The organism is Vibrio sp. 10N.239.312.D08, from assembly GCF_041466145.1.
Lineage (GTDB): Bacteria > Pseudomonadota > Gammaproteobacteria > Enterobacterales > Vibrionaceae > Vibrio > Vibrio crassostreae_C.
This window is the reverse complement of sequence record NZ_JBFSSD010000002.1, coordinates 117,945-175,615: the sequence shown is the minus strand read 5'-3', so window position 1 is coordinate 175,615 and position 57,671 is coordinate 117,945. Positions and strand designations below refer to the sequence as shown.

Here is a 57,671-nt window from a genome sequence, read left to right as displayed (position 1 = left end):
GGTGACGGTACAGTTAAGAAGACATCACTGGATCAATTCGCAAACGTACGCGCTAACGGCCTAATCGCAGTTAACCTACGTGACGACGATTCACTGATTGGCGTTGACATCACTAACGGTGATAGCGACATCATGCTGTTCTCTAAATCGGGCAAAGTTGTTCGCTTTAACGAGGACAAAGTACGTGCAATGGGCCGTACTGCCTCTGGTGTTCGTGGTATGAAGCTTCCAGAAGACGATCAAGTGGTTTCACTGATTGTTCCTTCTAACGAAGGCGATATCTTAACTGTGACTCAAAACGGTTACGGTAAGCGTACTGAGCTAGCTGAATACCCAACAAAAGGCCGTGCAACGCAAGGTGTAGTATCTATCAAAGTCTCTGAACGTAATGGCCCAGTCGTTGGCGCTGTTCAAGTTGAAGAAGGCGATGAAATGATGATGATCACCGACGCAGGTACACTAGTACGTACTCGCGTAGCGGAAGTAAGCCAAGTTGGTCGTAACACTCAAGGTGTAACACTGATTCGTACTGCTGAAGACGAGAACGTTGTAGGTCTACAACGTATCGACGAAGTAGAAGAAGCTGAGATTGTAGAAGGCGAAGCTGAAGAGGCTGGTGCTGAAACTATTAACGCTGACGTTGCTGAATCAAGCGAAGAGCAAGCATCAGATGCTTCTGACTCTGAAAGTGATAGCGAGCAAGACACTGAGTAATCTCGATTACGCTAAGTAATTAAGCTTATCATTGAAAAAACCGAGCCTAAGTGCTCGGTTTTTTATTGCCTGTGGTTTGTGGAAAATCGTTAAATGCCAATAGCTATAACTTGATCAAGTTTGCTTTGTGGTGAAAGAGGTAGAGTGAATGGGCGGATAAAAAGGGAGAGTAAAATGGATATCTGGTTACTGGTTGCTTTGTTATTGATGAGCCTATTTTTGGTGGTGATTGTCGTTGCATCAAACAAAAACAGCCGTAGCCTTAAGGGGAACCTTCTTATATCACTCACCGCAGTGCTACTCAGTGGCATTATCTGGTTTCAAATGAAGCAAGAGCTGCCTCAGCCTCCTTCCAATGACAACGAAAATTACACCACAACAGATTTCCAAGATGAGCTGCAACAAAGCCTTAAGCAAGACCCGAATCAATCTGATTTATGGTTTAAGCTTGGTGGTGTTTATATGCAGAAAGGGGAGTTTGATGCGGCGTTTACCTGTTACGACTACGCGATTCGCTTAGACCCTCAAGCGCCTTCAGGCTTGTATGCCGCTAAAGCTACCGCACTTTATTATCTCAGTTCACAAGCGATGAGTGATGACGTCAACAAACTGCTAGAGCAATCTATGGATCTTGATCCGAACGATCGAACGGCATTGATGCTGATTGCGACCGATCACTTCATCAGCATGCGCTATCAACAAGCGATTGATGCATGGACTCAAATCCTCGATTCCAATCAAAAGGGGATTGATCGTGTTTCGATTATTCATTCGATCAACCAAGCCAAACAGATGATCCGTTAGGCTTGGCATAATCGCTAGTTGTTAATCGTTTGTTTTTAGTTATTTACTTTCCTGCATTTCAATCAGGCCACCTGCGTTATGGATTTGGGTAAACCCTTGAGCTTGCAAGAATTGATAAGCTTGTCCTGAGCGGTTACCACTGCGGCAATACAAAACGATAGGTTGAGCTTTGTCTATGCTGGCAAAGTGCGTAGCGACTTCAGAAAGAGGGTAGTTAATCGCATTGTCCAGATGACCTTGCTTGAACTCTGCTAGTGTTCTGACATCAACCACTAATGCGCCTTTCTCTATTAATTCCCACCCTGTCTCAGCGCGCTCAGAAGCTTGAACGCCTGAACTGAGTAGTGCGATACATAATGCTGAAAGTGAAAGTAAGGTTTTCATTGTATATTCCTTGAATTGGCGAGTGGATTGGGGAGGAGATATTGATGTGTATTGCCCCAAACCTAAAAAACCAGCCACACAATAATAGTGTGACTGGTTTTTACCTAATGGTCTAATTGAAGAAACTAGTATTCGTAGTTGGCTTCACGCTTTTCAGCTTGCTCTTCCCATTTAGGAACAACCGTGTCTAAGAAGTGTTGTTTCTCAGCGTTCATCTTATCCATGTCCATTCCAAGCGCTTTTTGAGCCGCTTCTTTGGTCGAGATGTCTGGAATCTCGATTGGATCAGTGATGCCTTTCTTCGCCAGTAGACGAACAATCTTAGTTCGAGCATCGGCTGCGCGGTCAACGGCAGTACCTAGCACTTCTAGAGCGATTTCTGGAGCGTGCATATGAACACCATGAGACGCAATAGCGTAGTCCCAGCGCCATTGAGCATGACGGATATCCAGTAGGATAGGTTCCATCTCTTGCTCGGTCGCACCCGCTTCCCATGCCGCGCCTGCTTCAAAGTGAGCGGCTACGATTTGTTTCTCAGCAGTCAGCTTCATGTTCAGCACTTGTGCTTTACGGCTTGAAACGATGTTACGCATGGTCTCTTTGGATTGAGTGTGACAGTTGGCACACGTATCTTCGAAGCGGTCGAATGGGTTACCCACTTTATGGTCGGTATAAACGGTGCCATCTTCTTTGGTTACTTTCGGCATATGACAGTCAACACAAGCAACTTTGTTTTTGCCGTGAATGCCTTCACGCCACGTTTCATAGCCAGGGTGCTGTGCTTTTAGCATTGGCGCTTTAGATACTTTGTGCGTCCAATCTTTAAAGCCGATTCCATCGTAATACTCTTCCATTTGCTCAACACGAGTCCCTTTGTCCCAAGGGAATTTCACGCCTTTTGTTGGCCCTGTGAAGTAGTATTCCACATGACATTGAGCACAAACGGAAGCTTGTTGATCTAAGCGACCTTGGTCTTCAAACTTCTTACCAATCGCATCGAACGCACGTTCAACATAAGGACGCGTCAACTTCAGTGCTGGCTCACCATTTTTAAAGCCTTCGCTTTGGGTATCGTGACAGTCTGCACAGCCAATAGGATTCACAATCTCGTTGCCAAGACGTGCCCATTTACCTTCAAAGTAACCGTCTTCGCCACGCTCTTCGATAACACGTGCTACGTCTGGGCTTTTACAGCTCCAACACGCCATTGGCATAGGGCCTGAACTTTCGTCCGTTGGGCCGCCAGTACGAAGTGTTTGTCGTACATCGTCAATCGCATAAAAGTGACCACGTGCCTTGTTGTAATCTTTTGCGAAGCCGTAGCCAGCCCACATGATAACCATGTTGGGATCTTCTTTTAGTGCGTCTTCAATGGTTTCGCTTTCTGAAGTTTGTCTCCATGAATGATATTGATCTGGGTGGTTTTGCTCGAACTGATCGTTACGAGGATCGCCAATTTCTTTTTGTTCAGACGCAGCAAAACTGGTCGCGCTTGCTAATGACGCGCTAACCATTAATAGTGCTGTGACCGAATTACGTATCCAATGCTTTTTCACAGTGATATCTCCAATATACTGATTTTTATACCAAGCGTTGTGAGTTTGCTATTCAAATTAAGAACTGGAGAATTTCTGTTTATATTAATTCATAAACAAACACATTTTGTTACGTGTTGGATATAGATTGTCCCAGATCAATTAATGGCAGTGACCTTAGTCACGTTGAAGTTCATATAACCCTAAAGTGGTATTGGTGGTTAGTTTAATTAGAATTTAACTGAGAATTATTATCATATATAACAATCAATTACCTAAATTAACCATGATATAAATAGGGTGATTTCGTTCACAGATTAACCTATCGAAATTTCGTGTTACCCAATTAGAGGTATATTCTAACTATAGAAAGCGTTGTGGCTTATCCAAAATAAGAATTGATATCATTTAAACGGTAATAATATCGTTTAAGGGTACTTTTGTTTAACCGGAATATTATTTAGTTGAGAGTTAAATAATGCCGGTATAAGGAAAGGATAAAATGGGCAATATTAAATTGGCCATAGTCATAATGCTTAAATCCCTTCTAGCATTCTGCCTCTATGGTTATTCCATTCATGCTGTTGCTGAGCCTGCTGTTACGCCAGTAGGGGAATCAACAAGACATGAAGTCGAATTAATCCGTGACAAAGACTACAAGTGTGTTCAGTGCCATAAAGATTCAAAAGAAACGGTATTGGGTTCACATGGTGAAAGTGCACACGCTTTGCTTGGCCGTGAAGTAAATTGTACCGACTGTCATAGTTCTATTAGCCCCGACCACCGCGAAGGCGCGCCTAAAGTGGTGAAGTATCGTGAGGCTCAATCACAACCAGGTACCGACAAGGTTTACCTAGATCCTAGCTTAATTTTAGATGCCAATAGCCAGTGTATCGATTGTCACAAGCCTGATGATCTGCGCGAAGCGAGCTGGACCCACGACGTTCATGCGCAAAACTTAACGTGTTCAAACTGCCATGATGTTCATGCGACAGAAGCAAAGGTGTTGGGCTTAGATAAGAAGCAAACCATCAAGCTGTGTGTGGATTGCCATTCAGACTTCAACCAGAAGAAAGAAGGGGAGTAATCTATGAGCTGCTCAAGAAGAAACTTTTTAGCTGGCGCAGGTGCCGTTATTTTTACCACAGGTGTTGCGGCAACGGCGGCGGTGACAAGTCGTAAAACGTTGGCCAATGTTCAAGAGGATGGGGCTAAACGTTATGGAATGATTCATGACGAGACCGCGTGTATTGGTTGTACCGCTTGTACAGAAGCTTGTCGTGAAGTGAACAAAGTGCCTGAAGGCGTATCGCGCTTAGAGATTATTAAGAGCGAACCCCAAGGCGAATATCCAAATGTTGATTACCGTTTTACTCGTAACTCTTGCCAACATTGTGATAACGCGCCCTGCGTGATGGTTTGCCCAACAGGGGCGGCCTACAAAGATGAAAAAACCGGCATTGTCGATGTTCATCAAGAGAAGTGTGTCGGTTGTGGTTATTGCTTATTAGCTTGTCCGTATCAAGTGCGCTTTTTCCATCCAGAGAACAAATCCGCAGATAAATGTAACTTCTGCCGTGATACCAATCTTGCACAAGGGAAGTTACCGGCTTGTGTCGAATCTTGCCCGACCAATGCGTTAGTATTTGGCGATCTAAATGACCCTAAGAGTGAGATAAATCAGGTGCTTAAATCTGAGGTGGTTTACAGAGATAAAGCTTATCTCGGTACTCAGCCAAAACTCTATAAAGTGCCACACCAAAAAGGGGAGATCTGATTATGAGTGCATGGGACACAGCTTTTCAGTCTGGTACCGTGGTATGGGACTGGATTATAGCTATCTATCTATTTCTCGCGGGGATGTCGGCGGGTGCCGTAATGATCTCCATTTACCTAAAACGTAAGGTCATTGAAGGCGATCCTGCTCATAATGGTGTGTTAAAGGCGACCGCTTTTCTTGCGCCATTTGGGATCATTTCAGGCCTACTGATCTTGGTTTTCCACCTGACAAAACCGTTATCCTTTTGGAAGATCATGATCTTCTATAATCCGACGTCTGTGATGTCGATGGGTGTGATCTTATTCCAAGTGTATATGGTGATCTTATTTCTTTGGATCGGCATTATATTTAGAGATCAAATCGTCGTATTTTTAAATGACCAAACATGGTTAAAAGGACGACTCGATTTCGTCGGTAACTGGATTGGCAAATTAGAAGTGTTTGAGAGTGCTTTGGAAATATTCTTAGCTGTTCTTGCTCTAATGCTTGCCGCTTATACCGGATTCTTGCTTTCAGCTTTAAATACCTTCCCACTGTTGAATAACCCAGTGTTGCCGATTTTGTTCTTATTCTCGAGCTTATCTTCGGGAGCGGCGGCGTGTATTTTATTTGGTGTGTTGGTCTTTAAAGAATCACCTCATAGCCCGAGTATTTCATGGATCCATGGGTTCGAACGTCCGGTCGTGATGTTTGAGTTGTTTGTTCTGATTACTTTCTTTACTGGGCTTATCTTCGCTGGTGGTCAAAGTGAGCAAGCCGTATGGAACGCCATCGGCAGTGGTTTCTGGGCGAGTTGGTTCTGGTATGGAGTTATCGGTGTTGGCATGGTTTTACCGTTGTTGCTGAATGCCGTTACACCAACCTCGATCCGCCATAGCTCGGTGTATATTTTCTCGGTGACTTCACTAAGCCTAATGGGCGTATTAATGCTGCGAACTTTTGTCCTTTATGCAGGGCAGTTAACGATAGCTTAATTTCGCTCAAGTTTATTAGTGAGCAGATGTTGGATACTAAATATCTGCTTATTAATGAACATGTTCTTAATAAACATGAGATGGGTGTTCAGATCGGCTCTGCTCAAGCGGAGCCTTATTGAGGTGATATGGTCGGTTCTTTGGGGCTGTTTAGTTTGGTGTTGGTTGCTGTACTCAGCAGCATTATTGGTGTGCATTCGTTTTACCAAATGCTAAATAAACGGACGCAAAATCTAGGTTTAATCCGCAGTTTCTCTCTTTCAAGCGCGCTGTTTTCTCTCACTTCTGTCGCGTTGCTTGGCTATGCCTTTATCAGTGATGACTTCTCTATCTTATATGTAGCTGAGCATTCAAATACTCAATTACCCTCATTTTTTAAGTTAGCAGCCGTATGGGCAGGCCATGAAGGCTCCTTGTTATTTTGGGTACTGACACTCAGCGTCTGGTCTGCCGTTATCGCCTTACAAAAACAGTATTCGAATGAATACCAAAGCCGAGTGCTATGGGTGATGAATCTACTGCTCGCGATATTTGCTTGGTTCACCTTATTCGCATCAAATCCGTTTGAAATGAACACGACATTGCCGCTAGAAGGGCGTGACCTTAACCCAATGCTGCAAGATGTCGGTCTGATTTTTCACCCTCCATTGCTTTACCTTGGCTATGTCGGCTTTTCTGTGGTGCTGGCATTTGCTGTCGCCGCTTTGCTTGTTGATCCTATTGAGTTTGATTGGGTTGCCCATTGTCGCAGTTGGTGTTTAGTTGCTTGGATCTTTTTAACTGCAGGGATCATTCTTGGTTCTTGGTGGGCGTATTACGAATTAGGTTGGGGCGGCTGGTGGTTCTGGGATCCGGTTGAAAATGCCAGCTTGTTGCCGTGGCTTACTTCGACCGCTTTACTGCACAGCCTAGGCGTTGCTAAGGGCAAACAACAGTTACTGAAATGGTCTCTCAGTCTCGCTTTCATTACGTTTTGTTTGAGTATCTTAGGCACCTTCATTGTTCGTTCTGGCGTACTTACATCGGTACACGCTTTTGCTGTTGACCCAACCAAAGGTATCGCACTGCTGCTTATATTGGTTTTGGTACTGGTGAGCTCATTTTCTCTGCTTATCGTTAGAGGGGAGTCTTTTGAATCAAGCCCTATTACCAGCTTCGCCAGTAAGAGCTTTTTGAGTTTAGTCGCGGTACTCATTTTTGTATTGGCCACAATCGTGGTTGTGTTCGGCACGTTTTATCCCATGATATTTGAACTGCTTGGACTGGGTAACATATCGGTAGGTGCGCCTTACTTTAATCTATTGATTGCACCTTTGGCGTTGCTTGCGTTGGCCGTCGTAGGTTTAGCCCCTTTGTTGAGTATTAAGCCTCAAGCGTCGAAAGGCGTTATTATGTTGATAGCTCTAGCATCTATTTGTCTCGGGTCCGCCTGTTACGTTTTGCAAGTAGACAAGATTCAAGTGATGGCTCTGATGACATGGTCACTCGCATTTTGGGTTTTACTCACTCACGTTTATGGCTTGGCAGTAACGCACAGTTCCAAGTTCCAACGCAAAGTCTGGGTGATGACCTTTGCCCATGTCGGGGTTGCGGTATTAGCGGTAGGTGCTGCCATGAATAGCTACCACTCGTCTGAGCGCAGTTATAAGTTAAGCCCAGGAGCGGAAGTCGAGTTCATGGATTGGACGCTTGCTCATCGTGATACTGAGCTGTATGTCGCTTCAAATTTTACCGCAGAGAAGGCGATACTCAATCTAGAGTCTGGCGAGCAGAGCTTTCCTATTTCGCCGGAAAGAAGACACTACCAAGTTCGAGTCATGAACATGAGTGAGCCCGCAATGAAGTGGTTCTGGCATGGCGATGTTTATATCACCATGGGAGAGAAAGTAGACTCAACAGGCTATGCATTCCGTGTTCAGTACAAGGCGTATGCACGCTGGATTTGGTTTGGTGGGTTGTTCTCCATTCTCGGCGCTTTACTCTCATTAACTCATCGTAAAAAGAAAACCGTTAAGGCGTCACAGTATGCATACCAGCGTTCGTAACAAGCTCATCACGTTAATTGTCTTGGCATTAGTGATGGTGTTGGGGTTTGCCTTTGCACTCAATAATAAGCAGCAATCCGCGACTGTGTCGGAGCAGAAGAGGGCATTTCCAGAATTCGTGTCTACTGCGTTAGCCAATAGCGAAGGCATCAGTAGCAAACAGAAAATTACGTTGACTGATGTTACTCAGCATCCTTATCAACTAGTAAATGTATGGGCGTCATGGTGCGGTATCTGCAAAACCGAACATGCTTTTTTGCTCAAACTTCATGACAAAGGCATTCCAATTGTTGGGCTCAATTATCGAGATAACTCTGCGGCAGCAATTAATGTGCTATCGAACGACGGCAATCCGTATTCAACGGTGATCAGTGATCCTCAAGGTAAGCTAGCGTTAGAGTTGGGCGTAATTGGCACCCCTGAAACGTATCTGGTCGACGCTGATGGCCAAATCATTAAGAAGTTACTGGGCGTGGTCAATGAATCTGTATGGCAAGAAGAACTTGCGATGTATTTTGATGGTGTGAATCTATGGTGAAGTCTTTAATACAAACACTTGTTATGCTGTCTACGCTTATGTCTGTTAGTTTTCCGACTTTGGCGGAAGACTTGTTTACAGCCAGTAATAAGGATACGAGTATTCAAGTTGAACTCTTTGAGTTTGAAAACCCAGAACAGCAGCAGCGCGCTATTACATTGGCAAAAACGCTACGTTGTCCGCAATGCCAGAACCAAAATCTGGTTGAGTCGAACTCTCCGATAGCAAAAGACTTGCGCCTCGTTGTATTCAATATGGTGAAAGCAGGTCAGAGTAATAATGAAATTACTCAATATATGACAGAAAGGTTCGGTGAATTTGTGCTCTATAAACCGGCAATGAGTGTTTCAAACTTATTACTTTGGCTACTTCCGAGCCTATTATTTCTCTTATTTATATATTTATCAGTAAAAAGTGTTAGAAAGCGCTCATAAAAATTATGTATTACTGTTTACCAATTGACCTGTATTTTGTAACATTAAAGGATTATAAAGGCTAAGCACTGTTATATAAGGATGTATCTGTGGATAACGTAATCTCAAATTTAAAGAAAGAGTTCCATACTCATGTCCGTTCTGACAAATGGGCAGAAAAATACAGTGCGAAATCGAGCATTTCTACGCTCACTCAAGAAGAGTTAGCTGAATTAGAAAACGCTTGGGTTCAACTTGTCATCTGGAAGCAAACTCAAGTAAGTTGAACGTTCTGTAAAAAGTGTAGTCTTAGCCGCAACTGATTAATTTATAACCCCATGTTGGTCATCCCAATGTGGGGTTTTTTGTTACCTGAAAAATTATTGTTATAATATAACAATTTGTGCGTAGTCGACCTTGAAAAAAATTGTTAACAGCCTCATAGTGTCTATCATTAGATAGTTAGCTACAAAATATTGCCTAGACATATAATGTAGTGTCGTTAAACACATCGAATTTTCAAGTGAGTATAGCTATGGCGGAAGTGCGTGCCAGAATAGATTTCAAAGTAGGGGTAACAAGCAGTATTGATGCTGAACTTCTGTCTTTTCATGGATTGAAAACAGACAAAGAGCATGTTGCTGTGATATTTAAATCAGCAGATAAGACACAAGACATACCTCTAGTTCGTATGCACTCTGAGTGCCTTACTGGAGATGTTTTCCATTCTTCTCGCTGTGACTGTGGCGAGCAACTAGACGAAACCATTAGAATTATGGGTGAGACGGGCGGCGTGATTCTTTACTTACGCCAAGAAGGCCGTGGTATTGGTTTATACAACAAAATCGATGCATACCGTCTGCAAAGCGAAGGTATGAACACTTACGAAGCCAACAACCACTTAGGCTTTGGTGATGACTTACGTGATTTTACTGAAGCAGCGGAAATGTTACGCGCTTTAGGCACCACAAAAATCCGTTTGGTGACCAACAATCCTAAGAAAATCAATGAACTTAAATCTTTTGGTATTGAGATTGAAGAAGTGGTGAACACCTCTGCTCATATCAAATCGGGTAATGAAAGCTATCTGAAGGCGAAAGTTTCACACGGTAAGCATAACCTAGATATCTGATTCGCTTGCTTGTTGCGCTTAACATAAAAATGTTTAAAGACCTCACATATGTGAGGTTTTTTTGTATTTATCTTGCAATAAAATTGTAAGTTTGTATTATTCAAATCCGTAGTGCAAATGATAATGGTTTGCACTATTACTACGAATAATAATTTAAAGCTCAACAAGGATGCTTCATGACCATTAAATCTTTAGTGACAAAAGCAGTAACTTCGTCACTCATTTTTGCCTCTGCTTCTTCTTTTGCAGCAGTAACTCAAGATCAAGTTGTAGAACACTATGCAGATATTGCTCATGCCGTGTTTGCAGATTCAGTAATTACAGCAAAAGCGTTGAACTCTTCTATTGATACCTTCTTAGCTTCTCCTTCTGCTGGCAACTTCGAACAAGTAAAACAAGCTTGGCTTGAGTCTCGCGTACCTTACCAACAGTCAGAAGTATTCCGCTTCGGCAACGCTGTTGTTGATGATTGGGAAGGCCAACTGAACGCATGGCCACTAGATGAAGGCCTGATTGACTACGTATCTTCTGATTACCAATATGAGCTTGGTAACGAAGGCGCTAGCGCAAACATCGTGGCTAACAAGACTTTCCAAATTGGTCAGACTACTGTTGATGCAACTAACATTACTCCAGAGCTAATCGCTGACTTGAACGAGATCGGCGGTTCTGAAGCGAACGTAGCGTCTGGCTACCACGCAATTGAATTCCTACTTTGGGGCCAAGATTTAAACGGCACAAACAGCGGTGCAGGTGAGCGTGCTTACACTGATTTCGTTGTTGGTGCTGAGTGTACTAACGGCAACTGTGACCGTCGTGGCGCATATCTAAAAGCATCTGCTGAGCTACTTATCCAAGACCTAGAGTGGATGGAAAAGCAGTGGGCTGAAGGCGAGAAAGGTAACTACCGTCAAGAACTGCTTTCTGAATCTAGCGAAAACGGCCTACGTAAAATGTTATTCGGCATGGGTTCACTGTCTCTTGGTGAGCTTGCTGGTGAGCGTATGAAGGTGGCTTTAGAAGCTAACTCTACTGAAGATGAGCACGATTGCTTCTCTGATAACACGCACAACTCTCACTACTACAACGAGCAAGGTATCTACAACGTTTATACGGGTCTATACAAGCGTGAAGACGGTACTCTGCTTTCAGGTCCAAGCCTGTTTGACCTAGTTGAGCAAAAAGACGAGCAAGCTGCGAAAGAGATTCAAAAGCAGTTTGACCTAGCACGTGCACAAGTAGGCCAACTGGTAATGTCTGCTGAGAAAAACAACCAGCACTTCGATCAGCTAATTGCTGCTGACAACGCTGCGGGTAACGCACTAGTAAACAAAACGATTGTTGCGCTAGTGTCTCAAACAGCTGCAATTGAGCGTGCTGCGGGTGTGATTGGCATTGATAGCCTGAACCCAGACACAGCGGATCACGAGTTCTAAAAACCTGAGCCAAAAATAAATATAAGGGCTCTCATTGAGCCCTTAATTGTTTGATCCTCAAGAAAGCCACACCCACATAAAAACTAAAACCAAAAAACACAGCAAGGCAATGTATGAAGTCGTATCTATCAGCCTCACTATTAACCGCACTGTTTGTCTTATCGCCATTACATGCCCATGAAACTTACTCTGGCGGCAAAACGACCGTTAAGAAAGAGGGGGCGAACGCTTTTTCCCTTCCCGCAGCCAATCTACCAATGAGTAAGCGCTTGGATTTCAGCGTAGGTAATAGCTTCTTTAGAAACCCTTGGGTTCCTGCACCGTCATCAACCGATGCTCGTGATGGGTTAGGACCACTATTTAATACTAACGGCTGTCAAAACTGCCACATCAAAGATGGTCGTGGTCACGCGCCAGAAGAAGGAGATGAGAACGCAGTATCCATGTTGGTTCGTTTAAGCATTCCGGCTGAAACGCCTGAGCAGCGACAAGCCTTCATTCGAGATGGTGGAATTCCAGAGCCGACGTACGGCGGTCAGCTACAAGATTTTGCGCTTCAAGGTGTAAAACCAGAGGGCAAAGTGAACATTAGCTACACGGATGTTCCTGTTGAATTCAAAGACGGCACCGTCGTTACTCTGCGTAAACCCACTTTAAATATTACTGAACTTGCTTTCGGCGAGATGCATCCTAAGACCGAGTTTTCAGCTCGAGTGGCGCCGCCAATGATTGGTCTTGGTTTGCTTGAAAGTATCCCACAAGAAACGATTCTTGGATTTGCAGAGCAGCAATTGGCAGACAAACAGGGCGTGTCGGGTAAAGCCAACTATGTTCTTGATGTTCAAACCAATGAAATGGCGCTAGGTCGTTTCGGTTGGAAAGCCGGGCAGCCAAACTTAATGCAGCAAAACGCGGCGGCATTTAACGGTGACTTAGGCCTGACAAGCAGCTTATTTCCGAATGAAAACTGCACATCAGCGCAATCAACCTGTGATGATTTTCCAAATGGTGGCGAGCCAGAAGTCAGTGACAACATCTTAGATTTTGTTGAGTTCTATTCGCAGCATCTCGCGGTACCTGTTCGTCGTAATGTCGATAACCCAGCGGTTGTTCAAGGTAAAAATCTGTTCAAAGAGATTGGTTGTCAAAGCTGTCACCAAGCTGAAATTCGCACGGCAGAGCGAGAAGGTCTGTCTGCATTATCTAATCAGTTAATTAGCCCATATACCGACATGTTGCTACACGACATGGGTGAAGGCTTAGCGGACAATCGCCCTGAGTATCTTGCCAATGGTCAAGAGTGGCGTACCACACCACTTTGGGGATTAGGTTATACCAAAGAAGTGAACGGTCATACGTTCTTACTTCATGACGGTCGCGCAAGAAACGTTATGGAAGCGGTACTTTGGCATGGTGGTGAAGCAGAAATGGCAAAACAAAAAGTATTAGCTTTGAGTAGCAGTGAACGCGAAGCACTACTAGCGTTTTTGGACTCATTATAGGCTGTCTTGAATTCAGTTAAGCCAACGGCTTAGTTACTTAAGAAAACCGCTAACAAAAGACTGACTAACGCTGAACTTGTAGGGATACGAGGCCAGCGGTCGTTTCATATTTATTGAACTCATATAATTAAAAGAAAAACTAGGAAGTAAGGTAACAGCATGGCACATAAATTTTTGTTAATGCCCTTGTCGGTATTAATCATGGCAGGCTGCCAGTCATCGGGTGAGCAAACGGCTTCATCTGGGGTTAACGGTGTCTCTTATCAAGCAGACACGACTGCTCATATCAGTCGCAGTGTCTATCAACAAGAGTTTGATTCAGCCGTGCTATTCGCTAAGCAAGCCGGTGAGCTGGAAGTCTTGATGCAGGGTTACTGTGAAACCAACAATATTGAGCTGGATGCGTTGGAAAATCAGTGGCAGCTCACCATGAACAGCTGGATGGCACTGCAAGGACAAGAAAGAGGCCCAACATCGGCATTGGAACAGAGCTGGAATGTTCAGTTTTGGCCAGACAAAAAGAACACCACAGGTCTAAAAATGCGTCAACTGACTCAGCAAGATAAAGCTTGGTCACAAGATGAAATCGCACAGCAGAGTGTGACTGTTCAAGGGCTAGGTGCGTTGGAATGGTCGCTTTATGACGAGCAATCGCCACTGCTTCAAGATAAAGCTTCAGGTTGTCTATCTTCACAAGCTATCGCACAAAACCTGGCGATGAAATCGGCCTCTATTGCTGAAGCTTGGCAGGTTAACCCGTGGTTAGCACTGGACGAGATGCGTTGGGAATCGGAGTACATCGCTTTGTTGACCAATCAACTTGATTACAGCATGAAAAAACTGAGTCGTCCGATGGCTAAAATTGGTCATCCACGTCCTTACTTCTCAGAATCATGGCGTGCACAAACCTCGATGACTCAACTAAAAGCCAATGTAGCAGCACTTCAGAATTTGTACCTTGCCGGTGGCAATGGCCTAGACGGCTTGTTGAGAGAAAAGGGCTTAAATGACCTTGCCGATCGTGTAGCTGCCCAGTTCACGCTAACCTTAGATACTTGGCCTACAGACTCTAGCTTGTTTACTCTATTACAGAGCAAAGAGGGCTACCGAGAGGTGCTGACTCAATACAACAAACTAGAACGTTTGAAGTACCTGATTCATGAAGAAGTAGCGATAGAGCTTGGCGTGGTAATAGGATTTAATGCTACCGATGGTGACTGATAATACGAGAAGATCGTTACTCAAGGCTGCACTGGGTTGTGCAGCTGTTCCATTGCTTCCGTTTGGGTGTGCGACTCGAAAGGATGGGGTGAGTGCGTCGAACGATCCCCAACTGATTGGCTGTGCGCTTAATGGTCGTGGTCAATATTCTGCAGTTGTGGCTGACGAATTTGGCATGCCACTGAGCCAACTTCCCATCCCCAATCGTGGCCATGGCGTCGCGATTTGCCCAACCTCATCGCATGCGGTGGTTTTTGCTCGTCGTCCTGGTGACTATTTTATGGTGTTTGACTATAAAAACGGTCAGCAGATCAAAATGGTCGTCAAAGGTAACAACCGCCACTTCTATGGTCATGGGGTTTACTCATTAGATGGCAAGTTACTGTATGCCACCGAAGGGAAAACGGACACCAGCCAAGGCGTGATTGGCGTTTACGATGTCGCGCAAGGCTATCGTAAGGTCGAAGAGTTCACTGGTTTCGGTATCGGCCCACATGAAGTGATCATCATGCCGGATGGTAATCTCGCGATCGGCGTTGGTGGCGTTCATACTGATGGTAGAACACCGAAAAACCTCGATTCGATGCTGCCGAGCTTGAGTTATGTTTCTCCTGAAGGTGTGTTACTTGATCAGGTTGAATTGTTGGATAAGAAGCTGAGCATTCGACATTTAGCCCATGATGGTGCTGAAACGGTACTTTGTGGCCAGCAATATCGTGGTGAACCAGATGAGTATCCTTCGCTATTGGCGATGCATACTAAAGGCGGCCAGTTTGAATCACTGAACGCAGAGCCTGAGCAATGGGCAAGGTTCAATCACTATATCGCCAGTATTGCGGCGTCAGACGATTGGATTATTGCGACTTCGCCAAGAGGCAATTGCTACGGTATTTGGTCGAAAGAGACCAAAGAATTAGTAGAACTGTCTGCATTATCTGACGCTTCTGGTGCTGTGCTGTTTGATGGTGAGTTTCGATTAAGCTCTGGGGCGGGCAGTGTGGTTAGCCAGCGCAAGCCTTATGAGAAATCAACTCAGCAATCATCGGTCCAGTGGGATAATCACTGGAGTGCAATTTGATTCATAAATCCCTTAAAAAATAACATGCTTACTCCCGTTTCTTTGCCATACTTATGGAATTGTTGGTGACGGAGTTAAGCATGTTAGCAAAATACTTCTGTGGATTATTGGTGTTAGTTTCCGTGCATGCATGGAGCTATGCGAGTTCTGACGAGAGCCGTTTCATTCCGGCGGAATCAGAACTCTCTTTCATGCTTATATATCCAGAGCTCACACAGAGTATCTATCAAGACACTTCTCTGCCTATCCTTTGGGATTCTCCTGAGCTGGTTAAAGCGTTTGAGTTCCAATTGTCGCTTCTTGAACAAGCGCAAATGGCACCACTCTTCGAGCGACAACTCAAGCAAATCCGTCACTATCAATCCCATGCTCAATGGCAAGAGTTGGACATATTACTTACCGATACTTTTATCTACTACCTGAGCTACGTTGAAAATGCGCCGCTTGCCGGTAAAGATTGGTACTTCTCGGGCAAGTTGCATTCCAAATTACCTGCGCCTTCTCCGCATATTCTGATGAGCTTAAAAAGCAGCGTTGCCAATGATTACTTATTGGAGATGGTGTTGTCTTACGCGCCGCCTGTTGGGGATTTTGACCAATTCAAAGCAACCTATTCGGTGTTAGAAACCGCCTCTGAACTCAATATTGAACGATATAGACAGAAAGGTTTGAAGCGCTTGGGTGACGAGCTTTCAGACAAGACGGTTCTTGTTGAGCGCATTGCTTTGGTTGGTGTTGATACCTCGATGATCGCGGTCGATTTTCCCAAGTTCGATCGAGATCTGCAAAAGGCGATTAAATCTTTCCAACGCATGCACGGTCTTACGGATGATGGGATCATCGGGCCAGACACGATCAAATGGATCAATATGGGCTTTGATGATCGACTTACTTCCCTAGCATTGAACGCCGAGCGTGCCCGCTTATGGCCAAGAAATAGAGACTCACTGATTGTGGTGAATGTACCTAGTTTTGATATGAAGTATTGGGAAGATGGGGAAGAGGTTTTTGAATCTAAAGTTGTGGTTGGGAGAAAATCGAGAAAAACACCACTCTTAGAGATAAAGCTTGATTCGGTTATCTTAAATCCGACTTGGAACGTGCCATGGAAAATCATGGTTAAAGATATCTTGCCTAAAGTAAAAGCCGACGAGAGTTATCTTGAAACACACAATTTTCAAGTGATCGATGGTTGGCGTTCGATGGAAACTGTCGATACTACCGAGATAGATTGGCAAACGATTAACTTTAACTCTTTTCCTTATCGAATGCGCCAGCAAGCAGGCTCTAGTAACGCATTGGGTTTGTATAAGTTCAATACGCCCAACAAGCGAGCCATCTATCTCCATGACACCCCAAGTAAAAGCTTGTTTAACGATGACTTCCGCGCCTATAGCTCTGGTTGTATTCGTGTTGAGCATGCCGAGGAACTCGCGGAGTTGTTATTTGCGACTAAGGTAAAGAAAGTGCCGAATCAGGATGATGAACTTGCGCCCAATACTAAGGTTCGTCTCAAGAAGCGAATTCCAGTGCATATCATTTATCAAACCGTGTTGTTTGAAGAAGGAGGCATACAATACCGCGGTGATATCTACCAATATGATAAAGAGGGCGGTTGATTGAAATATGGTCAAGAAAGGTGATCTTGACTGAAAAATGACAACCAAGCTTCTATTGATAAAATTATAATGAGTATCAATAACTAACCGTGCAAAGGTTACAAATACTAACGTTTTGCACGGTTTTTGTACGTTGACGCAGCCAATTCCATTATGTATCGTGCATTTTTCGTTCGATCTAATTGGTTTTTTTGCTGTATGTCTCAAAGTTTATTTTCACGCCGTCAGTTTCTGACTTACGCTGGTGGTACTGCTGTAGTCGCCTCTCTTACTCCTTCTATCGCTTTCGCTTCATACCCGGATCAACCAAGAACGATTAGCATGAACAATCTTCACACTGGTGAACGATTAGAGACTTGTTATTTCGATGGCACTAACTATGTTGGTGACGAGATGGCACGCCTTAGCAAACTGTGCCGTGACTTCCGCCGCAATGAGATTCATCCAATGGATAAGAACCTGTTTGATCAGATCACTCAGATTCAAAATGTACTGGGTATTCAAAAAGAAGTTCAAATCATCTCTGGCTACCGCTCTCCAGCAACCAACGAAGCGTTGCGCTCTAAGTCGAGTGGTGTCGCTAAAAAGAGCTATCACATGCTTGGTAAAGCGATCGATTTTCGTATCGATGGTGTTGATTTAAAGGAACTGAGAGACGTAGCTAAAAGTCTGCAAGCAGGTGGTGTTGGTTATTACGCTCGTAGTAACTTCATCCACATTGATACTGGTCCAGTTCGCAGCTGGTAGAGCTAAGCTGAGTTATTGAGTGATACGGTAGGCACTTGTCAAAGTAGACATCCAATGTCATAGTTTGCCCAAATTTCAGTTTGTTCTAATAATTCGGTTTATTGCTGCTCAGTTTGTTGCTGTTTAGTTTGTTATTGTTGGGTTTGTTGCCAATAACATAGCGATATTCGAGTTGTTCACCAGATTCGCTCTTTAAGGTTTGTATATGTCTCTTAAGTATCAAGTTGTACCTGTTACCTCTTTTTCTCAGAACTGCTCGATTGTGTGGTGTGATGAAACCATGGAAGGCATCGTTGTCGATCCGGGCGGTGATGTTCAACAACTCGCGGCTATCATTGAAGAACTCGGTGTTAAAGTGGTGAACTTGGTACTGACGCACGGTCACTTAGATCATGTTGGCGGTACGGTACCACTTGCTGAGATCTTGAAGGTTGAAATTGTGGGCCCGCATAAGGCAGACAACTTCTGGCTACAAGGTCTAGAGAATCAAAGTCAGATGTTTGGTTTCCCACTGTGTAAAGCTTTTGAACCAAACACTTGGTTAGAAGAGGGCGACAAAGTCACTTTTGGTAATCAAGTGATTGATGTGATTCACACGCCAGGCCACACGCCAGGTCACGTTGTACTGTTCAGTGAGCAAGCTCGTTTAGCGTTTGTGGGTGATGTGTTGTTTAACGGCGCAATTGGCCGTACTGACTTCCCACAAGGTGACTTCAATACGCTTATCGCTTCAATCAAGACTAAGCTTTGGCCACTAGGCAGTGACGTAACATTCGTTCCGGGCCATGGTCCTGAATCGACATTCGGTCGCGAGCGTGCATCAAACCCGTTCGTCGCAGATGAAATGCCTCTGTACTAATTAAATCTTTGATTTTCCAACCGATTATTTGTGTCGATTGATTGAAAATGAAGCTTAGCTTTTGTCCTGAAAGCTAAGCTTTTTTATTGTGTGTGAACTTACTGGTAAACCTTAATCAGAAAGACGTTCAGCGGCAGCCAAGTAGCGTCGAGCCAGCCCAACAAACTCTTCTCCACTCATATTCAAATCATGGGTTGATATGAAAATGTCATAACCGTGGAAGCCCCTTTGATATTTCATTCTGTTGGCAAGCATCGCCTGCAATCCAGAATAGTTTTTAATCACCGCGTTTGGACTGTTTGTCTCATTTGGTGAATCAAGGTTGTCCTGTGATTGGTTATCGTTGAAATTTACGTTGTCGGTATTCTGCGACTCTTTGTATTGGCTTAGTTCGACACAGCCACTTTCAGTACAACGCGCATGGTAATGCGATGAGTCGAGAACCATATCCTCAAAGTTGGACTCTTTGCCTGCTTGTTTGGCTCCTAAGTACAAAAGTGCTCGTTGGCTGAGCAATAATTCACAAGTTATTTTAGGGCAAATCGAATCGAGGTAGGGCGAGTAATCTTTTACTTTAATTCCGACCCAGGGCAGAGGTTGATGCCAACCATCTTGTTCATAAGTGCAAAGACCAATTTTTTGGATGTTACTCCATTTTAAAACCCAACCCCCTTTGTAAAAGTGCTGCTGAAAATGAGTCGGGGTAAGTGTGAACATCACTCGGCTGCGCAGCATCAAATAGTAGCCAGTTCCCAGAAGCGCAATACTGCAAAAAGCACCCACGATCAGTAACTTTGGATTGTCACTGTAGAGCGAAACGATCAAGCAAATGAAGCCTAAAATAATGGCGAGGATACGGTACGAGCGAGTGAATGAAGGCAAAGAGAAATTACTAAGGTGACGAGTGTCCATAGGTAACACCAAGTTTTCATATTTTTGTCTGGATGGATAACCAGTGTATATGACCCTGAATTGATAAGTCGATGTTTAAATAATAGACGCTAGTAGACAATATCGGTATTTTTCGTCGACTTTCGACGCTTCACTCTACAAATAGCTCCTGTTTTTTGGTATAAATCGCGCTTCAAATTTTCACCACTGCGAAAAGAGCAGTGAACTGGAGAAATATTCAATGAGACTTGCTCATAAGCGTAAGGTGCAGGCTAAACTGCAGAAACGCACTAAAGCGGCTGTAGTTAAAGCAGTGGCAACGCCGAAAAAAGCGAAGCCTGTCGCAGAGAAAGTTGTAGCAGAAAAAACTGTAGCAGCAAAACCAGCGGTAGAGAAAGCAGTAGCAGCAACTAAAGAAGTTGCAGTAGCACTGACTCCTAAGCAACAACAAGTTCTAGACATCGTTGTTAGCAATGCTGAAGGCATTAACCCTAAAGGTATCGGCCTAGAAGCTGGTCAAGAAGACGCGAAAGCAGCTTCATGGGCAACAGGCGCATTGAAAAAACTTCTTGAAGAAAACCTAGTAGCGAAAGAGCAGCTAGCAGGTAACAAGGTTATCTACAAAGCTATCTAATCCTGTGGGATTACATTCGCTTCGTTAAGTTTTTAAGCCTCGATTTTCGAGGCTTTTTTGTATCTGGCACATTATGCCAAGTCCGAGCCCAAATCCAAGCCTAAACCTAGGCTCTATAATCTCAATTCCAATTCGATATACGGCTTAACTGATTAGTGTTGTCTCGTGTCAGAGCTTCGAATCAGCAAGCACTAAATTAGGGCGTTAGCTAGGTAGATCAAGAGAGCAAAGCCTTGATTTTTTTCCCTAAAATACAGCAATGAATAGAGCTTCATCACGAAATGGCAATCAATTGTTAAGAGTATTTAATTATTAATACTTAGGTATTTATCAATACGCATTGCCTTGGTGAATATCCAAACTCCTTTGAAATCGACACTATTCAATCATCTCCTACGTAGTTCTACTTAATCCTTTGGTCTAATACGTAACTTTGTTAACGCCATGCGTGCGTGCTCTCCCTGATATCTTGTTGCCTCATCACGGTGCACTCTTATGTTGAATCATAAAAAATGCTCATAGAAAGAGTGTTAACCCAACAAAGGACGTGAACATGAGTCTCATTTCTAACTCCCTCACACGAGTTTTTAAAAACGTTGCAGTAACTGCTGCGGCTTGTTTAGCTTTGGTCGCTACTGGTGCTACAGCCGCTGATAAGGTTTACCGTTTAAAACTTGCGGAAACTTGGGGACCAAACTTCCCAGTTTTCGGTGATGCAACCAAAAACATGGCGGCGATGGCTGAGAAGATGTCGAATGGTCGACTGCAAATCAGAATCGATTCAGCAAACAAACACAAAGCACCTCTTGGCGTTTTTGACATGGTTAAGTCTGGTCAATACGACATGGGTCACTCAGGCTCTTACTACTGGAAAGGTAAAGTTCCAAACACTCTTTACTTCACTTCTATGCCTTTCGGTATGACGCCAGCAGAACAATACGCGTGGTTCTATCACGGTGGTGGTATGGAGTTAATGGAGCAGGTTTACTCTCCACATAACTTGATGTCTTTCCCTGGTGGTAACACGGATATCCAGATGGGGGGTTGGTTTCAAAAAGAGATCAACAGCGTTGAAGATCTACAAGGTCTGAAAATGCGAATCCCGGGCTTTGCAGGCGAGATTCTTGCTGAGCTAGGTGCTAAACCGACGAACATTGCCCCAGGTGAACTTTACACGTCTCTAGAGCGTCGCACGATTGATGCACTAGAGTGGGTAGGTCCATCGCTGGATTTACGAATGGGCTTCCACAAAATCGCGCCTTACTACTACACAGGTTGGCACGAGCCGGGTTCAGAGCTTCAATTCCTAGTGAACAAGCGTACATGGAACAAGCTGCCTGAAGACCTACAAGAAATCTTACGTGTTGCAATGCGTACTGCGGCTTACGACATGTACACACAAGCAACGCACGAAAGTGGTAAGAACTGGGTTTCAATGAAGACAGAATACCCAGATGTACAAGTGAAAGATTTCCCACCAGAGGTTATGTCTGCTCTGAAAGAAGCGAACGATCGCCTACTGGCTGCACATGCTGAGAAAGATGAGCTAGCAAAAGAGATTCAAGCTTCACAAGCAAGCTACCTAGAGCAAGTACGTTCATGGACGGATATTTCACATAGAGCTTATCTAAATAGCCAAGCGAAATAATCGACAGTTGTTGAACTGAATCTAAATGAACCCGAAGCTTTTCTTATTGAGTATTTAAGAGTGAATAAGCCGAGGGTTCATTTAAAACATAATAACTAAGCAGGATAAATCCTGTATTACGCTCAAGAACCTTTTCTACGTCCTACAGCTCGTTACCTCAGCTGCGCGATGTCTTTTCAAATTCCATGGAGTCGGGAATGCGAAGTCTAATTTATATTGAACGCCTGTTTAATCGTATCGGTGACGCACTGGGATGGCTTTCCAGTATGTTGTTTATTTTACTTATCGCCAACGTCGTGTATGACGTTGTCATGAGATATGCCTTCAACGATGTCTCTATCGCCTTCCAAGAGATGGAATGGCACCTTTTCTCCGCCGTTTTCCTACTCGGTGTTCCTTATGCCATCAAGGCTGGTGGCCATGTTCGAGTTGACGTGTTCTATGAGCAACTGAGCTTTAAAGCACAAGCGATTATTGACCTGCTTGGCACGCTTATCTTTCTTCTTCCGTTTTGCCTGCTGGTGGCTTGGTTTGGTATCGATGTTGCCAAAGAGAGTTATGAACTGGGTGAAACCTCAGGCGATCCCGGTGGCCTGCCGTATCGCTGGATCATCAAAGCTATGATCCCGCTGTCATTCTTTTTGATGGCACTCAGTGGCGTAGGTTTAATCCTGCATTCGCTGAACAAGATTTTTAATCCGCACCTTATCCATGCAAACAATACTCATACAAAGAATAAGTAGAGGCTGAACATGATTGGAATAGTAATGTTTTTCGTAGCCTTGTTTGCACTTTTACTTGGCTTCCCAGTGGCGTTTACCTTTGGTGGTATCGCGTTAATCTTTGGTGTTTGGGCTGAGGGCATTGAAATGTTTGCCTTCATGCCATATCGAATTCAATCCATTATGGAAAACACGGTTCTGATGGCCGTTCCATTGTTTGTTTTTATGGGGCTCGTTCTACAAAAGACCAAGCTTGCTGAGCAGTTGCTTGAGTCTATGGGGCGACTGTTTGGCGGCGTTCGTGGTGGTATCGCGATTTCAACCGTATTAGTAGGTTCACTACTTGCGGCTTCTACTGGCGTGGTTGGTGCTTCTGTTGTTGCTATGGGACTTATCTCCCTACCTGTAATGCTCAAGTACAATTACGACAAAGGCTTAGCCTGCGGCACTATTTGTGCGTCTGGTACGCTAGGGCAGATCATTCCACCCTCCATCGTATTGATTCTATTGGGTGATGTTCTAGGTGTTCCTGTAGGCGACTTGTTCCAAGCGGCGATTTGGCCGGGCGTGATGCTGGTCGGCGCGTACATCGTTTATATCTTGATATACGCAAAGCTACACCCTGAAGCGGCTCAACCTATTGAACGTGATGACTCCATCAGCCGTAAGCAGGAAGTGTTTAATGCACTGAAAGCGATTCTTCCGCCTCTAGCGTTAATCATTGTTGTACTGGGCTCTATCTTCGCAGGTGTTGCTACGCCAACAGAGTCAGCCGCATTAGGTGGCGCGGGTGCGATGATACTTGCACTGCTTTACGGTCAATTTAGTTGGTCGATGGTGTACGAGGCGTCGAAAGAGACGGTGAAAGTAACGGCGATGGTATTTGCTATCTTGTTGGGTGCAACGGCATTCTCAATGGCGTTTACCTACACTGGTGGCGACTATCTGGTTGAAGAGTGGATGCTACAACTGCCAGGTGAAAAATGGGGCTTCCTGATCATTACCATGCTGGTGATTCTGATTCTGGGTTTCTTCATCGACTTCGTAGAGATCTGTTTCATCATCGTGCCGATCATTGCGCCAGTTGCTGAACTGATGGGCATCAACATGACATGGTTCGCTATCCTTATTGCGATGAACCTACAAACTTCCTTCTTAACGCCGCCATTTGGTTTTAGTTTGTTCTATTTAAAAGGCGTAGCACCGAAAGGCGTGACGACTAAGGACATCTACCGAGGTGTGATGCCGTTCATTCTGATTCAAATCCTCGTACTTGGATCACTTCTCGCTTTCCCATCTTTCTATGGAATGTGAGTGAAGCCAAGAATGTGAATGATATGTTTCGACGGCTATCTATAAATTGCTAAAGTAAAACGGCTTATTGATGTTCAGTAAGCCGTTTTTTGTGAGGGAAAGGAATGCCTCTAAAAGCCAAGCTGATTTTGCTGACGTTGCTCCCGTTGCTGCTGGTAACGGCGAGTATTAGTTGGATCTCGCTGCACCAGACTAAGACGTTAGGCGCTAAAGAAGTCGAGATCTTTAGAGACAGCCTAATCAAGTCGCGTGAAAACGCCCTCAAAGACACGGTTGATCTCGCGTTCGACGCCATAGAACACGTCTATAACGATCCAAATATCCAAGAAGCCCAAGCCAAAAAAAAAGTTCGAACCATATTGTCTAAACTTAGATATGGCTCTGATGGGTACTTCTTCGCATACGATCGCCTCGGGACCAACTTGGTTCATCCAATTCAGCCAGAATTGATAGGCCAAAACCTACTCCAACTGCAAGATGAAGATGGCGATTTTCTGATAGAGGCTCTGTTAAGAGAAGCGCAAACCGGAGGCGGGTTTCACCAGTATTTGTGGCAAAAACCGTCGACGGGTGAGGTGGTGTCTAAGCTGAGCTACGCCGCTTGGTTAGAGCGTTGGGACTGGATGATTGGCACCGGCTTGTATATTGAAGACGTACACCAAGAAGTGGCTTCGATGCAGGCTGCGATAAATAAGAATATTGAAACCACGTTCTTTTCGATTGTGGTGATTTTGAGCGTAACGGTCGCGGTCATCATCGTGCTGACCTTGGCTATTAACATGCATGAACATCGGATTGCTGATATCAACTTAAAGGAGCTGGCGCATAAGACGGTGATGTTCCAAGAAGACGAGAAGAAGCATCTAGCGCGTGAGTTGCATGATGGTATTAACCAATTATTAGTGTCGAGTCGTTGCCATTTGGAACTGCTCGGTAATAAGCTACAAAATGAAGACCTTAAAGCACATTTGAATAAGTCGCAGCATTCACTGATGCGAGCGATCGAAGAAGTGAGGCACATCTCGCATCAACTTCGTCCAAGTTCATTGGATGACATAGGCTTAGAAGCGGCATTGTCTTCATTACTGTTAGATTTTCAGGCGCACTCGGGCATAGAAGTCGAGACCATGTTTGCTACTCAACCTGGTAAGTTAAAATCAGAGGCGGCGACAACCTTGTATCGAGTGGTGCAAGAGTCGCTGAATAATATCGAGAAACACGCGCAAGCGACCAAAGTAACGGTTATCGCTCAGCAAATTGGTAATGTGTTGCAACTACTGATTCAAGATAACGGTGTCGGTTTCAACACCTATAAAGCGATGGAAAAACGAGGGATCGGGCTGCGTAACATGAGAGAGCGAGTGGAGTTCATCGGTGGTGACTTTGAATTGATGAGTGAGATTGGCCTCGGAACGGAAATTACAGTGTTACTGACACTAGAGGGATTAATGAATGAGTGAAGTTATTCGAGTTGTGATTGCTGACGATCACCAAGTGGTACTGGATGGCTTTATGGCGAGATTGGAACTCGAGCCAGATATTAGCGTGATAGGTACCGCCAGCAATGGACTAGAAGCGGTAGAGGTGGTTAAGTCTCTGCGCCCTGATGTGGTGTTGATGGATATCAGCATGCCTATCATGAATGGCATTGATGCCACCCATCTGATTAAAGAAGAAGACCCAGAAGCCAAGGTCCTGATGCTGACCATGCATAACAACCGTGAATACATCATGAAGGTGATGCAGTCGGGTGCTGTCGGTTACATGTTGAAAGAGATTTCGGCTGAAAAAATGGTACAGGCAATCAAAACGGTCAATCAAGGATCGACCTATTTCTGTGAAAAAGTCACGCAGAATTTGTTTACTCAGCCGATTACTCCCACGCCATCTGTCAAGAATCCATTGAGCAGACGTGAAGAGGCTGTGCTGAAATTAGTCGCAAAAGGGGAGAGCAGTAAAGAGGTCGCAAAGGCGCTGAATATCAGCTATCGAACGGTAGAAACCCATAGGCAAAATATTAAGCATAAGCTCGATATTCACTCTACGGCAGAGCTTGCTAAATATGCGGTCAGCTCCGGGCTTGTGGACTGATCTTACGCTAAATAACGTTAAATGTGTAATTTACGCCTCCTTTATGGAGGTTTTTTTAGTATTTTTGCGACAGGTTGATATTCTTCTTTTCGAAATTTAAGCGCCGAATGCAATGTTGCAAACTGTGCGCTGCAAATTAGAGAGGAAGCATGGAGCCTGTAAAAGATAGGTATAGTATTGAAAATACCGATTATACAGTAGGACAAGATAACGTTCAGAAATGGGGTTTTGATGTTCATAACCCAGTATTTGGAATCAGTGCAGGGGCGATCATTATCTTCCTGTTGGCACTTCTAGTCGCAGACCCTGAAACCGCAAAAGCGGCGCTTGATGGAATCAAATGGAAAGTCATTGGTAACTTCGATGGTTTCTTCATGTGGGCAGCAAACATCTTCGTAATTTTCTGTTTTGCCCTCATTGTCTCCCCGTATGGCAAGATACGTATTGGTGGCAATGATGCCAAAGCAGAGCACTCAAACCTATCTTGGATGTCGATGTTATTCGCCGCAGGAATGGGTATTGGCTTAATGTTCTGGGGTGTTGCTGAGCCAGTAGCTTATTTCACTGGCTGGTATGAAACACCACTAGGTGTTGAAGCTTACTCTCCTGAAGCGGCGAAGTTGGCTCTTGGTGCAACCATCTACAACTGGGGTCTGCACGGTTGGGCGATTTACGCGGTTGTTGCTCTAGCGCTTGCCTTCTTCACCTTCAATAAAGGTTTACCTCTATCAATCCGCTCTATTTTCTACCCTATCTTGGGTGATAGAGCTTGGGGTTGGTTTGGTCATATTGTTGATATCGTCGCTGTGCTTGCAACGCTATTTGGCCTTGCAACTTCATTGGGCTTAGGTGCTCAACAAGCAACAAGTGGTATTAACCATGTATTTGGTACCGATGGCGGTATTGGCATGCAGCTGATTGTTATCGCTGTGGTTACTTTCTTAGCGACAATGTCCGTGGTTCGTGGCATCAACGGCGGCGTAAAAGTGCTAAGTAACGTGAATATGCTGGTGGCTTTAGGCTTGCTGATCTTTGTTACGATTGCAGGTGGCATGGCGGGTATTAAAGCAATCCCAACCGCGCTAATGGGCTACATTGAAAACTTCATTCCTTTAAGTAATCCTCATGGGCGTGATGATGAAACGTGGATGCAAGGTTGGACGGTATTCTACTGGGCATGGTGGATGTCTTGGTCACCATTCGTAGGCATGTTCATCGCTCGTATCTCTAAAGGTCGAACGATTCGTGAATTCATCGTTGCTGTATTGTTCATCCCAACGACAGTAATCATCATCTGGATGGCTATTTTCGGTGGCATCGCGATTGATCAAGTGGCGAACAAGGTGGGCGAGATTGGTGTGAATGGTCTGCAAGATATTACACTTTCTCTTTTCCATACTTACGATGCTCTGCCAATGAGCTCTGTGCTTTCAGTGGTATCGATTGGTTTGATTATGGTGTTCTTTATCACCTCTTCTGATTCAGGCTCATTGGTTATCGATAGCATTACCTCTGGCGGTAAAGTGGATTCACCTGTTCCTCAACGTGTTTTTTGGGCGTTGATGGGCGGTGCGATTGCTGCGGTTCTATTGTGGGTTGGTGGCACAGAATCTATCCAAGCATTGCAAGCCGGTACCGTTTCTATGGCACTTCCATTTGCCTTCATATTATTGCTTATGTGCCTAAGCTTATTGCTAGGTTTACGAACTGAAAATCAATTGGTTAAGCACCAAAATGCTTTGAGTTAAAAGTATTTTTGATAAAAAGGTCGACAGGGTCGACCTTTTTTTCGTCATAAACTTGAGTAATTACGTGAATATTGTTTGAAATTCCATCGAACCGATTCTAGTTTACTGAAAACAACAAGTTAACCTGCTAAACTTCAGACATCCAAGTATTTGAATTATTGTGACAACAGCTTGTACTACTTGGATCGTAGGTTCGAGTTTGTAATTAAGTCGCAGGTAAGTAAGGAATACGAGGTCAATAGACCCTAATAGAATTCCGTAGAGAGGGATGATGACTAAAGGTATAGATAAATACAGTATCGACAGTACGGATTACACTGTCGGTCAAGATAACGTCCAAAAATGGGGTTTTGATGTTCATAACCCAGTATTTGGTATTAGTGCGGGACTTATCGCTTTGTTCCTGATCGGTGTTCTTATTACAGATACCGCTTCAGCAAAGGCTGCGCTAGATGGCGTTAAAGGCCAGATTATCAATTCGTTTGATTGGCTTTTCATCTGGTCGGGTAATATTTTCGTAATTTTCTGCTTAGGTTTGATTGTTTCTCCGTACGGCAAAATCCGCCTTGGTGGTGTTGATGCGACGGCAGATTACTCATTCTTCTCTTGGCTATCGATGCTGTTTGCCGCAGGTATGGGTATCGGCTTGATGTTCTGGAGTGTGGCAGAGCCAGCGGCTTACTTCACTGGTTGGTTTGAAACTCCGTTAGGTGTTGAACCAAACACACCAGAAGCTGCAAAACTGGCATTGGGCGCAACCATGTATCACTGGGGTCTACACCCTTGGGCGATTTATGGCGTAGTAGCACTGTCACTTGCGTTTTTCTCTTACAACAAGGGATTGCCTCTTTCTATCCGTTCTATCTTTTACCCAATTTTAGGTGATAGAGCTTGGGGCTGGGCAGGTCACATTGTTGATATTCTTGCTGTACTTGCAACGCTATTTGGTCTGGCGACATCGTTAGGTCTTGGTGCACAACAAGCGGCAAGTGGTATTCAGCATGTATTCGGCATTGAAGCGGGCTTAGGTCTGCAAGTTATTGTGATTACAGCGGTGACTTTATTGGCGGTAGTATCAGTACTTCGTGGTATTGATGGTGGCGTTAAAGTTATCAGTAACATCAACATGTTGGTGGCTTTCCTACTGCTTATCTTAGTGGCTCTAATCGGCTACGCGGTGACTTTAGGTTCTATCCCAACGACATTGATGGCATACATTGAAAACATCATTCCGTTGAGTAACCCTCACGGTCGTGAAGATGAAACGTGGATGCACGGTTGGACTGTATTCTACTGGGCTTGGTGGATCTCATGGTCTCCATTCGTAGGTATGTTTATCGCACGTGTTTCTAAAGGTCGTACCGTTCGTGAGTTCATCACAGCAGTACTGATTGTACCGACTACAGTGACTATCATTTGGATGTCAGTATTCGGTGGCATGGCGATTGACCAAATCGTGAATACCGTTGGTATTCTTGGTCAAGACGGCCTAACAGATGTATCACTAGCAATGTTCCAAATGTTTGATGCACTGCCGTTCGGGACTCTGCTTTCAATCATTGCGGTTGTATTGGTTCTAGTCTTCTTCATTACATCGTCTGACTCAGGCTCTCTAGTAATCGACAGCATCACCGCGGGTGGTAAAGTTGATACGCCTGTGCCTCAACGTGTGTTCTGGGCGTTCCTTGAAGGTGCTATTGCTGTTGCTCTATTGTGGGTTGGTGGTACTGAAGCAGTACAAGCTCTACAAGCGGGTGCAATCTCGACGGCATTACCATTTACCATCATTCTATTACTGATGTGTGTGAGCTTGCTAATGGGTATGCGTACAGAAAAACGCTAGGCTTTTTAAGCTGAAATCTACTGCAATTTATACGCAGTAGAACGGTAAATAATATGAAGGCAGAAGAGGAAACTCTTCTGCCTTTTTTGTTTCCTCTTTACCGTGTTTTCTTGTCTCTTTTTAACATGTGAAGTGCGATAAAAATACTAATAACCGTAGAGATAATGCCGCCTTAAATTTGGCGATAAGCCAAGGATTTGACATTACTTAAGCTTATGGTTTGCTTAAAATTATATTACGTTATTAAATTATAAAATCGCTCGAATTTAATACTGATATTGGGTAGTATGCGCGAGATTTCCCACTACTCGTGAAACTTTGACATGAAACTAACACTTAAGCAGAAGTTAATAGGTGCTAGCCTATCTGCTGTTGTCGTTATGGCAACAGCGTTAACTTGGTTATCAGCAAACCAATTATTTGAACAGACTCGTAATGGCGTATACCTACGAGCTGAAAGCGTATCTGAAGCAGCATCTGAAGGTATTAAAAACTGGATTGATATCCGTACTGATATCGCATCAGCATTTAATGACTTTTCACGAGAGGATGATGTTGTTCCTTTCCTTAGACAAGCTCGTGTAGCGGGTGGCTTTGACGATATCTTTTTAGGTACTCCAGAAGGTGGAATGTACCGTTCACATCCTGAACGTAATCGTGCAGATTACGATCCTCGTCAACGTCCTTGGTACCAAGAAGCAAACGCTGCAGGTAAGCAAATCATTACTACGGCTTACCAAGATGCAATCACCAAAGCACTTCTAGTAACGATCGCAGAACCTGTTCGCCACAAACGCCAACTTGTTGGTGTTGTTGGTGCAGACGTACTGATCGACCAGTTGGTTAACGATGTAATCAGCCTTGATGTTGGTGACAACGCTTACGCAATGCTAATTGATGCCTCTGACGGCACATTCCTAGCACACCCAGATTCAGCACTAAGCTTGAAGCCGGTAAGCCAGCTTTCAAACGATATCTCTATGCCTATCATCGAAAACGCAGTGCGTACGGGTAGCATCGAGATCATCAAAGAGCGCGGCGCAGACAAGCTGCTTTACTTCACGAAGGTGCCTAACACTAACTGGATCTTCGCGGTTCAGATGGACAAAGCAACAGAAGAAGCGAACCACTCAACGCTACTTACTCAGCTGATCATCACTGCTGTCGTTATTACGCTCATCGTAATCGTACTCGTGTCTTGGTTAGTAAGCTTCCTATTCCGCGACCTAAACCGCGTTTCAGCAGCACTTGAAGAAATTGCTTCAGGTGAGGGCGATCTTACTCAACGCCTTGAGCCTAAGAGCGACGACGAAATTGGTCAGCTTGCAGCAAACTTCAACCGCTTTGTGGGTAACATGCACACCATGGTGATCAAGCTAAGCGAAGTATCTGCTGCGCTAGGCAACCAAGCACGTCAAACGGCTTCTCAAGCTGAAGAACGTAGTGCTCGTATCCAAATGCAACAAGACGAGATCAACATGGTAGCAACAGCCGTTAACGAAATGGCTGCAGCAACACAAGAGATCGCAGGTAACGCAGACCACACTGCACAGAACTCATCTGAAGCGGTTGGCGCGTGTGAGCACGGTACTGGTCAAGTAACACAGACTCAAAGCTCTATCCAAAACCTTGCTCAAGAAGTTCAAATCGCAACTAACGTGATTCTCGAGCTTGAAGAGCACGGCAACAGCATCAACGCTATCTTGTCTAACATTCAAGGTATTGCAGAACAAACGAACCTACTTGCACTTAACGCCGCTATTGAAGCAGCACGTGCCGGTGAGCAAGGTCGTGGTTTCGCAGTAGTAGCGGATGAAGTTCGAGTTCTGAGCCAACGTACACACGGTTCAACGCAAGAAATTCAACAAACGATTGAGTTGCTGCAAGGTACAACAGGCAAAGCGGTTAACATCATGAACGATAGCCGTACACTTGCTGAAACCAGTGTTGATGACGCGAACTCAGCGGCTGCAAGCCTAACGCAAATCCATGCTGCTGTTGAACGCATTAGCGACATGGCGACACAAATTGCTTCCGCTGCAGAAGAGCAAGCATCAGTAACGTCTGAGATCACTCGTAACACTGAAGGAATCCGTGACGTATCTAATGAGCTAGCAGACGAAGCGCACCAAGCTGCGGAACAAGCTGCTCAGTTATCTGAACTGTCTCACGAGCTAGAAAGCGAAATTAGCCGCTTCAAGCTTTAAGCACTAAGTTCTGAGCGAATAGCGATAACTTGATAGCTAAAACGACTAGCGAATAATTCGCGATAACGTTATCAAAAAGCCGAATGTGATTATCACATTCGGCTTTTTTGTGCGTTCTAGTTAGAGTTATGAACCCTAATTAGTTGTTTGGATAACCTGGGAACTTAGTTTTGAGGGCCGCGCTAGTAGGAAAGCAGTGCTCCATAAATTTCACCATCGCAGGGGCTCTAGCTTGTCGTTGTTAAGCTATTTTCTTTTTTACATCAAGGTCAGCCACCTATTGGAAGTGGAAGTGACGGGTTAAACTTGATTGAAGAAGGGTGTAGCTCAGAATAATTAAAGACACAAAAAAGCCCGAGCATAAACTCGGGCTTTGAACGGTTATCTTTATAACTGATGAAGGCGCTAGATTGCCTGACGCAGTTGGAAATAACGTCCTGCTTCGTTTAACAGTTTCTCATGAGAGCCGTTTTCAACAATCTCGCCTTGTTCAATCAGAACGATAGAATCCATCGATTCCAGACCAATCAAACGGTGCGTGATGAAGATAACCGTCTTGCCTTCGAAGTGTTTCTCGAACAGCGTCATGATGCTTTGCTCTGTTTGCTTATCTAAGCCTTCTGTTGGCTCATCGAGAAGCAGGATAGGGGCATCATGAAGAATCGCACGTGCGATGCCAATACGGCGCTTCTCACCACCAGACAGTTGACGACCACCGTCACCTAACCAGCTATCAAGTGCATTATTCTCAAGCAGTTTTTCTAGGCCAACATCTTTAAGGATATTCGCTAAGTGATCATCGGTCGCTTCTGGTCTTGCAATCAACAAGTTGTCACGCAAAGTACCATTTAGAATGTCGACACGTTGGCTTACCACACTGATTGATTCACGAAGCTGTGATTCATTCCACTGAGTCAGTTCAATGCCCGCGATTGAGATGTAACCCTTCTTAGGATCCCAGTAGCGAGTCAAAAGCTGAATCAGTGTTGATTTACCAGACCCCGTTTGACCCACAATCGCAACCTTGTTGGTAGCGGGGATGGTTAGGTCGACAGCGTTCAGAACACTGCGCTCAGAGTCAGGGTAGTTGAACGTCACGTTTGAGAACGTAATATCCAGTGGCTTGTTGATGTCGAGCTTCTCTTCAGCAAACTGAACTTCAGGCTCAGACAGAATAACTTCGTTCAAGCGACGAGCTGAAGACAAAGTTTGACCTAAATGCTGGAATGCACCTGCAATTGGCATTAATAGCTCGAAGCTTGCCATGGTTGCGAATGCCATTAGCGCGATGAACGGGTCTGGTGCATTACCACCCACGCCGTCAGCCGCAAGCCAAAGCATAAGAACCAGCGTCAAACCGTTGAACAGCATTAGCGCTGCTGAAGCCATACCGGTTAGGTTAGCGTTCACAAACTGATTCGCCATCAGCTTGCGTTGCGTTTCTAGAATTGCATTGCGGTAACGCTCTTCAGCACCGAACAGAGTTAGCTCGCTGTAGCCTTCAATCCAATCAAGCGTCGTTACACGAAGATCCGCTTTGTTTTGTGTTAGCTCACCACCATTACGTTTACCAAGCTTGTAGAACAAGATTGGCCAAACCAACAGCATGATAAGAAGGATAGAACCTAGGATTAAACCTAGTGAGCTATCAAACCACATCAAGAACAGAGTCAGGAAGAAGATCCCAAATACACCCACCGTCACTGGGCTTACTAAGCGCAAGTAAACGTGGTCCATTGCATCGACATCAGCAACCAAACGGTTCAGTAGGTCAGCATCACGAAGGTTTGAAATACGACCTGGGATCAGCGGAGCCAGCTTCTTAAAGAAGAAGATACGCAGATCAGTCAGTAGTTTGAATGTCGCATTGTGGCTCACAACACGCTCACCCCAACGACCCGCTGTTCGGCTCATTGCTAAACCACGTACACCACCACCTGGTAGCATGTAGTTGAAGGTTTCACGTGCAATCGTAAGGCCAGCAACCGCAGAAGCTGAAATAAACCAGCCTGATAGCGTTAACAAGCCAATAGAAGCCGATAGAGTAGCAAAAGCCAATAGCATGCCTAGCGATAGGCCAAACCAATGCTTTTTATAGAGTTTCAGGTAAGGCAGTAAATCACGCATCTAAATTACCCTTATTATCTTGTTGAGCTAAGTTCGCGTTAAGCATCTCTTCGAATAAACCACCCGCAGTCGAAAGCTGAGAGTAATGACCTTGTTCAACAAGACCACCATCGCGCATAACCAGAATGTTATCGACCGATTGAAGCGGGGCAAGTTGGTGCGTCACAAGTAAGGCAGTGCGGCTTTCGATGTTGCTATTGATGCCTTTCATTACCAACTGTTCGCTACGAGTATCTAGGCTGGCAGTGGGTTCATCGAGCAACCAGAACTGACCGTCTTGAATCATTGCGCGAGCCAGAGCCAAACGCTGAGATTGACCAACAGATAAGCCGCCAGAACGATCAGAAATCATGTAATCCAAGCCGTGCTCATTTACGAATTCGTTAGCAAAAGACTGCTCAAGTGCATTCTCGACAACTTGGTCAGTGATATCGTGCTTACCTAGAGTGACGTTGTCATGAATTGTGCCGTGCAGTAGTAACGGGTTTTGACCAACCCAGCTAATGGTTTTACGCCAAGAGGCCAAGTCTAGGTCACGCAGTTCAATGCCATTGATTTTCAAGCTTCCTTCATAAGGCATGAAACCAAGAATAGCGTTGATCAAACTTGTTTTACCTGCACCACTTGGGCCAACTAACGCAGTCGATTGGCGAGTGTTAAGCGCGAACGAGATAGGACCAACCAGTTGAACACCTTCAGGGCTCAATACTTTCAGATCTTGAGCTTCAATATTGATGCCTTGAGCCGGGTCTAACTGAGTGTCGCCTGATTTAACTTTAGTGATGTCTGTTTCTAGGAACTCGACAATACTTTCCGCTGCGCCAACCGCTTGTTGTTTCGCATGGTAGAAAGTACCTAAATCACGCAGAGGTTGGTAAAACTCTGGCGCCAAGATAAGGATAAACAAACCTGCGAATAGCGTAATGCCAACGCCGTAGTGGCCGAAGTTAAGCTCGCCGATGTAAGTGAAACCAAAGTAAACCGCCGTCATCGCAATCGAGATAGACGTGAAGAACTCAAGTACTGCAGACGACAAGAAAGCGATCTTCAACACATCCATGGTGCGCGTTCTGAACACCTCAGATGCACCTTTCAATACTTCTGTTTCAGCGTTTGTGCGGTCAAATAGACGGATGGTTGTCATTGACTGCAAACGGTCGTAAAAGTGACCAGAAAGACGTTGCAGTGCTTTGAAGTTTTTACGGTTTGCATCGGCTGCTTTCATACCCACAAGTGCCATGAACATCGGCACCAGTGGAGCAGTAATCAAGAAGATCAGTCCTGCTGCCCAGTTTACTGGGAACACCACAACCAAAATAATGAATGGAATCATTACCGACAAAGACATCTGAGGTAAGTAACGAGAGAAGAAGTCTTGCATGTCTTCAACTTGTTCTAGCAACAACGTTGCCCACGTACCTGCAGGCTTACCTTTGATGTAAGCAGGGCCAAGTTCGCGTAACTTATCGAGAATGAGCTGCCTAATGTAAACACGGATCTGTTCACCGCAGCGATAACCTGCGATTTCACGACCCCATGTACAGCCCGCACGGCCAACGACCGAAAGTGCCAACCCAGCAAAATGACCAACCAGTTCAGACTTATCGACATTCTCGATGATCAGCTGGTGAAGAATAGAGGCGAGAAGAGCTGCTTGAGCAATTAAAAACACGCTTGAAAGTACGCCAAGGCTAATTGCAATCATAAGCCAGCGTTTCGCTAACTTACTCTGTTGCTTAAGCCACTTGTTCAAGCTGCGTTGTTTTTTCTTATCCATTATGAAGGCTTAATGATAATTATTATTTGTTGAGGGCGGCTAGTATACAAAAGAAAGCCCAGTGGATATACCACTGGGCTCTAGGGATTTACAACAAAATGTGATGACGCCCTGCATCTACTGAGGCGAGAGCACCGATAATCAAATCTGCAATCTCAGATTTACTTATCGTTAAGGCCATCTAGGAAGCGTTCAGCATCCAGTGCAGCCATACAACCTGTACCAGCAGAAGTGATTGCTTGGCGGTAGTTGTGGTCCATTACATCACCTGCAGCGAACACGCCTGGGATGCTGGTTTGTGTTGCGTTACCTTCAAGACCAGACTGAACAATGATGTAATCATCTTTCATGTCGACTTGGCCTTTGAAGATTTCAGTGTTTGGTTGGTGACCGATAGCAATGAATGCGCCCATTACTTCGATGTCTTCCGTTTTGTCAGACTGAGTATCTTTAATGCGAACGCCAGTTACGCCCATATCGTCGCCTAGAACTTCGTATAGCGTTCGATCAGTGTGAAGAACAATGTTGCCGCTCTCTACTTTGTCCATTAAACGCTTAACAAGAATCTTTTCAGCGCGGAACGTGTCACGGCGGTGAACAAGGTGAACTTCAGACGCGATGTTAGATAGGTAAAGTGCTTCTTCAACAGCCGTGTTGCCACCACCCACAACTGCAACTTTCTGGTTGCGGTAGAAGAAACCATCACACGTTGCACAAGCAGAAACGCCGCGGCCTTTGAATGCTTCTTCAGACTCTAAACCTAGGTACTTAGCTGATGCGCCTGTTGAGATGATCAACGCATCACAAGTGTACTCGCCTGAATCGCCTTTAAGACGGAAAGGGCGGTTAGATAGGTCGACTTCGTTAATGTGGTCGAACAGGATCTCTGTTTCAAAGCGCTCTGCGTGCTCTTTCATGCGATCCATTAGAGCTGGACCCGTTAAACCTTCAGCGTCACCCGGCCAGTTTTCCACTTCAGTTGTGGTTGTAAGCTGACCACCTTGCTGCATACCCGTAACAAGTACTGGGTTTAGGTTTGCACGAGCAGCGTAAACTGCAGCTGTATAGCCAGCAGGGCCAGAACCAAGAATCAATAAATTACAGTGCTTTACGTCGCTCATGAGGACTCCGAAATTGAATTTGTTTTAATTTATAATCGCTTAGGATTGTATGGAAAATATGGAGGCAATAAAAGGTTAAACAAGGGCAGAAGTGTAATTAATCGTTATACGTTAGAACATAACCGAACTAAATGATGGTCTTGTAATCCTGTGTCTTAGATCAATAGCGATAAGTCAAGGAAAGTGCTCTTGCAAACAGCTATGCATATTGCTCACTTTTAGGGCCTTCTTGATCATGGTGTTTCTATAGCAGTATTTACTTTTTTGCGTATACATTGATGAGTAGAAAAACAAGAGAACCTGAATCCTATGTTTTATTTTAAAAAGTTTGCGTTAAAAGACGCTGCAAGAATTCATCAAAATTAGCGTGCAGATAAGCGACCACAAGACGCACTTTTAGTATGAACGGCATGATTACAAACAGGTGTAATGTTGGTTAATACTTGAACTGTTGAGTGCTTCTTAGTTGTTATTTTTTTGTATGTGTTATTATTGATATTTATATATTGCGCGGAATCATTTGAACTCTATGCAGATTCTAATCCTTTTTATCAATGTGTTTATTGTGTGCCTGAATTCGGTTTTTGCTTCTCCGCTGCAGGTCAGCGGGGAACAATCTGTGTTAGCTAATGAAGCTGTAAGATGGTATGAAATGTCTTTGTTATCTGATCCAGTCGATTTTCCCATATTAAAAAAACACATTGAATCCTCTCCAAGGATTGAAACGATATTTGGTGGTGAAGGGGCGTTTGGGTTGAGAGTTGATTTGGCCAACTCCGATATCAAGTCGTCACAACAAATAGTTACACTCCGTGCAAACTATTTGGATCAAGGTTGGGGGTACTGGCAATCAACAAATGGTCAAGTAAGGCGAATACTTGATTTTGGCCAATTAAGTAACAAGAGTATCTTGCATCTGCATAGGCAAAGCTTCCCGTTAATATTGAATGCGGAGGAATCTGGAACACTTTGGCTCTACTTGGAAGCAAAGAAATTTCCAAAGGCAGTTAACTTCACTCTTCAACCTGAATATCCATTTTATATTCACGTTTTCCGCAACAATACGCTCACATTAGCTTCTATTACTGTCATGCTAACGTTGGGAGTTTTCGCTCTTTTTTGTTACTTTCAAACTAAACATCCAGTCACACTGGCTTGTGCTGGTTATGTTGGGCTACATGGCCTGGGATGGTTCGCCGCTTCAGGCGCTTGGGGGTACTTATTATCAAGCCAAAGCTGGAACCCAGTTTATTTTGGAATGGTATTGTTTCCGTTTGCGGTTGCTTTTTCTTGCTATTACACAAGATTATTGTTTGGATTTCCGCAGCATTTTATTCGTATTAATCTTACCTTTCAGGCCTTTAGTTGGCTGTGTGTCATTATCGGGTTTATTAATGTCTTTGCCCCGTTTTCGTTGACTTTTGTTATGTCCCATTTAATTGCGGCAATCTGGGTGCCGACAATGATAGTGACTGGCGTATTGATGGTTTATCAACGAAACTTTGTCGCTAAATATTATTTGATCGGTGGTCTTTGTTATGGCACGGCTTTGGTATATTACATTTTTGCGCATTTTGCACCATTGCCGACTCAGAGATCGACAGAAGTCATCGTTGTTGTTGCATTAGCAATAGATTGTACCTGCATTTTATTGTCACTGACTGAATGGTTGCGGATTCAACAACATCAACATCAGAAAACCTATATCCAGTCGAGGGTGGATAGTTTAACGGGGCTTGGAAACCGGCTGGATTTTAATGATGCGAGTAAACAATTAGTACATCATTCCTATTGTATCGTCTTCATCGATTGTGATGGCCTTAAATCGATTAATGATACTTATGGTCATGATGAAGGGGATCGCTTTTTAGAATACACCAGCCGCATGATGCGAGAAAAATTTACAGACCTTGGAATGGTTTATCGAGCTGGTGGCGACGAATTTATCTGGTTGTTGAAAGTGGATAAAGAGAAACAAGTTGAGGCTCTCTATTCTCAGATTGAGCTTAGAGTGACTCAGGTGGAAGAGCAAATTCGCAGTGCTGATTGGCCTCAGTCTGGCCTCAGTTTTGGAAGCGCATCTAGTTTTGAATGTGTCAATTTTTCTGAGTGTTTGAGCTTAGCTGACCAGCGAATGTACCAGCAGAAGCGCTCGAAGAACGGTTTTAAAAATCAGTCCAGTGAAATTGAGTGTTAGCTAAATTCCCTATTTTCTAAGTGAATCGTTTTAAGTCTAGTTAACTTATTTTCGTTTTGACTTTTGGTGTAAATGTCACCAAAGGTGGCTCTTTTAGCAACCAACCTTTCAAGCTTGCTTACCCTCTCATCTGTTTTGTGTAGAACATTCCCAATCTTTATAGTCGCCTATTTTTAACGAATTCTAAGTTAGGACATAAAGGCAGACCATCATATTCCAAATAAACGCATCATTTATAATTGTAGGTTTTATTAGAAAGCACTCTATTTGAGGGCGGCCGAGTTCCCCCCGAACTCGACCTGTTCCAGACGCGCAAGCAAAGGCGTGTGGATTCTGGCGTACTCATAAATTAACCAATTTCAGTTTGTTGTGTAAATAATCAATAGCTTGGCAATTGATAGGTAGGTCGTATTTCGTTGTGTAAAATCATAGAAATGAATGATGGCGAGTGTGATGCCTGAACTCAGGCAAGAAGGCTGGCGTATTAAAGGGTAGGGGCTTATACAATATGAAACCTGGCCTGCTAGTTAATAATATCGTTAAATTTAAATTTTCAGGGATTTATAACTAGCTAGTGGAGTGTGCTAGTTTTAAGAGTTGGTCATCTTTTATTCTGGTGTTATACACTGCTTTTTATTTCTCGATTGGGTTTAGCGTCTGAATTATTAAATTTGACGGGATAAATGATTGTTTAGTGTTGATTTGGCAATATCTTCAAGTATCCTTTATGTAAATAAAACGTTAAATATCGAAAGTTAATTAACAATCATTAAGGAGTCGATGATGTTACATGCTCACGAAAATACCCTACATATTACCCACCTCAGTAACCACGCAGTTGAGGAGTTGTCACCGTCATTCTCTAAGCTTCCAAGCACAGAGCATGCGGATGGTCAGTTTCGATTGAGAAGGTACTCAGTGGTTGAATTCAGTAATGGACAAGTCGTTGAGCTAGACAAACATAACTTTGTTCAGTCTGAAGACATTAATCACTTTCAAGGTGACGTTGTTCGCCAGTTCGAGCCGATTGAAGCACAAATCCTAAGCAGCGAAGGCATGCAAGAGATGTGTGAACTGTTTATTGAAACCAACGGGCTTGAAGACGGACAAGAAATCGAAATCCATCAGATCCGTATCGCTGCAATTTTTGAAGAAACTCAGGTTGCACCGGAAGGTGTTCACCAAGATGGTTTTGACCACATCGCGATCATTGGTGTTACTCGCCACAACATCGTTGGTGGTGAAGTGATGCTGTATCAAGATAGCCACGAAGCACCATTCTTTAGAAAAGTGTTAGGCGATGGTGAAGTGGCAATGCTTGCTGATAGTAAGCTCTGGCACAATGCACAACCGATTCGTACCATAGACCACGGCGAGATGGGCTACATGGATGTGTTTGTTCTAACGGCTAAGGATGCGCGCAATGTCCTTCACTCTTAATGATGTACGCCAGCAGTTTAGCGCGCTAGGCCAATACCATAACGGTAAGCCGGTGACCTTTTTTGATGGGCCGGGTGGCTCTCAGGTGCCTGAGAATGTTTTAGCATCAATGACCGAATACCTAGGGCATTTCAATTCAAACCTAGGCGGGCACTATTTTTCTAGCCAAAAGACCACAAGCTTAATGCAGCAAGCGCGAGAAGCGGCGCAAGCACTGCTTAATGCGGAGTCTTCTGGCAACGTTGTGTTCGGCGCTAACATGACATCGCTGACCTTCCAACTGAGCCGAGCGATCAGCCGAGATTGGAAAGAGGGCGATGAAGTTATCGTCACGGCGTTAGATCATTATTCGAATGTATCGAGCTGGCAGCAAGCGGCAGATGACAAAGGCGCGATCGTTCGCCAAGTTCGTGTCGATGAATCAGATTGCAGCCTAGACATGGCGCACTTTGAGTCTTTGCTGAACGAGAAAACCAAACTTGTTGCGGTGACATTTGCTTCGAACACCACAGGCTCGATTGTCGACATGGCAAAAGTTATTGAGCTTGCACATCAGCATGGTGCGCAGGTTTATGTTGATGCGGTTCATTACGCACCGCACCACTTGATCGATGTTCAGCAGCTGAATTGCGATTTCTTAGCGTGCTCGGCTTATAAGTTCTTCGGCCCGCATGTGGGTATTGCTTACATTGCACCTCAATGGCTGCATACGTTAAAGCCATACAAGGTAGAGCCTGCCACTAATATTGGTCCAGGTCGTTTTGAAACCGGAACACAAAGTTTCGAAGGACTTGCAGGTGTGATTGCAGCAGTAGATTACTTGGCGCAGTTTGGTGAGCCAACCGACTCATTGCGTTCTCGTTTAGAGCAAAGCTACGCGCTTTATAACAAGCATGAAAGCCAGCTGAGTGAGTACTTCCTAAAACGCTTGGGCGAGCTGGAAGGAGCGAAACTTTATGGTAAAACGGAGTTTGATTCGAACCTAAGAACGCCAACCTTTGCGGTTACCTTTGAAAACCATTCTCCAGAGTTCATCGCCAAGAAGCTGGGTGAACATAATATCTGTGTGTGGAACGGACATTTCTACGCATTAGGTTTGGTGAAACAGTTGGGTATTGAAGAGCAGGGCGTGGTGCGTATTGGTTGTATGCATTACAACTCGATTGAAGAGATCGACTTGTTGTTCAATGTGCTTGAAGGGATCTTGCGAAGCCATTAGCAAGCAGTCACTAGCACTTAATAGCTAAAGAATTAGAAAAGAGCATACTTCTCTCATGAACATTGAGTAGGAAGTATGCTCTTTTTCGTTTCACAGCGCTTATTACTTATTTACGTAACGCCAGTGATTCGATTAAGACCGCTTTTAATCAAGACAGCTGCTCAACAATAGCTACACCCACTGCGTGTGCGCTAGTCGGGTTCTGGCCTGTAATCACTCGCTCATCAACAATCACAAGCTCTTGCCAAGGTTGAACCTTGTTGAAACGCGCTGCGCTGCGAGCAAGAGACTCTTCCAGTAGGAACGGAATGTCGTTGATGGTGCCAAAGTCGATCTCTTCTTCACGTGTAAAACCAGTCACCGATTTAGAGCTCAATAGCTTCTCGCCGTTGCTTAAAACAATCGGAAGCAGTGCTGCTGGGCCGTGACATACAGATGCGATCACACCGCCATCTTCATAGTGTTTAGCCGCAATAGCTGCGAATTGCTCGTCGGTTGCTAAGTCAGAAAGCAAACCGAATCCACCTGGGTAGAAGATAGCGTCGTAGCTTTCTGCATTAATTTGGCTTACAGGAATCGTGTTATTAATGCGGTTCTGGAAGTCATCATTAGCCAAGATCTCGGCGTTTACTGAATCCCCTTCAATATCGGTTCCGTACAATGGGCCTTTACCACCCTTGATAGACGCGATGTCGTACTCAAAACCCGCAGCAATGATCTCTTTCAGTGCATGAGTCAGTTCAGGCGCGTAAGTACCGTTAGCTTGGTCTGTATCGCCTAGTGTTGCGTGGTTAGTTACAGGTATTAGTATTTTTTTCATGATTCGTCCCTTTGAGCTGCTGTTTTTCTATTTAGGTGCTGACGCTTTTCGTTAAGCACTGATGTTGTTCGTTAGGTGCTAACGCTTAGTGCTAGGTATCGTGTTGTTACTTAGCTATCGCCGTCTTGTTGTATCTAATACTAGTTCCAAACCGATTAGGTGATAATATGCTAAACAGGTAAAACATTGTTGCTATATAGCAAAGATAAAATGCGAGTAGATTATGTATGGATAGCTTTGAAGGGATTAATGAATTTGTTGCGGTCGCTGAGTGTCACGGCTTTTCAGCGGCCGCTAAACAGCTAGGTTGCAGTACCAGCCATGTGAGTCGGCAGGTTTCAAGGTTGGAAGAGAGAGTGGGAGTGGCTCTGCTTGCGCGTTCAACACGGATGGTTAGCCTGACTGAATCTGGCCACACTTATTACCAACAGTGTAGAGATTTGGTCATTGGGCTTCAGCAAGCGAACGAGCAAGTGACTTCTCAGCAGACTCAGCTTAGCGGTACTTTGCGTGTGAGTGCGGCAGGCGCGTTTGCAGAAAATCATGTCGCGGCGGCGCTGATGGAGTTTGCTAAAGAGCATCCTGAGCTCACCATAGAAATGAATTTCAATACCAAGATGGTTAACTTCATCGAAGATGGCATCGATTTCGCGATTCGTTATGGCCGATTGGACGATTCAGGATTGGTGGCAAGAAAGCTCGTCGATCGCCCGATGGCGGCGGCAGCCAGTAAATACTATATAGAACAATTTGGTACGCCCACTCATCCAGAGCAGTTAAAAATGCACAGCTGCATTATCGCCAACAGTGATCAGTGGCTATTTGAGAAAGAGGGCAAACCGTTAAATGCAGTGCGAGTACATGGACGCTGGCGCAGTAACAATTCAAGCGCGGTACTGAAAGCTTGCGAAGAGGGGCTTGGTATCGTTTATCTTCCTAAAAGCAGCTTCAATGGTGGCCTTAGCAATGGAAAACTCGTTCCTGTGTTAGAAGAGTATTGGGGATCGGGCACAAGCAGTTGGATTGTTTATCAGAACCGTCGCTTTCTTCCACAGAGAGCACGGTTGGCTATCGACTTTTTAGTCTCTTATTTCTCTGATTGGAACGAGTAGTGCACGGGTTATTTCATCAGATTTAACCCAAAAATAGAAAAAGATAATGGTTACATTGGTATAGGTTATCTATTTCTGTTTTTTGACGCGAATAATGGGATTGAGATGCTTGTCTACTTTTACTAACTCGTGTTAGCGATTGAATTGTAGAGAAGCTCGCAACAGTACGATATACTAGATGGCATATTAATGTCCCTAGCGCGTGATAGATTCTGTGGAAGCGTTGGCAGGATGTGTTGTTATGCTCCAGTTTATGAAGTGTAGCTAGAGTGCGGAGTTGGCAATGTCTTCAATAAATTTCGAATCCACGTACGGTGTAATAACTATTCAAGATATGAATGTAGTGAGTGTTGACGCTAACTATGCTCGCATCTATGGATACCAATCGCCCGAAGAACTACTTTCTAATATCGATAGCTTTCTAGATTTAATCTCAGAAGATTACCATGTTTTAGCTTATCAAAATTACCTTGAAACGGTCAGTGGTCAACGCGACCCTCAGGTTCACACCTATACCAATGTTGATCGCAATGGCAGAGAGTTCACCGTGTTTTCTATCGACCATGTGACGGAGTGGCAGGGAAGACCTGCACTGCAAGTCACAGTGATCGATCTTTCCCCTGCGATTCAGCTGCAAAATGCGGTGCGTGAGCAAGATAAGATGTATCACGACATGATCATGCAATCTGGGCAGGGCATCTTGGTTCACCGAGATTTCAAGCCGCTGATGGTTAATCAATCTTGGGTCAACATGCAAGGCGCGGCTTCCATCGAGCAAGTATTAGAGCTGGACTCTATCCTTGAACTGGTACCAAAACAGAATGCCGATGGCATCAGCAAGCACTATCACGCGATCGTATCAGGGGAGTTGTCAGGTACTAGTACCGTGGTTGAAAACATTGGCTTTGACGGCGTTCATCGGTTCTTCAATATTTACGACAATGCGATTACTTGGAAAGGTCAGCCAGCCGTTCAGGTTGTGCTCGAAGATGTGACTCAAAAGGTGATGCTGGAAAAGCAGTTGGTACACCAAGCGAATTACGATGAAATGACGGATTTGCTTAACCGTAGGGCGATTTATGAGTGGCTGAGAGAGCACCTTGTCTCTGAGACTCACTTAGTGTGTATGCTGCTTGATATCGATGACTTCAAATCGATCAATGATACCTACGGGCACATGGTGGGTGACGAGGTAATTTGCGCATTGGCTGATATTACTAAGCGTAATGTTGAGGCTGTGGGCGGTGTCGCAGGTCGATGGGGCGGTGAAGAGTTCATTGTATTTATCCCTAATGCGTCGCCTCAGATTTCGCGTCAAGTGTCTGATCAGATCCGAGAGCAGTTTAATCAAACCGAATTTAAGATTGATGAACAGTTACGATTTAATTCGAGTGTCAGTATCGGAATCAGTCATAGCCAAGCCTGTGAAGACGGTGTCACGATTGATGCACTCGTGAATTTAACCGATCAATCTCTCTATCGCGCGAAAGCCAACGGCAAGAATTGTGTAGACGGAGATGTGGTTGCGCTCTAACGCCTAAAATCGTCATCGAAAGCGAATAGGAGCGACAACGAAAAATGCCCTCAAGTCATCACTTGAGGGCATTTTATTTTTTGGCTATTCACTAAGCGCTTCTAACTATAAGAAACGTTTAAGTTCTACAAGTTATGCAGACACTTCCACTTCGTAAGAACCAAATTTACGGATGTTAATCACACCTGTATCTAGGATAAGGTATTGGCCTTTAATGCCTTGAAGTACGCCTGTCACTTCAGGATTCTTATCAAAGTTGTGCGATACAATCTTCACTGGGTGCTGCTCAACCGGGTAGCTCAGTGAAGTGATGTTTTCGCTCAGAATCTCGATTGCATCGTCACCAAACTTTGCTCTGATCTCTTGGATTTTATCCTCAACCAATGGCAACAGTTCTTTGGCTTTTTCTACCAATTCCATATCGTCGCCGTCGCCTTTAAGCAGCGTGCGCCAGTTGGTTTTGTCAGCAATGTGCTTTGCTAACTCAACTTCGATCAGGCCAGAAATCTGACGTGTTTTTACCTTCAAGATAGGCAAACCTTGAGTCGCGCCTTGGTCAATCCAACGGGTAGGGATTTGAGTGTGACGAGTGATACCTACTTTTAGGCTTGATGTGTTCGATAGGTAAACGAAGTGATCAACCATGCAGTTCTCTTCACCCCATTGAGGCTCGCGACACGTGCCTTCATCGTAGTGACAAGTCTCTGGCTTCATGATGCACATGTCGCAGCTTGCTAGCTTTTTCATGCACACAAAACAGTGGCCTTGAGAGTAGCTCTTCTTAGTTTTCTTACCACATGAGCAGCAAAAAATATTGCCGGTGTGAGTGAGGTTGATGGTTTTACCAATCAGAGGGTTTAGCTCTACAAACTCTTCGCCTACAGGCAAACGGTAGGTAACCGCGCCATCAAGGGAAGCACTCATCTTTCTGAGTGTTCCTTTTGCTAATAAAGACATGACATTACTCGTTGTATTTTGATTATTATTTCGTCGACTCGATTGCGCTGTGAGCAGGCAGTACGGTTAACGATGATTATCCGATGAGTATAACAAATAGAGCCTGTTTTTATACGCAATATTACTTGATTCTCGCCGTGAATAATTAACGGCAAATACATGCATAAAAATATAGTATGACATTTTGTTCGGGCGTGATATAACGTTTTTTAGTGATTTATTGGTATTAAGATCACTAATTTACCTGATTTGTTTTTTATCGTGAAATCCCAACTATAGGGATCTTAAGCCGGAAGCTTAGACGTGAAGTGGATCCATAAGATTGTTATCTTTCTCGTTATCGCAACGCTTGCCATTGTGCAGTATTACCGTGTGAGCGGAAATCGTGTGATAACAGCAATAACCCCTGATAAATATGAATTTATCGCGACCAGCGATCGAGTTGATAGGGGCGTCAGTACATCCCAATTATCCTACGAAAATGGGCAATATATTCTCGACTGTGAACTTAAAGAGTCGGAGTATCCGTGGCCTTATTGCGGCCTATCGATTCGTATCAACCCAGACATTACCACTGGCCTTGACCTTTCGCAGTACCACACCTTTAGAGTCAATATTGATTACCATGCGGAGGCCGATTCTAGCGGTCGTTTGCGAACTTACCTGCGTAATTACAATCCTGCTTATTCGGTTCCTGATGACGAGTACACGCATAAGTACAACGGAATGGAGTTTTCTCCTGGCGTGGATGGTGGTGTGATTGAGATTCCGATCGAAAACCTGCAAGTGATGACATGGTGGCTTGCAGATAATGACATCGCGCTAGAGCACTCTGCTCCCGAGTATTCCAACGTAAATATGGTGGAGTTCGCGACGGCATCAGGCGCAAAACTTGGGCATCATCGCATTGTTATTCGTAGTATCGAATTTGAGGGCTCTTACATCACCGCCGAGAGCTTGTTCTTAATCTTGCTGTTTGTTTGGGTTGGTACTGGCACCGTATTCTTAATTTCAGAGTTACACAACTCGCGCAAACGTATGGTGATTGCCGAGAAAAGACATCATCATCTTAAGAACGTTAACCGAGCATTAAGAGAGCAAAACTTTGAGTTCTCGGAAATGGCGCATCGTGATGAATTGACCGGAATCCTTAACAGGCATGCGATTCGAGACTGGCTGAAGATGCAGTCACAACATGTCAAACAAGGGCACGGTAAGTTAAGCATGCTCTATCTTGATATTGATTACTTCAAGAGTGTGAACGACAAATACGGCCATCAAATGGGTGACCATATTCTAAGAGAATTTAGTATGGTGGTCGGTAGTGCAATCAGCCCGACAGATAAATTGGTAAGATGGGGTGGTGAAGAGTTTATTGTTTTTTGCCCTGAGACTGATCTTGGCGAAGCGCAAAGAAAAGCTGAGAAAATTCTCCTCTTAGTTAGCCAACATCTTTGGGTTCATGGTGACCCACTGACCTGCAGCATTGGTGTTGCTGAAATGAAGCAAGAGAGGGTGACAGAGACGATTGCTCGCGCTGATGAAGCTTTATATCAAGCAAAGCATTCAGGTCGAAACCAGGTGATCTTGAGTCACTAATCTGAAAATTGTTTTGATGAGTTTATAAGCCACACGTGCATATGTGACGTGTGGCGTTTTTATGGTTCTTCTCCCAAAAGCCAAAACAAAAAAGGTGGCGCGGGGCCACCAAAAGGGAAAGCGTTTCTTGTTTTTATATGCCCGTTCAGTGCTTGCTTACGCTGAACGGGCATTTTTGTCTTGGTTGAACCGGGGGAAGTTCAACCAGTTTAGGGGAGCATTCCTGTAAGCATGCGCTTATAGAACGTTAGTGTTTACCAGAAGATCCAAGCGAACAGAGTCAGAACTAGGATACAAGCTAGGTTCAACACCATACCGATTCGCATCATCTCTTTCTGCTTGATGTGACCCGAGCCAAACACGATTGCGTTAGGAGGTGTCGCTACTGGTAGCATGAAGGCACAAGATGCAGCGACAGCGATCAGAGCAGACAAGATTACCGGAGACATACCCAGCGCTTCAGCAATAGTCGCGAATACAGGGACAAGCAATGCCGCACTCGCTGTGTTACTCGCAAATTCCGTTAGGAATACCACGAACGCTACCACGGCTAGAATCGTAAGCAGTACGCCAGCTGTTTCTAAAAATCCGCTTAGTGAGTGTGCTAAGAATACGCTGGTTCCTGTCGCTTTTAGAATGTTACTTAAGCAGATACCGCCGCCGAACAGGATAAGCACACCCCAGTCCGTTGTCTTCTCAACATCTTTCCATTCCACCGCTCTAGAAGCGCCAAGCAGTACAATTGCGCCAATCGCGACTAAGCTATCAAATTTAGAGAATCCGCCAATCATTGCGTTGATTGGTTTACCGAATATCCAAAGCGTTACGGTTAGAAGGAAGATAGACAGTGTGATTTTCTTGCTGTTTGTCCACTCAACTGGGGCATGGTCTAGCTCGAATTTGTGGTCAAGCTTAGGTTTTGTCATCACGTAAAGAATGATCATCGCGATTGGCAGTAAGATCATTGAGATAGGTAGGCCAAGTGCCATCCATTCTGTGAAGCTCAAGCCAACTTCTGCCGCCGCAATTGCGTTTGGAGGGCTACCAACCAAGGTTGCGATACCACCAATTGAAGCACAGTAAGCGATACCCAGTAGCACGAACACGTAGGTGTTGCGGTCTTCACTTTGGTCAACCTTGTTCATGATGCCAAGAACAAGAGGAAGCATCATTGCTGTAGTGGCTGTGTTTGAGATCCACATAGATAGACCCGCACTCACACCGAACAACATGAACACAGCGACCGACATTCTGCCTTTTGCTATCAGCAGTACTTTGTCAGCAATTGCTTTGTCTAGTTCTTGCTTGTTCAGTGCGGCTGCCAACGCAAAGCCACCCATGAATAAGAAGATGATCGGGTTTGAAAAGTTAGCCAGCGCTGCGGGCGTGTTGAATACACCAAACAAGACAGCCAATAGGGGAACGAGCAAAGCGGTGATGCTGACGTGGATAGCTTCGGTTAACCATAGAACCGCAACGAACACGAGAATACTCAAACCAGTATTGACTTGTGATTCGAAAGGAAGGGTGTTGAGCAAGAGTGCGAATAGCGTGAAATTACCAATTAATATCATGCTGTTGCGGGTGAACAACCAGTGTTTCAGTGTAGTAACAAGTGCCGTCATAAGACGCTCCTTTTGTTATCCTCGTTTTATTGGTGCACGACTTCATTGAGTCGTGCTTATTATTTTCGAGGTATATAGCTTGATGTAGGGTCAGACTTTGTTGGGAGAATGTTACTTAAGTTAATAAAGGCGTGTTGGTGTGTTTTTGTGTAACAGTGGGGAAATGTGAGGCAACAAATTCAAAATGTGTAGTTTTCTACACATCTGTCTCTGCTGGGTCTGCAATAGGGTTTGTTGTAGGATCTACAACAGGGTTTACAGAGGGGTCAGTCATAGGGTTTGGAATCGGAAATGATTCCGGTTTTGGACTCGATTGAATGGGCTCTTTAGGTCCAAGGAACTTTGGCGTTGTCCCCATAATATACAAATCTAAGAAGGCTTTGGTACGCGCAAAAACTTCACGCAAACGGATAGAGGTGCCTGAATGATTAGTAGGGCCTGAAACCGCTAAACATTGTGCATGAATATCGTAAGAATTAGCGATAAATAGTGCTCTTTCACAGTGGAATTTCTGAGTAATGATCAGGAAGTTGTCGGTGTCGAAGATCTTTTTAGCGCGAACAATCGAGTCTAAGGTTCTAAAGCCTGCGTAATCGAGGTTAATGCGTTCATCGGGTACACCCGCTTTCAGTAAGTCGCGTTTCATCGTCCACGGCTCATTGTAAGAGCGATGAGCGTTATCGCCGCTCAGTAGAAATTGGTCCACTTTTTCACGATCGAACAGCTCAATCGCGGCTTCGATTCGGTGCTTATAATAGTCGTTGAGTGTTCGACCCAAATATTTGCTCGTGCCAAGCACAACGGCGACCTCAAGCTCGGGCACTTCATCTATATCGTAGATGATGCGATCTTCCGCTTGCCATGAAACCCAATAATCGATCGCAATAACCGCAGCGCTGCCTACTAAGAACACGAGGAAAGCGCCAAACAGAAAACCTTGCAGTTTTTTGTAAGCTTTTTTTATGTAGCTACGGATAATGTGAGAATCAAATTTCACTCTCGGTATGGTCCTTTCACTGAGCATTAATTTTTGAGTGCTCGATAATACCAAATAAAAATGAGAAAAATCAGTTAAAAAGACAAGACAGTTTAAAGAAAAAAGCCCCTGCAAATGCAGAGGCTCATATAAGAGTCGTTAACGCTCTTTATTCCAAGCGCAGTACGCTTTATTAGAATGCCGTGCGCTTGTAGCGACGGTAAACTGGCTGCCAGAAGTGCTGGTCAATCGCTTGTTGCAGTGCTTCTTCAGTGATCTCTAGAGCAACGCCCTGTTCAATCGCCTTTTTACCTACCGCAAGAGCAATTTTCTTAGATACCGTGTGGATCTCTTCCAATGGTGGAAGTAGAGCACCTGTGCCATTGATTGCTAGTGGAGAACACGTAGCAAGTGCACGGCTTGATTCCATTAGCATTTCGTCAGTGATGCGTGAAGCATTCACAGCCAATACACCAAGGCCAATACCTGGGAAGATGTAGCTGTTGTTACACTGAGCGATTGGGTAAGTTGTGCCGTTGTGAACGACTGGCTCAAATGGGCTACCTGTCGCAACAAGTGCTTGGCCATCAGTCCAACGAATAATGTCGTTTGGCGTCGCTTCAACACGGCTTGTTGGGTTCGACAGTGGGAACACGATAGGGCGTTCACTGTGTAGGTTCATCTCTTTGATGACTTCTTTGCTGAATAGACCTGGAGCACCAGACACACCAACCAATACGGTTGGTTTCGCGTGGCGAACTACGTCTAGTAGAGAGAAACCAGTGCCATCGCTTTCCCAGTCTTTGGTGTTTTCGTTGGTTTGAACCAGACGCTGTTGGAAATCAAGCAGGTTTTGCATGCCTTCTTGTAGCAGACCCCAACGGTCAACCATGTAAACTTGAGAGCGAGCTTGTGCATCGCTGATACCTTCAGACACCATTTGGGCAATGATAGCTTCAGCAATACCACAACCTGCAGAACCCGCACCTAAGAAGGTGATGCGTTGATCTGAAAGTTTGCTGTTTGCTGCTTTACATGCTGCAAGTAGAGAACCAACCGTTACGGCTGCTGTGCCTTGGATATCATCGTTGAAACAACAGATGCGATCTTTGTAGCGCTCAAGCAGTGGCATTGCGTTCTTTTGTGCGAAATCTTCGAACTGAACTAATGCATCAGGCCAACGGCGTTGAACCGCTTGGATGAACTCTTCAACGAATGCATCGTAGTCAGCACCCGTAATACGAGGATGACGCCAGCCCATGTACATTGGGTCAGCAAGACGTTGAGGGTTGTTAGTACCCACATCGAGCACGATTGGTAGCATGTAAGCTGGGCTGATACCGCCACAAGCTGTATAAAGTGCTAGCTTACCAATTGGAATACCCATACCACCGATGCCTTGGTCTCCCAAACCAAGAATACGCTCACCATCCGTAACCACGATAACTTTAACGTTGTGGTTTGTCGCATTATTCAGTAGGTCATCGATACGATCGCGGTTCGGGTATGAGATAAACAGACCACGGCCACGACGGTAAATATTTGAGAAGTTCTCACATGCTGCGCCAACTGTTGGCGTATAAATGATAGGCATCATTTCAGAGATGTGGTTTTGAACTAAACGATAAAAAAGCGTTTCATTAGTGTCTTGGATGTTACGAAGGTAGATATGCTTATCCATATCACTTTCGAAGTTACAATATTGTTTGTATGCACGTCCTACTTGCTCTTGGATTGTTTCGGTTGTTTCCGGTAACAAACCTTCAAGGTTGAAAGAACTGCGCTCTTCAGCAGAGAATGCGCTGCCTTTGTTTAGAAGAGGTGTACTTAGTAGAGCAGGACCAGCATAAGGGATATATAGAGGGCGTTTATCGTTGTTCATTAGATGCCTAATATGGGAGAAAGGGTAACTGAAAAATGATAACGGTTTAGTTATTCAATTGTAAATAGTTTCTCCGCGATCTGAGCAAACAAAATGATATTCTTACCTCTGTCCCACACTTATCGAATTTCAACACGATAATTCGTTATACTTTGCTCACACTTTTTCGCTACTCGCCATTTTATGTCATTACTTCCCATCGATGCTTATCAAAACGTATTCCACGAACAAATCGCTAATTCTCACCTTGTCGTAGAGGCGGAAACCGGATCAGGTAAATCAACGCGCCTGCCACTTTGGGCCTCTCAACATGGGCGAGTGTTAGTGGTGGAGCCAAGACGCATCGCGTGTACATCATTGGCTAAATATCTCGCGCAGCGATCAGGCGAGAAGTTGGGTAGCAAAGTGGGCTATGCGATTAAGCTTGAGTCGGAATACAACGAGCAAACTAACGTTGTTTTTGTGACGCCCGGTATCGCGCTGCGTTGGTTATCAGAAGATGGACTCGCTAGTTTCGATGTGATCGTGGTGGATGAGTTTCACGAGAGGCGCTGGGACATTGATCTGCTGGTGGCGATTCTGAAGCAAAAAGCGAGTCATCGTTTGGTGATCACTTCAGCAACCATTGAGGGTGAGCGCCTTGCTCAGTATTTGGATGCGAATCGCATAAGCTGTGAAGGGCGAACTTATCTAGTTGAGATTGAACACAGAGCGAATGAATCCAGAACACTGCCTGATAGTCGACATCTAGGGCAGCGCATCGTGGAAGAAGTTAATCATCAGTTGATCGCTTCTTCTGGCGATATGTTGGTTTTTCTACCGGGTAAAAAAGAGATCGTGCAATGCGAACAAGCCTTAGCGAAAAATCCAGATATCCAAGTTGTTAAATTGCATGCGTCGGTCAGTGATAAAGAGCGAGATTCAGCGTTATCGGGTCGGAATATCCATACTGAAGGTTATGGTTTGAGAAAGGTCATCCTTGCGACTAACGTTGCAGAAACCTCATTAACCATTCCTGACATTGGCGTGGTGATAGATTCAGGATTAGAGAGACGCACCGTTCAGCGTAATGGCAGAACCACACTGATGCTTAAATCCATATCACGAGCGAGTGCCAAACAGCGAGCTGGCCGCGCGGGTAGGGTAATGGATGGCGTTTGCGTGCGTCTATATGGTGAACATGCGGCGTTAGAGTTAGTCACACCGCCTGAATTGCAGCGTGAAGAGCTGACTGAACCTATGTTGGCCGCAGCATGTTGTGGATCTCCGCTTGAGAGCTTGTCCTTCCTTGACCCTATTCCAGAGAAATCACTCAACAGTGCAACTCAAACCTTGCTGACGATGGAAGCGATTAACGCCGACCATCAAGTTACCGAGCATGGTAAAAAGCTGTATCCGTTGCCGATTGATGCTTTGTATGCCGATATCGTTACTCGAATCAAAACCAAAGCATTAAAAGAGGCGATGGTTGATCTCACTGCGGCGCTGTCCGTTCCTGCTCGCTTGTATCAGTTACCAAACAATGCAGAACATCTTGAAGCGCTCGCGCAACAAGAGAAGGAAGGGTGTGATTTAAGCCTGTTGATTCCGATTGTGCGCGGTCGAGAATATCCGCATTTAGACATCGACCAACAGGCTCTGAATGAAGCTCAAGGATTGGCGAAGCAAATGCGGGAGGTATTTGAACTTCCTCAGCTAGAAGTCGCGTCACGTTTCCAACGCATTGAATTGCTCAAGACCATTGTGAATCTGCATCCTGAACTGGTGTTTGTGCGCCGACTGAAAAGGAAAGAAGCCTTTGCCAATGGTGTTTTAGAAGTGGTGCTCGGTCGTCAGAACCGTTTCCCTGATAATGCACAAGCGATGTTGGTGTTGGATACTCACAGCTTGCCGGGAAGAGGCGTTAAGCAAACACTGACCTTAGCGACGGTCACGACACCCATTCCTCTTGAGCTTCTCATTGATGCTGAACTAGGAGAGTGGGAGCAAGGCGAAACCGTTGTGAATGATGATGGTGTTTTTACCGAGATGGCATTGGTGTACGCAGGCCGCACGATTACAACCAAACTCGTCGCCGCTGAAGGGCAACTATCGTTAAAACCTATCGTCGACCTTGTGTTAAATGGAGAGCAGCTTCCCGGTTTTGCAAAGGCTCGCACTCAAGAAATCAAACACTGGCAGTTGTATGTGAAACTTGGTCTCGATGAACAAACTAAATACACACCAGAAATTGAGAACATTAACTTTGAGCTATGGTTTATAGAGCAGCTTGAAGTACTAGGTGTTACTGATGTCAGCGAATTGGAAATGTTCGATCATGCAGACATACCGTTCGATGGCATTCCAACTTGGCTCTACTCAGAATTTTCGGAAAAATACCCGTTTGCATTGAGCCTTGCCGACTTGCAACTCGATGTTGAATACTTGCCCGCAAGAAAGCTGATTTACGTCCATTATCAGTCGGGTAGCCGAAAGTTATCGCCAAAACGTTGGGAGCTACCGACATGGTCTGGTTGGCGTATTCAGTTCAAAAAAGCGAGTCGAATAATTGATATCAAATAGATGGATAAGTTTTATCTCTAAAATATTAATCAAATAGATGCATATATGATTTTTCAGTGCTTATTTTGTTACAAGTTTGATTTTTATATTCCTTTTTAACCAATCAAAAGGTCATAAAAGACTATTCTTCTATATCCTATTGCTATAAAGAAAGAGTTGATAGATATTGAGTATATTGTGTTGCCAAAGTGTCGGGGGACATCATGGATAAACAGGAAGAGACGCGTGTAGAGTTCGATTACACAACATTTCTTGGCGCCTCATGCAGTAAAAAATGGACTTTTCTGGAAGCACTCACCACAATTGCGCCAGTGTTCAGTACCGTCTGGCGAGATAGCATTAAAGAGTTGGGCACCCCAGAGGATCGTTTATGGCAGATGGCATTGAAATCAATGTCGACGCGTAAAAGTGATGAGTCGAACATTGTTACCTTACTTAAGCTCGCTAAGCTGGAAGGGATCAATGAGCTCAAAGTAGTGATGCCATATTCACTTGAAGAAGAGCAGATCGAGTATATTGAATCGCGCAGTCATTTAGTGATTGCGGGTAATTCTGGAGAAGAGTTCACGATTAAGCTGTAACTTCAGCTCGCCTATAATCTCTCTCGAGGAATAGTAAAAACGTACACGTAAAAAGGGCCTCAAATATTGAGGCCCTTTTAGTATCTAAAACTTGAGTCTACGAGCTTATTCGCTTTCGAGCTTTTTATTTTGAGATTAAGCGATTAAGCAATTAGCAATTAAGCGACTAGTCGATTAGACCATAGTCAGCGCGCAGTACATCGATGATCTCTTGCTTAGGATTTTCGCTCAGTACGATCTCCGCACCTGTGATTTTCGCTGCGATATCAAGGTAAGTGCGAGACAGAGACATTAGCGAATCCAGTGGAAGTTCATTGTCACGAGCCAATGCTTCACGTTCTGGCATACGCTCTTTATTCAAAAGAATGTCGGCATCAGGGAAGTAGTTAAGCAAGAACTGACGGAAGCCTTCTTTTGAATTCTCAACGATGTTGCCGTTGTTATATTCCTGAGTATCCCAAATGCGAGATGAATCTGGAGTACCGACTTCGTCCATGTAGATAAGCTTTTCTTTGCCTTGAGCATCGTTGACGTAGCCAAACTCAAATTTGGTATCAACAAAGGTTTGGTCTACTTTTGCTAGCGCTTGGCTGATTACGTTGAAGCCTTCTTTAAGAAGTTTTTCGTAATGCGCGATGTCGCTTGCTTGAGTAAAGTTGAATGCTGCGAAGTTATCTTCGATGTTGTTGCGTGTGATGTTCACATCGTCAGCTTCTGGAACGCCAGGAATACCTTTCAGAATCCCTTTTGTTGAAGGCGTGATCAGTAGCTCAGGCAACTTCTTGTCTTTCTCAAGGCCTTCAGGCATCTCGATACCACAGAATTCACGTTCGCCGTTTGCGTATGCACGCCACATTGAACCAGTGATGTATTGACGACAAATCGCTTCGATCATGACTGGGCGAGCTTTTTGTACAATCCATACGAACGGGTGAGGGATATCAAGAATATGACTGTCAGCAAGTCCGTTGTCTTTAAACAATTTGAACCAGTGGTTAGAGATAGCATTCAGAGCCGCTCCCTTACCTGGAACACCTTTAAGATTACCTTCACCACGCCAGATACAATCAAATGCAGAGATACGGTCACTGATCACCATGATTGCTAAAGGCGCATCTGGTGCTACATCGTAGCCTTTCTCTTTAATTAGTCGTTGGCTATCTTCTTCAGTTAACCAGTAGACCGAACGAACCTTGCCACTGTGGACAGGTTTATCAGTACGGATTGGTAGGTCATCATTTACGGCAAGAACTTGATCAGCAAGGCTCATTTAGACATTCCTATCTTTTATCAAACGTCATACAGAGAAGTGCGGTGTGCACATGATTAGACGGGCATTATACCCAATCTACTATTTGCTTCCAGAGAAAAAGCAAACGTTTGCTAAATCTGTTGTTTAAATAAAAACCCCCGCCTAACAATCCGCTAAAAAATGGGCGAATTGTTTCTTAAGTTAACTTAAGTTTGTTAGCTAAAAGATTAAGCTATGTTTGTGGACCATGTTTTTGAGCCAAAATGTTATTAAGTAAACATGTTATTAAGCAAGGTGGCTTAGTGAATACGCTCTGAATTTGCATCCATAAAGAAGACTTCACATTGAAAGCGTAACCCTAATGTTCTTAGGTACTGTTGGCTGAACTGATCAATCGATGCACTTGCAACAATCGCGCTCGCATTCTTAGAGCGGATTGCTTTCTCGACAGTCTCTACCTCAGTCATTTGATGAGAGGCTTTCATATGAATAACGCGGTCGCAGCAAACATTATGTTGCTTAAGCTGCTTAGCCGATGGTCTTGGTGTTTGAGCCGTAAACAGTAACCACTGATGTTGATTGGACAGCAACGCCATTCTTGCAAACAACGCTTCCTCGTTTGAATTTTTGCTTTTACGAGAAACTGATGTAAATGCGCAGTGAACTAGCGGGCTAGAGTGTTGTGCTTTAACGTGTGCTTGAATCATTTTGCTGTCCTTATATACATGCTGTATGTGTATACAGTAGTTTTAGTTGCTTATAAGATCAAGCGTTTTTTGCGGGATTATTGGACGATTTCGTCTGAGCTTATGGATGGTAAATGTTTAAGTCATTGAAAATATTAGATAAATTAAATTTGAATGAATTTGCTGTTTTGTCTCATAAGTTGAAAAAATGTGAGCTTTATACAGGTGTATATAGTGGTTTTGACAGAAAAGTACTGTATACACCTGTATAGAAGAGAGAAGAGAGAAGAGAGAAGAGAGAAGAGAGAAGAGAGAAGAGAGAAGA

At 44.5% G+C, this 57,671-nt stretch carries 47 protein-coding genes (1 of these 47 only partly in view); 34 read left to right on the top strand and 13 right to left on the bottom strand.

Annotated elements, in window-relative coordinates; all coding sequences use genetic code 11:
- Positions 1–714: the final stretch of a DNA topoisomerase (ATP-hydrolyzing) subunit A gene (gene gyrA / locus AB6D58_RS02435; protein ID WP_372156446.1), read on the top strand. 1,947 nt of this gene lie to the left of the window's left edge; only the last 714 of its 2,661 coding nucleotides appear in the window; the start codon falls outside the window, past its left edge; the stop codon is at positions 712–714.
- A 174-nt stretch (positions 715–888) separates the two neighbouring features.
- On the top strand, positions 889–1,518 hold the full coding sequence (locus AB6D58_RS02430) for a tetratricopeptide repeat protein (RefSeq protein ID WP_017060989.1): 630 nt from the start codon (positions 889–891) through the stop codon (positions 1,516–1,518).
- A gap of 39 nt (positions 1,519–1,557) precedes the next feature.
- Here the strand turns inward: AB6D58_RS02430 and AB6D58_RS02425 are convergent, their stop codons facing one another.
- The gene (locus tag AB6D58_RS02425; protein WP_372156444.1) at positions 1,558–1,902 is read right to left on the bottom strand and encodes a rhodanese-like domain-containing protein; all 345 of its coding nucleotides are present in this window, start codon (positions 1,900–1,902) and stop codon (positions 1,558–1,560) included.
- A gap of 125 nt (positions 1,903–2,027) precedes the next feature.
- Positions 2,028–3,458 carry an ammonia-forming nitrite reductase cytochrome c552 subunit gene (gene nrfA, locus AB6D58_RS02420; protein ID WP_372156442.1) on the bottom strand — a complete coding sequence of 477 codons (1,431 nt, stop codon included), beginning with the start codon at positions 3,456–3,458 and terminating at the stop codon, positions 2,028–2,030.
- Between the two features lie 481 nt (positions 3,459–3,939).
- Here nrfA and nrfB point away from each other — a divergent pair, with 481 nt between their 5' ends.
- From nrfB to AB6D58_RS02345, 15 genes are all read left to right on the top strand, one after another.
- Entirely contained in the window at positions 3,940–4,524 is a 585-nt protein-coding gene (gene nrfB, locus AB6D58_RS02415; protein WP_019822323.1) for a cytochrome c nitrite reductase pentaheme subunit, read from the top strand.
- A gap of 3 nt (positions 4,525–4,527) precedes the next feature.
- A complete protein-coding gene (gene nrfC / locus AB6D58_RS02410; RefSeq protein ID WP_372156440.1) occupies positions 4,528–5,214 on the top strand; it encodes a cytochrome c nitrite reductase Fe-S protein in 687 nt (228 codons plus the stop codon).
- Positions 5,215–5,216: 2 nt separating this feature from the next.
- Positions 5,217–6,191, top strand: a complete 975-nt coding sequence (nrfD, locus tag AB6D58_RS02405) for a cytochrome c nitrite reductase subunit NrfD (RefSeq protein WP_372149520.1) — start codon at positions 5,217–5,219, stop codon at positions 6,189–6,191.
- Positions 6,192–6,319: 128 nt separating this feature from the next.
- On the top strand, positions 6,320–8,236 hold the full coding sequence (locus AB6D58_RS02400) for a heme lyase CcmF/NrfE family subunit (RefSeq protein WP_372156438.1): 1,917 nt from the start codon (positions 6,320–6,322) through the stop codon (positions 8,234–8,236).
- On the top strand, positions 8,217–8,774 hold the full coding sequence (locus AB6D58_RS02395) for a DsbE family thiol:disulfide interchange protein (RefSeq protein ID WP_372156436.1): 558 nt from the start codon (positions 8,217–8,219) through the stop codon (positions 8,772–8,774). Before AB6D58_RS02400 ends, AB6D58_RS02395 begins: the two co-directional genes overlap by 20 nt.
- Positions 8,768–9,208: a heme lyase NrfEFG subunit NrfF gene (gene nrfF / locus AB6D58_RS02390; protein WP_372156434.1), complete on the top strand. Its 441-nt coding sequence runs from the start codon at positions 8,768–8,770 to the stop codon at positions 9,206–9,208. The genes AB6D58_RS02395 and nrfF overlap by 7 nt, the downstream gene beginning before the upstream one ends.
- Positions 9,209–9,297: 89 nt before the next feature.
- Complete coding sequence (locus AB6D58_RS02385) at positions 9,298–9,474, top strand: hypothetical protein (RefSeq protein ID WP_060982434.1); 177 nt, start codon at positions 9,298–9,300, stop codon at positions 9,472–9,474.
- 248 nt (positions 9,475–9,722) lie between these two features.
- Positions 9,723–10,319 carry a GTP cyclohydrolase II gene (ribA, locus tag AB6D58_RS02380; RefSeq protein WP_009848836.1) on the top strand — a complete coding sequence of 199 codons (597 nt, stop codon included), beginning with the start codon at positions 9,723–9,725 and terminating at the stop codon, positions 10,317–10,319.
- A gap of 176 nt (positions 10,320–10,495) precedes the next feature.
- Positions 10,496–11,755 carry an imelysin family protein gene (locus tag AB6D58_RS02375; RefSeq protein ID WP_372156432.1) on the top strand — a complete coding sequence of 420 codons (1,260 nt, stop codon included), beginning with the start codon at positions 10,496–10,498 and terminating at the stop codon, positions 11,753–11,755.
- Between the two features lie 113 nt (positions 11,756–11,868).
- Entirely contained in the window at positions 11,869–13,257 is a 1,389-nt protein-coding gene (locus tag AB6D58_RS02370) for a di-heme oxidoredictase family protein (RefSeq protein ID WP_372156431.1), read from the top strand.
- Positions 13,258–13,416: 159 nt separating this feature from the next.
- Positions 13,417–14,478 (top strand): imelysin family protein, encoded by a 1,062-nt coding sequence (locus AB6D58_RS02365; RefSeq protein ID WP_372156430.1) that lies wholly within the window; start codon positions 13,417–13,419, stop codon positions 14,476–14,478.
- A complete protein-coding gene (locus tag AB6D58_RS02360; protein ID WP_102332082.1) occupies positions 14,468–15,556 on the top strand; it encodes a DUF1513 domain-containing protein in 1,089 nt (362 codons plus the stop codon). Before AB6D58_RS02365 ends, AB6D58_RS02360 begins: the two co-directional genes overlap by 11 nt.
- 80 nt (positions 15,557–15,636) lie before the next feature.
- Complete coding sequence (locus tag AB6D58_RS02355; protein WP_017066831.1) at positions 15,637–17,175, top strand: murein L,D-transpeptidase; 1,539 nt, start codon at positions 15,637–15,639, stop codon at positions 17,173–17,175.
- 198 nt (positions 17,176–17,373) lie between these two features.
- Complete coding sequence (locus AB6D58_RS02350; RefSeq protein WP_017060953.1) at positions 17,374–17,922, top strand: YcbK family protein; 549 nt, start codon at positions 17,374–17,376, stop codon at positions 17,920–17,922.
- A 205-nt stretch (positions 17,923–18,127) separates the two neighbouring features.
- Positions 18,128–18,781 carry an MBL fold metallo-hydrolase gene (locus AB6D58_RS02345; RefSeq protein ID WP_017060954.1) on the top strand — a complete coding sequence of 218 codons (654 nt, stop codon included), beginning with the start codon at positions 18,128–18,130 and terminating at the stop codon, positions 18,779–18,781.
- A gap of 111 nt (positions 18,782–18,892) precedes the next feature.
- Here the strand turns inward: AB6D58_RS02345 and AB6D58_RS02340 are convergent, their stop codons facing one another.
- Positions 18,893–19,693, bottom strand: coding sequence for a DUF2982 domain-containing protein (locus tag AB6D58_RS02340; RefSeq protein WP_017060955.1), 801 nt, complete (start codon positions 19,691–19,693; stop codon positions 18,893–18,895).
- Positions 19,694–19,913: 220 nt separating this feature from the next.
- Here AB6D58_RS02340 and AB6D58_RS02335 point away from each other — a divergent pair, with 220 nt between their 5' ends.
- The 9 genes from AB6D58_RS02335 to AB6D58_RS02295 all read left to right on the top strand — a co-directional run bounded on the left by AB6D58_RS02335 (position 19,914) and on the right by AB6D58_RS02295 (position 31,879).
- Positions 19,914–20,306, top strand: a complete 393-nt coding sequence (locus AB6D58_RS02335) for a hypothetical protein (RefSeq protein WP_017060956.1) — start codon at positions 19,914–19,916, stop codon at positions 20,304–20,306.
- 553 nt (positions 20,307–20,859) lie between these two features.
- Complete coding sequence (locus AB6D58_RS02330; RefSeq protein ID WP_017060957.1) at positions 20,860–21,954, top strand: TRAP transporter substrate-binding protein; 1,095 nt, start codon at positions 20,860–20,862, stop codon at positions 21,952–21,954.
- Between the two features lie 197 nt (positions 21,955–22,151).
- On the top strand, positions 22,152–22,697 hold the full coding sequence (locus tag AB6D58_RS02325; RefSeq protein ID WP_372106116.1) for a TRAP transporter small permease subunit: 546 nt from the start codon (positions 22,152–22,154) through the stop codon (positions 22,695–22,697).
- Between the two features lie 9 nt (positions 22,698–22,706).
- On the top strand, positions 22,707–23,990 hold the full coding sequence (locus AB6D58_RS02320; protein WP_029235146.1) for a TRAP transporter large permease subunit: 1,284 nt from the start codon (positions 22,707–22,709) through the stop codon (positions 23,988–23,990).
- A 104-nt stretch (positions 23,991–24,094) separates the two neighbouring features.
- Complete coding sequence (locus AB6D58_RS02315) at positions 24,095–25,450, top strand: cache domain-containing protein (protein WP_372156429.1); 1,356 nt, start codon at positions 24,095–24,097, stop codon at positions 25,448–25,450.
- The gene (locus tag AB6D58_RS02310) at positions 25,443–26,081 is read left to right on the top strand and encodes a response regulator transcription factor (protein WP_017060961.1); all 639 of its coding nucleotides are present in this window, start codon (positions 25,443–25,445) and stop codon (positions 26,079–26,081) included. The genes AB6D58_RS02315 and AB6D58_RS02310 overlap by 8 nt, the downstream gene beginning before the upstream one ends.
- Positions 26,082–26,230: 149 nt before the next feature.
- Entirely contained in the window at positions 26,231–27,829 is a 1,599-nt protein-coding gene (locus tag AB6D58_RS02305; RefSeq protein ID WP_372156427.1) for a BCCT family transporter, read from the top strand.
- Positions 27,830–28,100: 271 nt separating this feature from the next.
- Positions 28,101–29,672 (top strand): BCCT family transporter, encoded by a 1,572-nt coding sequence (locus AB6D58_RS02300; RefSeq protein ID WP_372156426.1) that lies wholly within the window; start codon positions 28,101–28,103, stop codon positions 29,670–29,672.
- Positions 29,673–29,995: 323 nt separating this feature from the next.
- Positions 29,996–31,879 carry a methyl-accepting chemotaxis protein gene (locus AB6D58_RS02295; protein WP_372156424.1) on the top strand — a complete coding sequence of 628 codons (1,884 nt, stop codon included), beginning with the start codon at positions 29,996–29,998 and terminating at the stop codon, positions 31,877–31,879.
- 405 nt (positions 31,880–32,284) lie between these two features.
- Here the strand turns inward: AB6D58_RS02295 and cydC are convergent, their stop codons facing one another.
- The 3 genes from cydC to trxB form a co-directional block, all read right to left on the bottom strand.
- Positions 32,285–34,006 (bottom strand): heme ABC transporter ATP-binding protein/permease CydC, encoded by a 1,722-nt coding sequence (gene cydC, locus AB6D58_RS02290; RefSeq protein WP_372156423.1) that lies wholly within the window; start codon positions 34,004–34,006, stop codon positions 32,285–32,287.
- Positions 33,999–35,783, bottom strand: coding sequence for a heme ABC transporter permease/ATP-binding protein CydD (cydD, locus tag AB6D58_RS02285; RefSeq protein WP_372133745.1), 1,785 nt, complete (start codon positions 35,781–35,783; stop codon positions 33,999–34,001). Before cydD ends, cydC begins: the two co-directional genes overlap by 8 nt.
- Positions 35,784–35,944: 161 nt before the next feature.
- Complete coding sequence (gene trxB / locus AB6D58_RS02280) at positions 35,945–36,904, bottom strand: thioredoxin-disulfide reductase (protein ID WP_372156422.1); 960 nt, start codon at positions 36,902–36,904, stop codon at positions 35,945–35,947.
- A 529-nt stretch (positions 36,905–37,433) separates the two neighbouring features.
- On the opposite strand from trxB, the gene AB6D58_RS02275 reads away from it, so the two are divergent.
- From AB6D58_RS02275 to AB6D58_RS02265, 3 genes are all read left to right on the top strand, one after another.
- The gene (locus AB6D58_RS02275; RefSeq protein WP_372156420.1) at positions 37,434–39,101 is read left to right on the top strand and encodes a GGDEF domain-containing protein; all 1,668 of its coding nucleotides are present in this window, start codon (positions 37,434–37,436) and stop codon (positions 39,099–39,101) included.
- A gap of 783 nt (positions 39,102–39,884) precedes the next feature.
- Complete coding sequence (locus AB6D58_RS02270) at positions 39,885–40,541, top strand: 2OG-Fe dioxygenase family protein (protein WP_372143212.1); 657 nt, start codon at positions 39,885–39,887, stop codon at positions 40,539–40,541.
- Positions 40,525–41,760 carry a cysteine desulfurase-like protein gene (locus tag AB6D58_RS02265; protein WP_372156419.1) on the top strand — a complete coding sequence of 412 codons (1,236 nt, stop codon included), beginning with the start codon at positions 40,525–40,527 and terminating at the stop codon, positions 41,758–41,760. The genes AB6D58_RS02270 and AB6D58_RS02265 overlap by 17 nt, the downstream gene beginning before the upstream one ends.
- A 148-nt stretch (positions 41,761–41,908) precedes the next feature.
- Here AB6D58_RS02265 and AB6D58_RS02260 read toward each other — a convergent pair whose 3' ends face one another.
- A complete protein-coding gene (locus tag AB6D58_RS02260) occupies positions 41,909–42,580 on the bottom strand; it encodes a type 1 glutamine amidotransferase domain-containing protein (RefSeq protein ID WP_372156417.1) in 672 nt (223 codons plus the stop codon).
- A 227-nt stretch (positions 42,581–42,807) separates the two neighbouring features.
- Between AB6D58_RS02260 and AB6D58_RS02255 the strand changes: the two genes are divergently transcribed.
- Both AB6D58_RS02255 and AB6D58_RS02250 read left to right on the top strand, forming a co-directional pair.
- Positions 42,808–43,692 carry a LysR family transcriptional regulator gene (locus AB6D58_RS02255; RefSeq protein WP_102398221.1) on the top strand — a complete coding sequence of 295 codons (885 nt, stop codon included), beginning with the start codon at positions 42,808–42,810 and terminating at the stop codon, positions 43,690–43,692.
- Positions 43,693–43,975: 283 nt separating this feature from the next.
- Positions 43,976–45,226: a sensor domain-containing diguanylate cyclase gene (locus AB6D58_RS02250; RefSeq protein WP_102398222.1), complete on the top strand. Its 1,251-nt coding sequence runs from the start codon at positions 43,976–43,978 to the stop codon at positions 45,224–45,226.
- Between the two features lie 132 nt (positions 45,227–45,358).
- On the opposite strand, the gene AB6D58_RS02245 is transcribed toward AB6D58_RS02250, so the two are convergent.
- A complete protein-coding gene (locus tag AB6D58_RS02245; protein WP_102398223.1) occupies positions 45,359–46,183 on the bottom strand; it encodes a DUF2797 domain-containing protein in 825 nt (274 codons plus the stop codon).
- 303 nt (positions 46,184–46,486) lie between these two features.
- Between AB6D58_RS02245 and AB6D58_RS02240 the strand changes: the two genes are divergently transcribed.
- On the top strand, positions 46,487–47,782 hold the full coding sequence (locus AB6D58_RS02240; RefSeq protein ID WP_102398224.1) for a GGDEF domain-containing protein: 1,296 nt from the start codon (positions 46,487–46,489) through the stop codon (positions 47,780–47,782).
- Positions 47,783–48,036: 254 nt separating this feature from the next.
- On the opposite strand, the gene AB6D58_RS02235 is transcribed toward AB6D58_RS02240, so the two are convergent.
- The 3 genes from AB6D58_RS02235 to AB6D58_RS02225 all read right to left on the bottom strand — a co-directional run bounded on the left by AB6D58_RS02235 (position 48,037) and on the right by AB6D58_RS02225 (position 52,265).
- A complete protein-coding gene (locus tag AB6D58_RS02235; RefSeq protein ID WP_372156415.1) occupies positions 48,037–49,407 on the bottom strand; it encodes an SLC13 family permease in 1,371 nt (456 codons plus the stop codon).
- A gap of 196 nt (positions 49,408–49,603) precedes the next feature.
- Entirely contained in the window at positions 49,604–50,404 is an 801-nt protein-coding gene (locus AB6D58_RS02230) for a vancomycin high temperature exclusion protein (protein WP_372133997.1), read from the bottom strand.
- A gap of 172 nt (positions 50,405–50,576) precedes the next feature.
- Positions 50,577–52,265 carry an NAD-dependent malic enzyme gene (locus AB6D58_RS02225; protein ID WP_017059764.1) on the bottom strand — a complete coding sequence of 563 codons (1,689 nt, stop codon included), beginning with the start codon at positions 52,263–52,265 and terminating at the stop codon, positions 50,577–50,579.
- 183 nt (positions 52,266–52,448) lie between these two features.
- Between AB6D58_RS02225 and AB6D58_RS02220 the strand changes: the two genes are divergently transcribed.
- Positions 52,449–54,827 (top strand): helicase-related protein, encoded by a 2,379-nt coding sequence (locus tag AB6D58_RS02220; RefSeq protein ID WP_372156413.1) that lies wholly within the window; start codon positions 52,449–52,451, stop codon positions 54,825–54,827.
- Positions 54,828–55,030: 203 nt separating this feature from the next.
- Positions 55,031–55,408, top strand: coding sequence for a hypothetical protein (locus AB6D58_RS02215; protein ID WP_017059766.1), 378 nt, complete (start codon positions 55,031–55,033; stop codon positions 55,406–55,408).
- A gap of 166 nt (positions 55,409–55,574) precedes the next feature.
- Here AB6D58_RS02215 and AB6D58_RS02210 read toward each other — a convergent pair whose 3' ends face one another.
- On the bottom strand, positions 55,575–56,678 hold the full coding sequence (locus AB6D58_RS02210) for a phosphoribosylaminoimidazolesuccinocarboxamide synthase (protein ID WP_017055177.1): 1,104 nt from the start codon (positions 56,676–56,678) through the stop codon (positions 55,575–55,577).
- A gap of 281 nt (positions 56,679–56,959) precedes the next feature.
- Positions 56,960–57,367, bottom strand: a complete 408-nt coding sequence (locus AB6D58_RS02205) for a SulA-like leucine-rich domain-containing protein (RefSeq protein ID WP_017055178.1) — start codon at positions 57,365–57,367, stop codon at positions 56,960–56,962.
- Between the last annotated feature and the right edge of the window lie 304 nt (positions 57,368–57,671).

Excerpts from the sequence above, each read along its gene's own strand:
- AB6D58_RS02245 (WP_102398223.1), bottom strand. The coding sequence starts at position 46,183 with ATGTCTTTATTAGCAAAAGGAACACTCAGAAAGATGAGTGCTTCCCTT.
- AB6D58_RS02315 (WP_372156429.1), top strand. The coding sequence starts at position 24,095 with ATGCCTCTAAAAGCCAAGCTGATTTTGCTGACGTTGCTCCCGTTGCTG.
- AB6D58_RS02255 (WP_102398221.1), top strand. The coding sequence starts at position 42,808 with ATGGATAGCTTTGAAGGGATTAATGAATTTGTTGCGGTCGCTGAGTGT.
- AB6D58_RS02300 (WP_372156426.1), top strand. The coding sequence starts at position 28,101 with ATGACTAAAGGTATAGATAAATACAGTATCGACAGTACGGATTACACT.
- AB6D58_RS02275 (WP_372156420.1), top strand. The coding sequence starts at position 37,434 with ATGCAGATTCTAATCCTTTTTATCAATGTGTTTATTGTGTGCCTGAAT.
- cydC (WP_372156423.1), bottom strand. The coding sequence starts at position 34,006 with ATGCGTGATTTACTGCCTTACCTGAAACTCTATAAAAAGCATTGGTTT.
- ribA (WP_009848836.1), top strand. The coding sequence starts at position 9,723 with ATGGCGGAAGTGCGTGCCAGAATAGATTTCAAAGTAGGGGTAACAAGC.
- AB6D58_RS02225 (WP_017059764.1), bottom strand. The coding sequence starts at position 52,265 with ATGAACAACGATAAACGCCCTCTATATATCCCTTATGCTGGTCCTGCT.
- cydD (WP_372133745.1), bottom strand. The coding sequence starts at position 35,783 with ATGGATAAGAAAAAACAACGCAGCTTGAACAAGTGGCTTAAGCAACAG.
- nrfD (WP_372149520.1), top strand. The coding sequence starts at position 5,217 with ATGAGTGCATGGGACACAGCTTTTCAGTCTGGTACCGTGGTATGGGAC.
- AB6D58_RS02210 (WP_017055177.1), bottom strand. The coding sequence starts at position 56,678 with ATGAGCCTTGCTGATCAAGTTCTTGCCGTAAATGATGACCTACCAATC.
- AB6D58_RS02325 (WP_372106116.1), top strand. The coding sequence starts at position 22,152 with ATGCGAAGTCTAATTTATATTGAACGCCTGTTTAATCGTATCGGTGAC.
- AB6D58_RS02310 (WP_017060961.1), top strand. The coding sequence starts at position 25,443 with ATGAGTGAAGTTATTCGAGTTGTGATTGCTGACGATCACCAAGTGGTA.
- nrfF (WP_372156434.1), top strand. The coding sequence starts at position 8,768 with ATGGTGAAGTCTTTAATACAAACACTTGTTATGCTGTCTACGCTTATG.
- AB6D58_RS02305 (WP_372156427.1), top strand. The coding sequence starts at position 26,231 with ATGGAGCCTGTAAAAGATAGGTATAGTATTGAAAATACCGATTATACA.
- AB6D58_RS02430 (WP_017060989.1), top strand. The coding sequence starts at position 889 with ATGGATATCTGGTTACTGGTTGCTTTGTTATTGATGAGCCTATTTTTG.
- AB6D58_RS02425 (WP_372156444.1), bottom strand. The coding sequence starts at position 1,902 with ATGAAAACCTTACTTTCACTTTCAGCATTATGTATCGCACTACTCAGT.
- AB6D58_RS02340 (WP_017060955.1), bottom strand. The coding sequence starts at position 19,693 with ATGGACACTCGTCACCTTAGTAATTTCTCTTTGCCTTCATTCACTCGC.
- AB6D58_RS02260 (WP_372156417.1), bottom strand. The coding sequence starts at position 42,580 with ATGAAAAAAATACTAATACCTGTAACTAACCACGCAACACTAGGCGAT.
- AB6D58_RS02365 (WP_372156430.1), top strand. The coding sequence starts at position 13,417 with ATGGCACATAAATTTTTGTTAATGCCCTTGTCGGTATTAATCATGGCA.
- AB6D58_RS02250 (WP_102398222.1), top strand. The coding sequence starts at position 43,976 with ATGTCTTCAATAAATTTCGAATCCACGTACGGTGTAATAACTATTCAA.
- AB6D58_RS02345 (WP_017060954.1), top strand. The coding sequence starts at position 18,128 with ATGTCTCTTAAGTATCAAGTTGTACCTGTTACCTCTTTTTCTCAGAAC.
- AB6D58_RS02370 (WP_372156431.1), top strand. The coding sequence starts at position 11,869 with ATGAAGTCGTATCTATCAGCCTCACTATTAACCGCACTGTTTGTCTTA.
- trxB (WP_372156422.1), bottom strand. The coding sequence starts at position 36,904 with ATGAGCGACGTAAAGCACTGTAATTTATTGATTCTTGGTTCTGGCCCT.
- AB6D58_RS02375 (WP_372156432.1), top strand. The coding sequence starts at position 10,496 with ATGACCATTAAATCTTTAGTGACAAAAGCAGTAACTTCGTCACTCATT.
- AB6D58_RS02330 (WP_017060957.1), top strand. The coding sequence starts at position 20,860 with ATGAGTCTCATTTCTAACTCCCTCACACGAGTTTTTAAAAACGTTGCA.
- AB6D58_RS02270 (WP_372143212.1), top strand. The coding sequence starts at position 39,885 with ATGTTACATGCTCACGAAAATACCCTACATATTACCCACCTCAGTAAC.
- AB6D58_RS02235 (WP_372156415.1), bottom strand. The coding sequence starts at position 49,407 with ATGACGGCACTTGTTACTACACTGAAACACTGGTTGTTCACCCGCAAC.
- AB6D58_RS02215 (WP_017059766.1), top strand. The coding sequence starts at position 55,031 with ATGGATAAACAGGAAGAGACGCGTGTAGAGTTCGATTACACAACATTT.
- nrfB (WP_019822323.1), top strand. The coding sequence starts at position 3,940 with ATGGGCAATATTAAATTGGCCATAGTCATAATGCTTAAATCCCTTCTA.
- AB6D58_RS02350 (WP_017060953.1), top strand. The coding sequence starts at position 17,374 with ATGTCTCAAAGTTTATTTTCACGCCGTCAGTTTCTGACTTACGCTGGT.
- AB6D58_RS02320 (WP_029235146.1), top strand. The coding sequence starts at position 22,707 with ATGATTGGAATAGTAATGTTTTTCGTAGCCTTGTTTGCACTTTTACTT.
- AB6D58_RS02355 (WP_017066831.1), top strand. The coding sequence starts at position 15,637 with ATGTTAGCAAAATACTTCTGTGGATTATTGGTGTTAGTTTCCGTGCAT.
- AB6D58_RS02400 (WP_372156438.1), top strand. The coding sequence starts at position 6,320 with ATGGTCGGTTCTTTGGGGCTGTTTAGTTTGGTGTTGGTTGCTGTACTC.
- AB6D58_RS02220 (WP_372156413.1), top strand. The coding sequence starts at position 52,449 with ATGTCATTACTTCCCATCGATGCTTATCAAAACGTATTCCACGAACAA.
- nrfC (WP_372156440.1), top strand. The coding sequence starts at position 4,528 with ATGAGCTGCTCAAGAAGAAACTTTTTAGCTGGCGCAGGTGCCGTTATT.
- AB6D58_RS02395 (WP_372156436.1), top strand. The coding sequence starts at position 8,217 with ATGCATACCAGCGTTCGTAACAAGCTCATCACGTTAATTGTCTTGGCA.
- AB6D58_RS02335 (WP_017060956.1), top strand. The coding sequence starts at position 19,914 with ATGAGACTTGCTCATAAGCGTAAGGTGCAGGCTAAACTGCAGAAACGC.
- AB6D58_RS02295 (WP_372156424.1), top strand. The coding sequence starts at position 29,996 with ATGAAACTAACACTTAAGCAGAAGTTAATAGGTGCTAGCCTATCTGCT.
- AB6D58_RS02205 (WP_017055178.1), bottom strand. The coding sequence starts at position 57,367 with ATGATTCAAGCACACGTTAAAGCACAACACTCTAGCCCGCTAGTTCAC.
- AB6D58_RS02360 (WP_102332082.1), top strand. The coding sequence starts at position 14,468 with ATGGTGACTGATAATACGAGAAGATCGTTACTCAAGGCTGCACTGGGT.
- AB6D58_RS02265 (WP_372156419.1), top strand. The coding sequence starts at position 40,525 with ATGTCCTTCACTCTTAATGATGTACGCCAGCAGTTTAGCGCGCTAGGC.